Genomic DNA, 55,401 nt, shown 5'->3' with positions numbered 1-55,401 from the left:
CGCGGTCTGTGAGGTGGTGGTGTCGACGCCGCCGCCGATGAGGTTCCAGATGATGTTGAGCAGCTGTTCGTCGGTGAGGCGCCGGCCATCGAATTCGAACTGGATGAGGAAGCTGGTCAGGTCTTCTCGGGCGTCGGCTCGTCGGGCCGCCGCGAACTCGAGGACCTCTTGCATCATGGCGGGGACTTTGGCGATGGCGCTGGCGTACTCGTCGCTGTCCTGGGGGACGGCCATGACGGAGTGGAACAGGTTGGCGTAGAGGTGCCAGTTGTCGTAGGGCAGGCCCATCAGCTTCATGGTGAGGATGGCCGGGACCGGGCTGGCGTAGTCGAGCACGAGGTCCATCCGCCCGTCCGTGATCTTTTGGTCGAGGAACCAGTGCGCGGATTGCTCCATGAAGGGCTTGAGCTTTTCGACGGCGCCCGGCGAGAAGAACGGCGCCAGCGCGTGGCGCAGGGCCAGGTGATAGTCGCCGTCGACCTCGCCGATGCCCAGGGCCGGCTGGCCGTCGGGGCGCGGCACGCCCATCTCGCCCTGGTAGTCGACGCCGTCGTCGGAGCAGGGGTCGTATCGATGGGAGAAGGTGCCGTCGTCGCGGGCGGTTTGGCTGACCGCGTCGTAGCTGCTGAGGAACCAGAAGCCGCCGTAGTTCTGGTTCCAGGCGACAGGGCATTTCTGCCGTAGCTCGGCGTTGATCTGCTGTTGGTTGAGGTTGAACTCGTCGGAGTGGTGGTCGAAGTCGACGATTGCGTCGGGCCTGACGTCGGGACGGGTTGTCATCTGGAAGTCCTCCACGAGGAGACCTGGCACCTCTAGCGGTGGTTGCCGCGTATCAAAGCTATCTTTGCATTATTACGCTTTTGAATACGTACGAATAGTTGGCCTGTGTCCGTCAGAGCCCGAGCCGTTTTGGAAGGTTGTAATGTCCAGTCACCGAACAACTTTCAACCATGTCGGGCTTTGCGTCGCCAACTGCGAGCGGTCCCGCCGGTTCTACGAGGGGCTACTCGGCTTCCAGTTCTGGTGGGAACTCGACGTGCCCGACGAGGCTGCCGATCAGCTGCTGCAGCTTTCCAAACCGCTCGGGGTCCACGCGACCTACTTGCTCCGGGACGGCTTCGTCCTCGAACTCATCGATTACTCGCGGCGTGCAGTTCACGCCGGCTCGGAACGGGTCATGGACCAGATCGGACTGACACACATCTCGTTTTCGGTGTCTGACCTCGCCGGCGTGTTGGACATGGTTGCGGATTTCGGGGGAGCGGTGGTCGACGGAACGGTATCGGAGCAATCGGCGATGATCCGGGATCCAGATGGACAATTGCTGGAATTGCTTACGGACAGTTGGCTTTCGGTCCTACCGCCGCGGCTTTAGTGGGTTTGTTTAGCACGATCAGGCCGACCCAAAAGTCGATCTTGACGTCCTCGATCACACGGGGCTTCGCGGCGACGTGCGGCTATGCGACTGGTTTAATCCCAGTATCGCGCACCAGAATTTTTGCAGTTCAAGCCCTATATTTCAGATCCGTCGTATGCTCCATGGGCCAGATATGGGCTAAGCCGTTTATATGACGTCGCGACGATGGCCAACGTGCGCAGTGCTGTTCACTGGTCGCGCCACGTCCTAATCGCCGCGAGCAGACCCACAGCCACGTCGCCGAACCCGCGAAACCGCAGCGAACCGACTCCACCGCGGGGATCCCAATGGACGGTGGCGGACACATCGGATAGCTGGTTCATGCCGAGCAAGTCGGAACCCCCATCGTTGGGTTTGATGGTCGTATAGCAACTCGGGCTTGATCGAACTGTATGTGGCTTTCCCAGCCGATCTGTGACGGTGAACTCCGCCTGTAGGCCGGTTACGACGATGCCAGCGGAGACTCCGGTAGTCGTGCTGGCGGTGGCGCCTGTGATGGGTTGCCGCCCGAACTGCCGTCCCACAGAGTCGCGGACCGCCGCCAGGGCCGCCTCGGTGTCGACCAGCCACGTGACGTCGACTGAATGCTCATTACCGCTCAATGCGTTAGCACCTATCAGCCGGCCGCGCTGCTGCGGACGCCCCCGGCCTGTCAGCGTCATCTCGACAGGCTGCTTTCTACTGACCCTGACGCGGCTCCGCCGCTCGGTTCGCGCTCAGGTATGGGTTCGAAGTAGACCGGGCTTCCTATCGTGGTTGCTCGATCGAGAATCTCTTCCACGCTTTCCGTGGCGTGCAGTTGGTCGTCCACAAATCCGGCGACACGACCTGCAAAATCGAATTCGATCGTTCGTCGAATTTGGTCGAACAAGTTCCGTTGGCGTACGAGACTATCGCGTTCATCCTCCTGCAGTCTGCCCTGCTGGACGAGGCTGTCCATCCAGGCCCTGAACTCTTCTGGGTTCACGCGGCTTCCTCTTTCCCCTGGCCCTTACCGCTACGCTTTATCGGCACCGTCACCGCGCTTCACGATTGCGCGGGTGAACGCGATGACCGCGACGCCAATGAGGCACACGACGACTCCGACCACGGCGGTCTGCAAGTGCACTTTGTTTCCGATCTCAAGGTCCACAGACCCGTCAACCTTGCCGAAGATCATGGCGACGCCAACGGCGATGATGGCCAATCCGGCAATTAGGCCGATGATGCCCTTGATTTGCTCAAACCACGCGTGGCCCGAACGCTTTCCCTCTGGAAGGTCGCCGAGATCGATCTCCTCGGCGGGGTAGTCCTTATTGCCCTCGCCCTTGTTCTCACCGGGGGCACCGGCTGTATCCGAACTCATTTGAACCTCCTTACAAGTGCAGCCTTTCACATGGTTTAACGAGGCGAGATTCTTTAGCCGGGTTTTTGGAAACCGTTGGGCGAGATTTTGGCTGCCGCCGAATGCGCGACATCGAGGCCATCGACTCCGAGGTGCGATTGGTGGCGGATCTTCGCCGTGCGGCTCGCGAGCGGGTCTGGTGCTCCCGTCGTTAGAGGTGGCGGATGCGCTGCTGGATGAACACCGCGAGCTGGTCGGAAGTTGACCGCGCTACCCGGTTTTGTCCACCCACCGTGGCACGGGCCCGTACTCGCGTAATCGCTAGGCGGGCGTGACCTATTTCGACCGACCGGTGCCGCCGTGCCAGGAGCCTGACCCTTGCTTGTGTTGGGAGTGGCTGTATGTGCCGTCCCCGTCGGGAAGGTTGCTCTGTGTGTGGTCCGGCGACGGCACGCAGTTGCCGTCGACGTTGGTGTAGCCGCCGCACGACGGAAGTGGGGCCTTCGGCGACAGCGGGGCCACGAGTAAGTGCGATTGGGCGCTGGCTATAGGCGCCGCACCGATCGCGGCTCCCATGAAGATTGCAGTGCCGACGAGTACCGAACGAACCATGTATCTACCCCCTGGGTCTCTGAGGGCCTGCTGTCGCAGTCCCGAGTATCACCGTGGGAGGTTAGCGCGACAGCCGTCACTGAGAGGCCGTTTTGATACGAAAGTACCAAAAAGGCCTCGCAGAAAGCTGGTTTCAAAACCAAGCTCGCCGCTCATGGACGACGCTGACCCCATTGTGGCGCGGGGGCGGGGTGGGCCGCTGCCGTCGATAGACGTGGCGCGGACGGGGGGCAACCAGGCAAGGATCCGCCGCCGAAGTCAGGTCACTGGATCTTGTCGTGCTTCGCCAAATTGTGCCGGGCGCACATCAATTGAATGTTCTCAGCTACGAGCGACGAGCCGCCGCGCGAGTACGGGATGATGTGGTCGAAGTGCAGGTTGTCGCTGCTTCCGCATTCGACACACATGCCTTGGTCGCGCTTCCACACCGCCAGCTTCACATCAGTTGGGATGACGCGGTTCTGCTCGAGGCGCGGCTCGCGCTCGTCGATGACCGGCGTCGCCTCTGGATCGACCTCGAGCCGGAACTTGAATACCAACCGACCGTTTGCCTCTTCGCGCCAGCCATCCATGAGCCTGAAAGTGCCGTTGAACGTCCAGATGCCCGTGCGCATCTTTTCGTACACCCGGACACGCTCCGCGAGCGTGCCCAGTTCGCGGTGTTGTGAGGCAGCTTGGAGAAATAGTCCGTTCTGAGTAAGCGTGCCCCCCGACCCGTGCTCCGGCTGGTCGAGCGTCTTCGGGTCCGGGCCGCCTCGGACTTGTGGCGTGTCGTGGCCCTCGTAGATGAGGACACGACCATCATCTTCAACGCGGTCATCGTAAGGTGCGCCCGGCCGGCGACTCATCAGAATGACGCTTGGCCGACCGCTGCTGCCGAAGTTCATACCGCGCTGTAGGTTGACCCCTTCCTCACGGCACATATCCAAGTAAGAGATGACTTCCCCCGGTACAAGCACAGGCAGGATCGTAGGCGATGCGCTCACGGCAAGGAGGGCGCTGACCGTCGTGCGGGCGGCGGTCGGGGCGTGAGGAGGTCTAACTGAGAGGTTGCTGGAAGTCCATGCGAAGTCCTGCGGCGCTGAGGACGGCGTTGTTAGCGTGCCCTATCACCTACGGGTCGAGACCGTAGCTCACGGGGGGCTAGATGGTGGTGTATTCGATGGCGCTCGCGTTGAGAGGTGAAGCGTGAAGCATCGTTTCAGAGACGGCGCGATGATCGCAGCCGCCGTCCTCTTAGCCCTGGCGGCTTGCGGCGTGTATCACCTCGGGCTGGGATGGTTCATCTTCTTCATAATCAGCGGCGCGGTCGCCCAGGCGATCGCCCGCGGGAAGAATCGCAACCAGAATGCCTGGTTCGCTGCCGGTGTGCTGTTCGTGGGGTTTGTGCTGGTGGTGGCACTGCTGCCGAAACTGCCGGATCCCGCGCCGGATGGGATGACCGCGGAGAAGTGCCCGCGCTGCAACGCGGAGCAGAACGTGCCCGAGAATGCGCCCAGCTTTACGTGTTGGCGTTGCCGGTATGAGGCGCGTTTGATCGGGACACCGGGGATGCCGGCCGCTGAGTTGCCACAGGCGCAGCCCGCACTGCCGCCGCCGGGGTGGTACCAAGACCCGGCAGATCCCGATCAGCACCGGTATTGGGATGGTCAGCGGTGGTCTGACCCGCCGCCATCACCACCACTGCCGGAGATGCCGCCGCCGGCGGAGCCGCGAGAGAAGTGGGTGTGACTATTGCACGTTAGTTGCACGCTAGCTCCATAGCTAGGCTAGATACCATCGTTTAGCTGTGTAAATAATGGTGCGCGATACCGGGATTGAACCAGTGCCGATGAACACGCGAGCACGGCAGAGGCTCATCTCGCGTCTTCCACGAACAGCGCCATCGACGCGGTGAACGCGTGCAACGCGTTGCGGCCCGCGATCGGGCCGATCTCCCCGGCGGCGAAGAAGCCGGCGAGCGGAATCCCGCCAAGTAGTCCCTCGATCGTCGACGCGTCATGGTCAGCGACCCCGAACATCCGCCGGCCACGCCCGTTGCAGGTGAACAGCAGCGCGCCAACCGGACGTCCGGGCAGCTCGGTTGCCGCCCGCTCGACGGTCAGGCGCAGGTCCTTGTCGGCCCCCGTCGCGTCACGGACCTGGAACTGCACGGTCGCGCCGACCTCGACAACCTCGCCGATCTCGATCGCCCCGGTCGATTCGTCGGCGCCGAGCAGGCCGCGGATCAGGAAGTCGCCCTGGCCCGGAGCCGCCAGGTGCTCATCGACGACGATCCCGATCGACAGGCCCCGGCTGACCAGTTCCTGCTCATCGCGCGACAACCCCTCGACGATCTCGCGCAGGCGCTGCAGCGGCGGCAGGCCGCCCAGCTCGGTGATCACTGTGCCGTCTTCGGCGCCGGTGACGATATACGGCTCACCGATCGGCCGGCAGCCCTGCGACACCACAGGGACACCGCGCACGCCGGGCAGGCGCACGCCGACGAGGCCGGAGGTGAGCACGTCGTGGTCGTGGAACAACCGGGTTTCGCCGGGTCCCCGCCCACCGCTGACCACGCCGCCCACCACCGTCGTTCCGGGCAGGTCGGTGTTGAGGTGCTCGACGAGCAGGCTCGACGGGAACGTGTACGGGTCCGGCAGCAGCAGGTGCAGATCGTGCGCGGCCCGGTCGAACCGGTAACCGCTGATCAGGCCACCCGAGCCAGTCCGGACGAAGTCCAGCGCGAATGTCTCGGCGGCCAGGCCGGACGCCAGCCACACCGCTACCGCGGGCCCGTCCTCGATCTCGCGGCCGCCGGCGACGATCCCCTGGGCGACGCAACCGATCAGCGCGGGCGCCTCCACGATCCTTTGCACCTCGTCGAGGACGTCGACGGCCTTGTCGGTGTGTGATCGCGATGCGAAGAGTACGGCGAGCGACGGCGCCTCACCCGCGAGCTTGCCGCGCGCGTGCGCTGCAGCCTCCACCGCGCCCTGGCGTGCGTCGGGCGCGGTGCTCACTCCGACTCCGATCCGCACCCTTCAATGATGCGCCGCCCCGACCACGTTCATGCCTAACCGAGCGCGTCTCGGAGGCGTCCCCGCGCCTGGTCGAGCCGGACGGCGGCCTCGGCCGCGTCGACCCCCGCGAGCAGCGCGACGATCGCGGTCTTGGCATGGCCGCCCGCGGCGTTGAGCGCGGCGGTCGCGATCTCCTCGTCGACGCCGGCCGCGTCGCGGACGATCCGCACCGCGCGGCGACGCAGCTTCGCGCTGGTCGCGCGCACGTCGACCATCCGCGGTCCGTAGGCCTTGCCGAGCGCGATCATCACGCTCGTCGAGAGCGTGTTGAGCACGATCTTCTGGGCCGTTCCCGCGGTCAGCCGCGTGGACCCGGCGAGAACCTCAGGGCCGGTGAGCAATTCGATCACGACGTCGGCAGACGCCACGCTAGCCGGGTTGTTGACGATCGCGACGGTCAGTGCGCCCGCCGCGCGCGCGTGCTCGAGCGCCCCGAGCACATACGGCGTGCGGCCCGACGCCGTAATCCCGACGAGCGCGTCGGCGGCTGTCAGGTCGGCGAGATCGACGGGGTCGAACGCGTCCTCCGCGCCCTCGATCGCCGCGGTCAGCGCCGCCGGCCCGCCGGCGATTACGCCGCGCACGAGGTCGGTGCCGAATGTCGGCCCGCACTCGGCCGCGTCGAGCACGCCGAGCCGCCCGGGTGTTCCGGCGCCGGCGTAGATCAGCCGGCCGCCGCGCTCGAGTCGTGCCGCGACCGCCTCGGCCGCCGCCGCCATCCGCGGGACCGCCGCCGCCACTGCGGCGTGCGTCTCGCCCTCGGCGGCGACGAGCAGCGCGACAACCTCGCCGATGGGCCGCGCGTCGAGGTCGTCCAGGTCTGACCGCACGGCCTCGGTGGCCAGCGCGTCGAGCCCTTGCGGGGCAAGGGTTTTGGGGGCGGCCTGCACGCGGATCACGTGCGGTTCGTGGATCGCGCCCAGCCGCAGCGCGCCGTCGAGCGCGTCGCCGGCGGCCGGGACCAGGTCGAGGTGTTCGCGCAGCGCCTCGACCCCCGCCAGGCCGCCGACCATCGCCACCGGGCCATCCCCGGCCGCGCGGGCGGTCGCCGCGAGCGCCGCGGCGGCGGCGCCGACGATCGCCGATGCCACGGAATCGTCTTGCGCGGCAAGGACTTCAGGCGCGAAGGAGGCGAGGGCGGCAGCACCGGTCAGCTGGGCGGGCCAGGTCTCCGGCGCACCGAAGCGGGCGCGGGCGGCGTCGAGCAGCGTGGTGGTCGGGCCGCGGCCGTCGTGGGCGCGCAGTGCCGCGCGCAGTCCGGCGGCGCCGATCCACGCGCCGCCGCCCTCATCACCCAGCCACGGGCCCCAGCCGTCGGCGGTCCGCAGCGCGCCGTCGGCGCCGATCGCGAGCGCCACGACACCGGTGCCGACGATCAGGACCACACCCGGCTTCCCGTCCAGGGCGCCCGCGTGCGCGATCACGGCGTCGCTGGTCACCGCGACGCGCTCCGCCCGCAGCGAGGCCAGCAGCGCATCGCCCACGGCGCGCGCCGCGTCCGGCGCCGCCAGCGCCCCGGCGGCACCCACGATCACCTCGTCGACCGGGCCCAGCTCTCGCGCGAGGGTCAGGATCGCCGCCTCGGCCGCCCGCACGCCGCCAGGTGCCGCGAGCCCGGGTGCGCCCGCCTCCTCGGCCCTTCGGCCGCCTGCCGCGGCCCGGCAGGACGTCTTGCCGAGGTCTACGGCCAGGATCACCCGAGCAATCCTGTCATGAGGGGCCGCGTGTTGACCAGGGCGGCAACGCTACCGCCATCATCTGCTCCTTCGAATTACTTTCCAGCACTTAGGATTTCGCTCACTGTGGCTACCCGCCCGCAGGTGGCGGCCTGAAACAGTCGGCTGAGCGGGAATTCAGGCTGGCCCCCGACCAGTACCTGTGGCACATTTGGCAAATGAAAGACGACGATCCCGAAAAGCGGATCCGCGAGTTGGAGCGTGGGCTTGCCGACGCGACGCCAACCGCCGACAGCACGCCATATATCGGGAGCGAGCCGTACGCGCCTCAGGCGCCGTATGCGGGCGCTCCGACGTACTCGACAACACCGACGTATGGCTACGGCACGCCACAGCCGCGACGCAGCCCGTCATTCTCGTGGTTGCTCGTGCTCGTCGTCCTGGGGATTCTCATCCCGGTCGTCGTGGGCCTGGTGATGATGTTCGTGAGGTCCAACCCCAGTGGGTCGATCATTGGAAGCATCGGGCCGAACTTGAAGCCCAGCAACGGCCCCACCGAAGTACCCCAAGGCGGCGACCTCCGAGTGGGCGGCAGCATGGAGACCAAGACGGTCGCCTGCAACGACGGCAACCTGACGCTCTACGGCACCGGCGGCACGTATACAGTCACCGGGCACTGCGCCAGCCTCAAGGTGGGCGGCTACAACAACAACGTCACCGTCGACAACGCCGACACCCTGGAATCCAGCGGTTACAGCAACACGGTCACCGCCCACGCGTGCAACAACTGCAAGCTCACGCTGTCGGCCTACAGCATCGAATTCGAAGTCACCGGCCACGCCGCCAGCCTCACCATCTCGAGCTACGACAACAAAGTCACCGTCGACGCCGTCGACCGCATCAACGTCTCCGGCTACGACAACGTCGTCACCTACCACTCGGGCACGCCAAAGATCACCGACTCGGGCCGCTCCAATACGATCCACCGGGGCTGACGCCGGCCGCGACCTTTTCTTCGCGCGCCTAATGTTTTCTGCAACGATAGGGTCCACCGGGCCGGATCGGGACCAGAGGGGGTACTCGGTCGAAATGAACGAGTTGAAGTTTCTGGAGTTGCACGGCGATCGGATGGCCTACCGCGACGCCGGCGATGGGGAAGTGCTGCTGCTGATCCACGGCATGGCCGGGAGTTCGGCCACCTGGCGGGCCGTGCTACCGCAGCTGTCGAAAAAATTCCGGGTGCTCGCTCCGGATCTGCTGGGCCACGGCGAGTCGGCGAAACCCCGCAGTGACTACTCGTTGGGAGCGTTCGCGGTCTTGCTCCGCGATTTCCTCGACGAACTCGGCGTCAGCCAAGTCACTGTGGTCGGTCAATCGCTCGGCGGCGGTGTCGCCATGCAGTTCGCCTATCAGCACCCCGACTACGTCAACCGGTTGGTGCTCATCAGCAGCGGCGGCCTCGGTCCCGATGTCGGAATCATCCTACGGCTGCTCTCGGCGCCCGGCGCGGAGCTGCTGTTGCCGATCATCGCGCCGAAGCCGGTGCTCACCGTCGGCAACAAGCTCCGGTCATGGTTCAGGGGCGCCGGCATTCATTCGCCGCGCGGCGCCGAGACATGGAGCGCCTACTCGTCGCTGTCGGATCGGCAGACGCGGGCGTCCTTCCTGCGCACGCTGCGGTCCGTGGTCGATTACCGCGGGCAGGCGGTCAGCGCGCTGAACAGGCTGCAGGTGCGCGCCGACCTGCCGATCATGGCGATCTGGGGCGAGCGGGACAACATCATTCCCGTCGAGCACGCGTACGCCGCGGCGAAGGTGCGCACGGACGCCAGACTCGAGGTGCTGCCTCACGTCGGTCACTACCCGCACGTCGAGGCGCCGAACGAGGTGGTCGAGCTGATCGAGGACTTCATCGCGACCACCGACCGCCGCGACGTGGACAGCTCACAGCCGAGCTCCTAATACACAGCGCGGCTTGCCATGATGGGCGCATGGCCGAGCGTGATCGGGACGAATCGGGCCGACCCCGAAGTGCCCGCCCGCGTGATTCCTTGGGCCGACCGCTGCCCTATGGCAGTGAGGGCGTACCACGGATCCCCGATGACCTTGACCTGGCACCGGCCGAAACCCTGGCCTCTGCCCAGGATCTGCTGGACCAGGGCCTGGCGTTCAGCGCGCACGAGGTCCTTGAGGCGGCCTGGAAGCACGGTCCGGAAGACGAACGGATGCTGTGGCAAGGCCTGGCGCAGCTCGCAGTTGGCATCACCCATGCCCAGCGCGGCAACGTCAAGGGTGCGACGAGTCTGCTGCGCAACGCGTCGGCCCGCCTTTCCCATGCCGACCGCCCGGGGCGCTACGGGACCGATGTCGCCGGTTTGGTGGATTTTGCGGATGCGCTGATCGACGACCTCGCGGCGGGTGTCGAGATCCCGCCGCAGCGGCTGCGACCACGTCTGGTGGTCGTCGAACCTGGTTGCAAGTAGCGGCTTTTGGAGCCTGCTGGCTCGCGTCGACGGATGGGGATGGCTCCGGCGCCTAGCGCGTTCGGAGTTCCTTCCGTCTTAGAACGCTCGTCGAGCACCCCGTCCTGATCCTCGACCGCACTGTCGCCCCGCCACCCACACGGCCGCTAGCGTGTATCTGGCCCCGGCAGCACGGGAGTCCTTCGGCATGATCGGTTTCCCGAACGGCTGGGACTTCGAGATCGCGGATGAGGCTTGCGAACGCGACGCGGTGGGTAATGGGGGTATCGATGAGTGACAGCGTGCAAACCGGAACCATCACCACCCAGGTGCCGGCGCGGCTGGACCGGTTGCCCTGGTCGCGGTTTCACTGGCGCGTCGTCGTCGGGCTGGGCGGCGTGTGGATCCTCGACGGGCTCGAGGTCACGATGGTCGGCAACGTGTCGGCCCGCCTCACCGAGAAGGGCAGCGGCATCGAGCTGACCCCCGCCGACATCGGCGTGGCGGCGGCGATCTACATCACCGGGGCGTGCCTGGGCGCGCTGTTCTTCGGCCACCTGACCGACCGCTTCGGCCGTCGCAACCTCTTCGTGCTGACCCTCGTGGTGTATCTGACCGCCACCGTCGCCACCGCGTTCGCCTTCGCGCCCTGGTTTTTCTACCTGGCCCGCTTCTTCACCGGCTCCGGCATCGGCGGCGAATACGCCGCCATCAACTCGGCCATCGACGAGCTGATCCCAGCGCGCGTTCGCGGCCGCGTCGACCTGATCATCAACGGGACCTATTGGCTGGGTTCGGCCGCGGGCGCGGCCGGCGCACTGGTCCTCCTCAACACGGCGAACTTCCCGGCGAACGTCGGTTGGCGGCTCGCCTTCGGCATCGGGGCCATCTTCGGCATCTTCGTCCTCGTCGTGCGGCGCAACGTCCCGGAAAGCCCGCGCTGGCTATTCATTCACGGGCGCGACGAGGAAGCCGAGCAAGTCGTCGGCGACATCGAAGCGGAAGTCCAAGAGCACACCGGCGAAGCGCTGCCCGAGCCGCAAGGCCGGCCACTAAGAATCAGACAACGCGAGACCATCTCGTTCGTCGAGATCGCCCGGGTGGCGTTCAAGCTCTACCCGCGGCGCGCGGTGCTGGGCCTGGCGCTGTTCATCGGGCAGGCCTTCCTCTACAACGGCGTGACGTTCAACCTCGGCACGCTGCTCAGCGGGTTCTACGGGGTCGCCTCAGGGGCGGTGCCGGTGTTCTTCATCCTGTGGGCGCTGAGCAATTTCTTCGGCCCGCTGTTGCTCGGGCACCTGTTCGACACCGTCGGCCGCAAACCGATGATCACCCTGACCTACATCGGCTCGGCCGTCGCGGTCGTCGTCCTCGCGGTCCTGTTCGTGACCAAGACCGGCGGCGCGTGGACGTTCATCGGGGTGCTCGCGGTCGCGTTCTTCCTGGCCTCGGCCGGGGCGAGCGCGGCCTACCTGACCGTCAGCGAGATCTTCCCGATGGAAACCCGGGCCCTGGCGATCGCGTTCTTCTACGCGGTGGGCACGGCGATCGGCGGGATCACCGGGCCGCTGCTCTTCGGCCAGCTGATCAACTCCGGAGATCGCAGCCAGGTGGTCTGGTCGTTTTTGATCGGCGCGGTCGTGATGGCCGCCGCCGGCCTGGTCGAGCTGTGGCTCGGTGTCGCCGCCGAGCGCCGACCGCTCGAAGAACTGGCCCTGCCGTTGACCGTGGCCGATGCCGACGAGCCGGACCAGAAAAGCCCGTAACCTGGCACGGTGGCTGCGCGCAAGGCCCCGTCGACCCGTCTGTCGGTCCAGGACTGGCTGCAGGCCGGCTACGCCGTGCTCGCCGAGGAGGGCGTGCGCGCGCTGAAGGTCGAACGGCTCTGCCAGCAGCTGGGCGTGACCCGGGGCAGCTTCTACTGGCACTTCGAGGACATGGACGGCTATCGCGCCGCGCTCGTCGAATCCTGGAACACTTTCCTCGAGCGCGACCGCCAATCCCTGGCCGAGCTCGATGCGCTGCCACCGCGGGAACGGTTGTCCGCCATGATGATTGACTTGGTCAGCCCGCAGCATTGGATGCTGGAGCGCGCGATGCGCGAGTGGGCGCGCACGGACCGGGTGGCGGCAGCGAACATCCGCGCCGCCGACCGACGCCTCCTGCAAACCGTCGCAAAGGCCTACGCCGACTACGGTTTTGGCCCTGACGACGCCAAGCTGCGAGCGGAGTTGACCTTCGCGGCGGGGATCGGGCTGCTGCACCTCGCCGCTTCCGCCGAGCAGGCGCAGTCCGTCGCGCAGCGAGAACGATTCCTCGACCTCATGCTGGCCGATCCCGTGGACGGTGCCCAACGCTAGTGGCGTAGCGTCGACAGTGAGCCGTTTCGTTGTCGGCGGTCGTCCACCGCTCTCCGCGGCATGACATCACGGGCAATGTGATTCCTCCGGCGCCCCGCACCCGCGGGGCGGTGACGCCGTCCGTGAAGGAACATCCGTGGATCGTCCAGACCTGTCGGCAATGACCCATCCGATTAGGGCCCGACGCCGAGCCGATCCAGTACGGGTTTCCGTGGCTTGCGAATTAGGCCACGACATCGACGGTGCCTGGTGGCCACGGGTAGATCGCATCACGAACGAATTGCCCAACCTTGTCGAGACCCTGACCCCGTTGCTCGGAGCGATCGCGTCGATCAATGTCAACTGGCCACCGCTGCAACGACCACCCGATTTCAACTCTCCGGGATGGGAGGGCAGACAGCAGCACGTGATGACAATCAGCGGGTGCGATGCGCGTGCCAACCTATTGATCATTCCGTATGCGACCTACAGCGCGCTCGCCCTGATGGTGATGCGCCGGGCCGCCAACCTGACGATCGAACCCGCCGACTGCAAGAAACCCGCATTCCTGATGGCTGGCTCGATTCTGCACGCCGCCCAGCTGCAGCAATCGCGGACCAAGCTCGCCGGCCCGTCGTAAGCGCTCAGATCATCGCGATCGGCGAGATCTTCGCGCCAATTGCCAAGGCCCCGGCCAACTCTCGGCCGACGTCGTAGTCGAACACGACGTGGCCGGCCGCGATGTCGACGTCGCGCTTCGCGCGCTGCAATGGGTTCGCCAAGAAGTGCGCGCTGGCCCCGGCGGCTTCCATCAGATCGACGATGACCGACCGACACTCGTGCACGGTGTGGGCAGCTGCCATGCGCGCGTTGGCGCGTGTCGATCGTCGGACGCGCTCGCCGCTGACCACGATGCGCTCGATCTCGTCGGCGGTCTCGGCGATCAATGCGCGCACTGCGCGCAGCCGCACGTGGGCATCCGCGAGCCTGATCTGGGCGGCGGGCTGATCCTTCTGCGCCACACCGCTATACGCGAGCACCCGGCTGGCCAGCCGTTGGGCGAATAGCTCGGTCACCCGTTCGGCGGCCCCGAGGACCGGCATCGCCGCTGTCAGCGCGAGCGCCGGCACCAGCGGCCACCGATACGTCGCGACCCCGTGAAAGTCCGCTCCCGGCGCGGTTCCGCCGTAGATGTCCGACACCGCGACGATGCGGTGCTCGGGCACGAAGACATCGTCGGCCACGAGGTCGTGAGAACCGCTGCCGCGCATGCCCGCGGTGTGCCACACGTCGGCGACCTCGACCTCGCCGGCTGGCACCGCCAGAAGCGACGGGCTGACACCGTCCGGTTGCTCGATCAGCGCCCCGACGATCACCCAATCCGCATCCATCGCCCCTGTCGCCCACGACCACCGCCCCGTCAGGCGCACCCCGCCGTCCGCCGCGCTGCCGCGCCCGGTCGGGGCCAGGGGAGCGGGCGCCAGAACCGGTCCCGAGGCGAACACTTCCTCCTGAAGCCGCGGATCGAACAGCGACAGCATCCAGTTGTGCAATGCATAAAAACCCAGGGTCCACGCGCTCGATGCGCAGCCGTGCGCCATCCGCCGGATCGGTCCGAGCAGCTCGGGGAACGACGCCTCGATGCCGCCGAACCGGGCCGGAAGCAACAGCCGGATCAGGTCGGTCCGCCTGAACTCGCTGACCGTCTCCGCGGGCAGGCGCCTTAGCCGCTCGGCCTCGTCGGCACGTTCGGCCAGCCGCGCGACGAATTCATCGGTAATCCCGTGCAGGGGGCGGACATCGACGGCGGACATGCCGTCGACCGTAACATACTTTTTTGTATGGTCAGCAGGTCAGCTGCCGAAACCCCCGTGTGGCGAATTCACCACGGTCGCCGGACCCGCTGCAGACCCGTTGATGCGACTGGCGGCAAATTCCGCGCCCTTGGCAACGATGTCGCCGTCGGCCGCGTACGTGTCGTGCGCGGCGAAATTCATGCCGTCGGAGCAGACCGGGTCCTCGGGCGCGCAGACCTTGATGGTCTTGGCCGCGTAGGTCGGCCCGATGACGACCGGGGGCTGGCCGAGGAAGTCCATGGCCCGGACGTTCGGCATTCCGAACAGCACGACGGCCGCGACGTGGTTGGCGACGTCGGGCGACAGCGGTTTCGGCACCGTCGCCGGGTCGACCCCGTCGGGCACCGCGGCGGAGGTGACGAAGCCCATCACGGCCGCGCCCTGCGAGTAGCCGCTGAGCACCATCTTGGTCTGCGGGCAGCTTGCCGCCGTGGACTGGACATGCGTGCTGGCGTCCCGGATCCCGTCGAGGCCCGTCTGCCACTCCTGGCTGGCGGGGTAGTTGACCGGGTAGACATCCATCGACTTCGGGGCGATGCGCCCACGCAAGTTGTCGACGAACGCCTGTCCCGTCGGACCGACCCCGGGATCCTCACCGGTGCCGCGGGCGAACAACACCTCGACGTCCGGACATCCCTGGGCGGATGAGATGGGGGCAGACACGACGGAACCGCTGAGCCCAGCGGCCGCGAGTACTGCAGGAGCAAGAAAACGAATGACATTACCGGCGGTCATGCCGCAATATTTGCCCATTCCAGCACCTCCCAAACCTAAGAATTTCCAGAGGACTTCATAATTATTCCCTCACACCGCGGGGGCATCCGCAAGTCACTCGCCGAAAGGAACCGTGCCCATTGCATCGGGCCCGCGAAGCCAAGTTTGCTGCGGTTCGCGCGGGCGTTAGCGGTGCGTGGACTGCCGAGCTTGGCCAATCACCGGATTGTGGACCACATTTGGCGGCCACGGCCGCGTCTTGGTGGGAGTTTCGCGGGGAGGCGTCGCCAAACATGTTGCTGGCCAGCCCAATACTCGTTGCCGCGGGCCAATTGCTAGCATCGCGCGATGGGCGCTGTCTCCAGGCGTGACCTCCTGAAGTACGCCGGCGTCGCGCCGGCGGTGCTGGGTGCCGCGACGCTCGGCGTCCCACCCGCTACCGCGGCGGGCACGGCCGTCTTCCTCGACCCGGGTCATAACGCAGTGAACGACGCGTCGATAAACGCGCAAGTCCCCAATGGGCGGGGCGGCACGAAGGCGTGTCAGGCGTCGGGCGCCGCCACCAACGACGGCTATCCGGAGCACGCGTTTACGTGGGACGTCGTCCAGCGAATTAGCGGCTCGCTCAACCAGATGGGCGTGCGCACCCAGCTGTCGCGAGACAACGACAACTCCGTCGGTCCCTGCGTCGACCAGCGCGCCGCGCGGGCCAACGCGATGCGCCCCGACGCGATCGTCAGCATCCACGCCGACGGCGGTCCGCCGTCGGGCAGCGGATTCCACGTCAACTACTCCAGCCCGCCCTTGAACGCCGCGCAATCCGGACCCGCGATTCAGCTGGCCCACACGATGCGTGACGCCCTGGTGCAGGCGGGCCTGCAGCCGTCCAACTACATCGGCTCCGACGGCCTTTACGGCCGCGACGACCTCGCCGGCCTGAACCTGGCCGACTACCCGGCGATCCTCGTCGAACTCGGCAACATGAAAAACGCCGCCGAGGCCGCGCGGATGGAAAGCCCGGACGGCCGGGCGGCGTATGCCGCGGCAGTGGTCCAGGGGATCGCGGCGTACCTGAAGCTCTAGACGAGCTGGGTCACCGCCGTCGCGACGACGAGCACCAGCACGGAAATCCCGACGACGTACACCGGGGTCCGGGCGGTGATCCGCGCCGGCATCGGCCGCCGGCCCAGCGTGCGCTGGCGTTGCAGGGCGATCACGAAGCTGCACAGCGCCGCGGCACCGGCCAGGGCGGCCGGGATCAGCGCCGCCGGCTCCGTCGCGCCGTGCCAGTCCTTGATCGTCAACAGCACGCCGTTGACGAGAAACGCGAACGACGTCCGCGTCCAGGCCAGGATCGTGCGTTCCGCCGCCAGGCTGGCCGGCCGGGTCAACCCGCGACCGCCTTGAGGATGACCAGGCCGAGCGCGATGATGCCGACCACGCTGAGGCCGATCGCCAGGAACACCGGCGAGGGATGACGGGGCAGCGGATCGCCGCGGCGCATCGCCCGATCGGCCTGCTGCCAGCGCATCAGACCCATCACGCTGGTGAGGGTCGCCAGCAGCGCGAGACCTACGCCGAGCAGTCGGCGCGAGCCGGGGATCGCCAGCTCCGGGACGAGCTGGACGAGGGCGACGGCCGCCGCGAGCAGGCCCAGCGCGGTGCGCTGCCAGGCCAAGAACGTCCGCTCGTTGGCGAAGGTGAACCGGTAGTCGAGTTCTTCGTGCTCTTCTGCGCTGTCGGCCACGAGGCACATCGTTGCATGATGGGGCCCGTGGTCAAGGCGTTGTTGTTCGACGTGCAGGGCACGGCGACCGATTTTCATTCCACCGTCTGCGGGCAGGCCCAGCGGCTGAGCGCCGGGCGGCACCCGGGCGTCGATTGGGGTAACGTGGTGCGGCGTTGGCGCGCAGCCTATTTCGCCGCCTTGGAGACCGCGCCCGGCGCGCGCTGGGTTTCGGTGCACTCGGTGTATCGCTCGTCGTTGGACACCGTCCTGGAGGAGTGCGGCATCGCGGGGTTTTCGGATGCCGAGTGCGACGAGCTGACCCTGGCCTGGCAGCGGTTGGCGCCCTGGCCGGATGTGGTGCCGGGGCTGACGCGGCTGAAGGGTGCGTTCACGTTGGCCACGCTGTCGAACGCCGACGTCTCGGCGGTGATCAACATTTCCAAGCGGGCCGGATTGCCCTGGGACGCCGTCTTCGCCGCAGAGATGGCCGGGGTGTTCAAGCCCGATCCGGCGATCTATCGCATGGCCGCGACCTATCTGGGTCACGATCCCGCGGACATCATGATGGTGGCAAGCCACAAGTACGACATTCGCGCGGCAGCCCGGCTCGGGTTCCGCACGGCATTCGTCGCGCGCCCTTTGGAATTCGGGGCCGACGGTGAAGCCGACGTCGCCTACTCCGACGAATTCGACGTCAACGCGGCCGACTTCGTCGACCTCGCCGCACAGTTGGGGTGCTAGGGCCGGTGCGCCGAACGGGTCAGCGGCTGACCGTTGGCGCCTTGCAGCAAGCAGATGACGGTGCTTGGGGTGGGATTGGCGCCGGTTCGGTCTTGGTTCGAGTCGATGAGATAGGTGATCGAAAAGGGGCTGCCGTCAACGGATTGTCCGGTATACGGCGCGAAACCTTCGTTGCAGTCCTTGTTGGCGACGATGGCGACGGCTTTGTCGACGGCCAACGGGCCGCGCAGATACACCTCGGCCAAATGCGGTGTGGCGCAGTCGACGGCGGTGACGGTCACCCGGCTCAGATCGATCGGCGGAAGGTCGGCTACGCAGTCGCCGACCTGCAGGTCGACCCATTTCACGGTGTGGGAGCTCAGCTTTGTGGCCGCCGTCGCGGATGGCGTCGCCGTCGCGTGCGGCGTGATGGTGTTTCTGGCTGGCTCGGAACCACAGGCGGCCAGAAATGCGCTCGCGGCTAGGCCGCATATCGCGTAAAGGGCCCGCATGCAGCGCAGTTTACGCGGAAGTCAGTGCCGGGTCAGGCTTTTCGGACGACATCGACAGGAATCCGCGCACACACCGCGCGGCCAGCAGCCAGTTCGACGGCTTCCTCATGTTCAGCCCGCCCAGCAGCTGCTTGATCATGGTCAGCGTGTCGAAGTAAATGCGTTCGCACACAAGGGTTTCCGTGTCGTCGAACACGAAGTAGGCGTTCATGCGGACCCGGAACCGGCTGCCGGTGGGCGGAACCTTGCCGAGATAACCGCGGTGTGTGCCCATCAACCAGAACTCGACGATCACCGCGTCGGCGCTGTGCCGCAGCGCGATGATCTCGTGGTCCTGGTCGGGAAACGCAGTGCGGGTATAGACGTAGTAGCCGCGCACGGCCTCGTCGCCGTCGTGGACGACCATCTGCGGGATCAGCTCGTAGCGGGGGTGCGGGAACGTCGCCAGCACGTCGTCCCAGGCCTGGCGGACCTCATCATGGAAGTGGTCGAGCACGAGTTTCTCGCGGGCGGCCAGCACCTCGGGAGGGGGAAACGCGGGAATGGTCACGATGGTCACCCTAAACCTGGCGAGCAGACGCAGAATTGCATAGCGCCACGTGAAATTGTGCGATTCTGCGTCTGCTCGCGGAGCTAACCGCGCGGGGGAGTCCAGGCGACCGGCAGGGTCTTGATGCCGTGAATGAATTGCGACAGCAGCCGTGCGGGTTCCTCCGTCGCGACGATGTCGGGGATTTCGCGGCGCAATTCGTCGAACGCAACCCGGATCTCCCGACGGGCCAGGTTGGCGCCGAGGCAGAAATGGGCGCCCCCGCCACCGAAGCCGAGATGCGGATTGGGGTCGCGCGTGATGTCGAAAGCCCACGGATTGGCGAACTTTGACTCGTCGCGATTCGCCGAGTTGTACCACAGCGCGACCTTGTCGCCGGCCGCCATCTTGGTGCCGCTCAGCTCGAAGTCTCGGGTCAGCGTTCGTCGCATGTAGACAACGGGGGAGGCCCACCGCACGATCTCCTCGACCGCGGTGGGTGCCAGGTTCTCGTAGTCCGACCACCACTTTTCCCGTTGATCGGGATACCGCGACAGGGCCAGCACGCCGTGGCTGATCGCATTGCGCGTGGTCTCGTTGCCTGCCACCACCAACAGGATGAAGAACGACGCGATCTCCGACGACGACAGCCGGTCGCCGTCGACCTCGGCCTCCACCAGACTCGTGGTCAGATCGTCGTGATGGTTGACGCGGCGGTCCTCGGCCAGCGCGGTGGCGTACGCGCCGATGTCCATCGAAATCTGAATGAACTCTTCGAAATTGGTTGTCAGGTCGGGGTCGCCGAACCCGAGGATCACGTTGGTCCAATGGAAGATCTGTTCGTGATCCTCCTCGGGGATCCCCATCATGTCGCAGATGATCTGCAACGGCAGCGGCCCGGCGAGCTCGCTGACCAGATCGGCTTCTCCGTCGGGATGATTGGCGATCAGCGAGGCGACCAACCGGTGCGCACGCTCGCGCACCGACGCCTCGATGCGGGCGACCACCTTCGGCGTGAACGCGCGGCTGACGATCGAGCGCAGCCGCTGGTGTCGTGGATCGTCGAGCACGATCATCGAGCCGAAGTACTCGGCGATCTCGGGCGCATTCTCGTTGATCGTGATGTTGGGGCTGGAGCTGAAGATGTCCGGATGGCGGCTGGCGAAGTGAACGTCGTCGAGCTTGGTCAGCGCCCAATACCCATTGCCCGACTCGAACCCCTCCATCTCGATGGCGGGCCAGAACGAGATCGGGGCCTCCCGGCGCAAGGTCGCGAACGCGCCGTCGCGAACGTCGTCGTCGAGGGCCCAGAAATCAAGCGACTCGAGATGAATGTCGGCAAGCGGGATGTCCGGCGGTGGCGTCCCGTTTTGCCGCGTCGCTACGCCCTTTTTGGGACCCGTCGTAAGGCTCACCTAGGCCCTCCTTCGCCGTTGAAGAGGTGACACTGGCGAGCCTAGACCGTCGTCAGTGCGTACAGAGGGTTCTGGTGGGTGAGCCCACCGTCGCCGTCGCCTTGCTCACTTCGTTGCCGTCGAGCAGAATCCTGCAGGTCAAGGGGCCCGGCCCCTGTGCGCTGATGACGAATACCTGGCCCCCGAACGCGGTGAACTGCGTCGACCACGGCAGTGGCGCGTTCACCTGGCGCTGCTGACCGGCGTCGGTTTGGTAGGAGATGTATTGCGCGACGCCGGGGCCACTCACCTCGTACTGGACCTTGGGGTTCTGGGGTATGGCGTTGGCCACGCCGCACGCGTTCGCGACCCCGATCCCGATCGCGAACACGAGCGTCGGTCCGCGCAGATGCTTCGTCATGGATGTCATCGTGTCATCACGGGCATCGCCTGGTCTATAGGGTGAACGCGGGGCTGACGATCGGAAGGTGCGCATGACGGATTCGAAGCGTGTGGTGGTCTGGGGCACTGGCTTCGTCGGCAGGATGGTGATCGCCGAGATCGTCAAGCATCCGGTGTTCGAGTTGGTGGGCGTCGGCGTCAGCAACCCGGACAAGGTCGGCCGCGACGTCGGCGAGATCTGCGGGTTGCCCGAGCCGGTGGGAATCCTCGCCACCGACGACGTCGACGCCCTGATCGCGTTGAAGCCCGACGCGTTGGTCCACTACGGCCCGACGGCCATGCACGCCAAGGACAACATCGCGCTGATCACCCGCTTCCTGCGGGCCGGCATCGACGTGTGCTCGACGGCGATGACACCGTGGGTCTGGCCGACGATGCACCTCAACCCGCCCAACTGGATCGCGCCGATCACCGAAGCCTGCGAGCTGGGCGAGTCGTCGTGCTTCACCACCGGCATCGACCCGGGATTCGCCAACGACCTGTTCCCCATGACGCTGATGGGCCTGTGCTCAGAAGTGCGGCGGGTGCGGGCGTCGGAATTGCTGGACTACACCAACTACGAGGGCGACTACGAAGTCGAGATGGGCATCGGCCGCGAGCCGGAATACAGCCCGATGCTGGAGAACAGTGACGTGTTGATCTTCGCGTGGGGGGCCACCGTTCCGATGATCGCGCACGCCGCCGGCATCATGCTCGACGAGATCACCACCACCTGGGACAAGTGGGTGACCCCGACGGAGCGGCACTCCGCCAGGGGTGTCATCAAGCCGGGACACGTTGCCGCCGTCCGGTTCACCATCAACGGGATCTACCAGGGCGAGACGCGTATCCAGCTCGAACACGTCAACCGCATCGGGCTCGACGCGGCGCCCGACTGGCCGACGGGACACGACAACGACGTCTACCGGGTCGACATCGAGGGGACGCCGAGCATCTTCCAGGAGACCGCGTTCCGGTTCACCGACGGCTCGGGCCGCGACGCGGCGACGGCCGGATGCCTGGCGACGGGAATGCGGGCGTTGAACGCTGTTCCCGCGGTCAACGACCTGCGGCCAGGCTGGGTCACGCCGCTCGACCTGCCGCTGATCGCGGGCGCCGGAAACATCCGGTGACCGGAGCAAGCCCTGCGCTGGGGTTGTCGGTCGGTGCCACCAAACTGGCGGCCGTCACCGCCGACCACGCCCTTACCCGCAAGCCCGTCCTGACCCTGTATCGGCAACGCTCACCGGAGGTCGGCGTCCCGTCGGAAAACCCTCAGCTGGGCGAGCCGGGCCTGGTGATCACCGACTTCGTCCAGCGGGTCGGAGACCCGGCCGGAATCGTCGCGGCCGACGGCTCAACCCATCGCAGCGAGGCATTGCTCGCCGACGGGTTGCGCGCGCTGGCCGTCGCCGCCACCTGTGGACGCGCCTTGCCCGAGAACATCGCGGTGACGTATCCCGCCCACTGGGAAGCGACGGCGGTGGACGCCTTGGGCTCGGCGTTGAGCCGGCTGGCCGAATGGTCGAACCGGCCGCTGACCTTGATCTCCGATGCCGCGGCGGCCCTGTTCGCCGTGCGGGCGAACCCCGGCATACCGGCCCGCGGGACGGTGGCGGTGTGCGATTTCGGCGGCAGCGGCACCAGCATCACGGTGCTGGACGCCGGCGACGATCACCCGGTGGCCGCGACCGTGCGCCACCCCGACTTCTCCGGCGACCTGATCGATCAGGCGGTGCTGACCGCAGTCATGGCGGTTTTGCCGGACGCAGGCTTTTTCGACCCGCCCGGCACGTCGGCGGTCGGCTCGCTCAGCCGACTGCGCGCCGCCTGCCGAAGCGCCAAGGAGGGGCTCTCGTCGCACACGGTGGTCGCGCTGGGGTTGCCCGGGGTGAGTGACGAGGTCCGGTTCACCAGGGCTGAATTCGACGGCGCGATCCGCGATTCGCTCGACGATTTCGTTTCGGTCTTGGATGAAACGTTGGCGCACAACGGAATTCGCGATTTGGTCGCGGTGATCTCGGTAGGGGGCGGGGCGCATATCCCGGCCGTCACCACCACGCTGTCGGGCCATCTTGGGGTGCCGGTTGCCACCACGCCGCGCCCGCACCTGACGGCGGCCGTCGGCGCCGCGCTGCGCGCGGCTGGAGCCGGCGCCTTAACCTAGGTCAGCGCTTTTCGCCCTTGTTCTCCTCTTTTGCGGCTTCGCGAAGTTCCTCGTTAAAGGCTTTGTCCTTCTCGATCTGCTCTTGCTTGCCGAGGTTCTCGGTACCTTGGTCTTCGTCGCCTTGGTCCTCGCCCTGATTCTCGGCTCGGTCCTCGGTGCCTTTGTCGCTCGCGCCCTGGTCCTCGGCGCCTTCCCCGCCCTTCGGGTTGCCCTCGTCGTCCAGCCAGTCGTTGACCGCCGTGCCCGAGACCATTCCACTGGTGCCGGGCAGCACCAGGGTGGGCCGGTCTTCGTAGGCCGTCATCATTTCGGCGGCCTTTTCCTTTTGCTCCTCGTCGGGCTCTGGTTTCTCAGTTAACTGCTGGCCCTCTTCTTGACCAGCGTCTTTGTCGTCCTGCACGCTCATGGCGGCTACCCCCTTCCGAGTTGCAGTCTCGACGGTTGTGATGGGGGTTCCCCCCGCAGCATCGTGCCGAAACTCTCGGCAACGCGTTTGTTTGCCGCCGGATCAGCGCCGGGGTGGGCTTGGCGCCGCCGGGTGGCGGCGAAAAGCGTTGTGGGAGTTCTCAGTTCGGCTTCGGGTAGCTGACGCCGGTGAGTTGTTCGGAAATCTCCCACAGCCGCGCGCTGTCGTCGTCGTTCTTGGCGTTTGCGGGGACCTTCGCCAGCGCCACGCCGCCCCCAGCGGCCTCATAGAAACCGCTCGGCCCGTAGAACGCACCGCCCTCGGCGTGGGGCGCGGCGGCCGCGTACAGGGCGGGCAGGATTCCCTCGTCGATCTCTTGCCAGAGGAACGGCGTGAAACGCCAGGACAGCTTGTATAGCCGCTCCATCAGGGCCGGCTTTTCGCGGCCATGCGACGGGCCGGCAATCTGCAGATTGGTCTTGGTCAGGCCGGGGTGCGCGGCGTTGGAGACGATGCCCCAGCCGCCCGCGCGACTGCGCTTGTCGAGCTCGCGGGCGAACATCAGCACCGCGAGCTTCGACTGCCCGTAGGCCGACATTGCCGCGTAGGACTTTTCGAACTGCAGGTCGTCGAAGTGGATCTTGCCGCTCTGCCGGGCCGCGAGGCTGCTCAGCGAGACGACGCGGGATTTCTGGGCGGCGCGCAGCAGCGGCAGCAGGCGCCCGGTGAGGGCGAAATGCCCGAGATGGTTACTGCCGAACTGCAATTCGAAGCCATCGGCGGTGGTGTCGCGCTCCGGTGGCGTCATCACCCCGGCGTTGTTGATCAGGATGTCGATCGGCCGGCCCTCGGCGTTGAGCTGTTCGCCCAACGTGGCGACCGATGCCAGCGACGACAGGTCGAGAGGTTTGATGGTCAATTTGGCGTCGGGAACCGTGGCGCGGATTTCCTCGATCGCCTTTTCCCCTTTGGCGCGGTTGCGGATCGCCATGACGACGTCGGCGCCGGCCGCGGACAGCCGCCTGGCCAGCCCGAACCCCAGCCCGCTGTTGGCCCCGGTGATGATCGCCAGCTTCCCCGTCAGGTCCGGCACGGTGGCGACGAGATCCTTGGCCATGCGTATCACTCCTTACTCGATATGAGCCCCGTCTTAGTCTGCTCTTTGTGTCGGCTTGTCGACAGCGCGGTCGCGGCTGGGCCGCCGCATTAGCCGCCGGCGCGCTGCCCACGCTCGCTTTTCCGGCGCCGTCGTGGTGGTGGCTGGCCTGGTTCGGTGTGGTTCCGCTGCTGTTACTGGTGCGGGCGGCGCCTTCGGCGTGGCAGGCGTCCGTGCGGGCGTGGTGGGGTCTCGGCGGGTTCGTGCTGATTAACCAGTACTGGTTGGTGACCAGCATCGGTCCTCTCCTGGTGCCCTTGGCCGTCGGGTTCGGTGCGCTCTGGCTGCCGTGGGGGTGGTTCGCGCATCGGTTGTTGGCGCCGCCCGCCACAGTCGGTCGCACTGTTGCGGCGTTGGTCGTGTTGCCCAGCGCGTGGGTGGCGGCCGAGGCGGTGCGGTCGCTGCCATGGCTGGGCGGTCCGTGGGCATCGCTGGGCGCCTCGCAATCCAACCAGCCGGTCACGCTGGCGTCGGCGTCGTTGGGCGGGGTGTGGCTGACGAGTTTCCTTCTGGTTGCTTGTAATACCGCTATCGTCGGCGTAATCGCGCACCGGGAGATGACCAGTCGGCTCGTCGCGACGGCGGCCGCGCTGGCGTGTGCGGCGGTGGGTCCCTTGTGGTATCTGCTGGGGCCCGCGCCGGCCGGGGGGTCGACGCTGCGGGTCGCTTTGGTGCAGCCCGGCGACATCGCCGACTCCGATGCCCGGCTGGCGGCCAGCGAGGCGCTCACCGCGTCGGTCGCCGGCCAGCGACCCGACTTGGTGGTCTGGGGCGAAAGCAGCGTGGGGCAAGACCTCGTCAGCCATCCCGAGCTGCTGGCCCGGCTCGCCGAGCTGTCCGGGCGAGTCGGTGCGGACCTGTTGGTCAACGTCGATGCGCCCGCTCCCGGTGGGGGGATCTACAAGTCGGCGGTGCTCATCGGCGAGCACGGATCGTTGGGCAGCTACCGGAAGACCCGGCTGGTGCCGTTCGGCGAATACGTGCCGCTGCGAACGCTTTTCGGCTGGATCACCCGCCACAGCAAGGCCGCCGGCGAGGACCGGCAGCGCGGCACCGGGCCCGTGGTGCTGCGAGTGGGCAGCGTGTCCATCGGACCGTTGATCAGCTACGAGGCGACATTCTCCGACCTCGCCCGGCGCGAGGCTTCACTCGGTGCCGGCCTGCTGGTGTATCAAAGCTCGACCTCGTCGTTCCAGGGCAGTTGGGCGCAGCCGCAGCTGGCCGCGCAGCCCGCGGTCCGCGCCGTCGAGGCCGGCCGCCCGGCCGTGCACGCCGGATTGTCCGGGGACAGTTCGGCGTTCGACGCGCGCGGCCGACGGCTGGCGTGGTGTCGGTCGGGCTTTCGGGGGGTCACCGTCGTCGCCGTGCCGATGGGGTCGTATGCGACGCCGTACCAACGGCTGGGCGACTGGGTGCCGGTGGCGGCGTTCGTGATTGTCGGGGTCGCGGTGTTTCGCTGGCACCGCATGGCCCGCGGTGACAAACTGCCTGAATGAGCAGCAGGCGGCTCGCAAAAATCTCGCTCGCCGGGGCCATCGTGATGATGGTCCTCGCGGTGGCCGGCTTCATCGTCTCGCTGGTGCTCAACGCGTTCTTCCTGGACAAATACGACGCCTACGGCGAAGTGCCGATCCCAGGGTCGAGCAGCCTGAGCCTGCCCGCCGGTGAGGTCACCCTCAGCTTCCACACCGTGGTGATCGGCGGGCCCAATGGTGGTCTGCCCGTGCCGCCGCTCGGTGTCACGATCTCGCCGCCCGAGGGGGTGGCGCAACCGGTGGTGACGGAAAACATCGGCAGCACAACGACGGTCAACAATGACGCACACGTGCGGGTATGGATCGCTCAGATTCCCGCCGCCGGCACCTACAACGTCACCACGGACGGCAAGGTCAACGGCTTCATCGAGCCGCGACTTGCCTTCGGGCACAAGAGCTCCTACGGCTATCTGGTGTGGGTGTTCGTGGCCGTCTTCGTTGTGGGACTGGTCGATTCGATCGCGTCCGGCATGTGGTTGTCGCGCACCCGGCGTAAGGCGGCAACGGCGTTCGTGGCGGTGCATGAGCCGAGGCCGTATGAGCCCAGCGACGAGGGCGTTCGGTTAGAACGGCTGAAAACGCTAGCGGCACTGCGGGATTCCGGGGCGTTGACGGAAAGCGAGTTTGAAGCCGAGAAACGAAGGATCCTCGAGGGACACTGAGCCCTTGTCGGTGTCGCGTGTCATTGCGTGCTGCCTTGCGTTCCAACGGCATTGAGGAACATGGCGGTGAATGCGTCGCACACTTGCTCCAGTTCAGGCATCTCCCAACCCGGCTGGCCCGCAGCGGGAAGCATTAATACGTGGGCTAGCAGGGGTCCGGTCAGTTGCTCTATCAACAGGGGGATCGGAATGTCGCGGATCGTGCCTGCGGCCACCTGCCGGTGCAGCCATCCTCCGACGGTGGCGAAGTCACGAGGAAAGTAGTCGGCGAAGACCGTGGCGACGGGTCCATGTGGGTTCGCCAGCAGGTCGGCCAGCATTGCCGGAGCCACCCGCGGTTCGCGGGCCAGACCAGCCGCCATCACCGCGTAAAAGCTCGCCACCGTGTGCTCGAGGCGGGCGGTGTCGTCGGCAAACAGAAGGGACAGATCGCTCAGCGGACTGTAACGCTGGTAAATCGCCCCGAACAATCGGTCGCGAGTGCCGAATATGGCCTGCAAGCTTGCCACCGAGCAACTCGCCGACTCGGCAACGGATTCCAGTGTCACCGACGCGAGCCCGCGATCGCTGATTAACCGGGCCCCGGCTTCAATGGCGCGTTCGCGAACCGGCCGCCCGCCGGGATCGACGCCGGTTTTGCGCACCGCCTCGTCCAACGCCCGCCGAGATCCCCCGATCCTGCGCAGCAGCGTGCTGCGCGACATCCCGGCCGCATCGGCGAGCGTGCCCAGTGACACTTCGGCCACCGGCCGGCCGCACTGCTCGGCGGCGCGGATCGCCGCGTCCACCAGGTCGGGCGGCACTTGAAATTCATCGCCTGTTGACATTTTACTAGGCATAGCGCCTAGAATAGTATCATGCGATTGTCGCGGCTTGGGAGGCAAAGCGATCCGCGGATGCGGGCGGCGCTTTTCTGGGTATTGGGCCACACCCTTAACCCGCTGGCGTTGCGGGCCGCCCGCCGCGGCCGAGGGTTTTCCCTGCTGCGCCACCGTGGGCGCAAGACCGGTCGCACCTATGAAACACCGCTTATCCTCGCCGAGGTCGATGGTGGTTTCGTCGCCGAGCTGACCTACGGCACCGATGTTGCCTGGTATCGCAACGTAATGGCGTCGCACCGCTGTGTGGTGGTTTTCAAGGGCGCTGAGTACGAAATCGACGGCATCGAACCGTATCCCGCCGACCTGGGACGCCAAGCCTTCGGATTTCCAGGCGCGGTGATACTGCGCCTGCTGCGGCGCCACGAGTTTCGGTTGCTTCGAATCAAGTGAACCCAGAGAGGATATGCGATAACGATGCTGGGATATTTCGCCGCGTCGGCCCTCGTGGCCTTGCTTGCCATAGTGATGACGAGAGTCCTCCTGCTGCGCCGAACCGGCACGCAGGCAATGCATTTCGGGAACATGGACAAGACGGACTTTCTGATCCCACCGGTCGCGCTGTTTTACTTCTACACCGTCTTCGCCGCCGCCTTTGGCTGGCCGATCGTGAGCGGGCAGCGGTTCTTTCATTCGAATGCCGCAGCATGGGCGGGGGTTGCGCTATGCCTGGGCGGATTGTCGGTCCTGGTGGCCAGCCTGGTCTCGTTCGGCCGGAGCTTCCGCGTCGGCATTGACGTTGATCACCCCGACGAATTGGTCACGACGGGCATCTTTGCGGTCAGCCGCAACCCGATCTATGTCGGCGGCGGGCTGATCTTGATCGGCGAGTTCCTGGTCTTCCCCAATTGGATCCCGCTGGCCTTCCTCGCCGGCGGGCTCGCGCTGTTCCACCGCCAGGTGCTGCGTGAGGAAGAGTTCATGCGTAACCACTACGGCGCGGAATACCTCCGGTACTGCGAGCGCGTGAGGCGATACGTATAAGCCGTGGCTGGCGAAGGCGACAGGCTTTCTGCCCGCCTCACAGCGACAAATCGGTCGAGGGCGCGGCGGCAGCAGAGACGCCGCGCAATTTGTCGCTATGAGGCGGGCAGAGAGAGACCCGCCCGACGGAGGGACTTCTGTGGCAGCTGTGACGACTGGAACCGATCCGACGCCAAACAACTAGTGCCCGCGCGCCACCCATTCCTCGTAGTGGACGATCTCGTCGCCGATGGTGGTGCTGTCGCCATGGCCCGTATGCACGACAGTCTCGCCGGGCAGCTTGCCGAGCCGCTCGGAGATCGACTGCAAAATCGTCGGGAAGTCGGAGAACGAGCGCCCGGTCGCGCCGGGTCCGCCGGAGAACAGGGTGTCGCCACTGAACACCACCCCAAGCTCGGGGGCATGCCAGCACACCGACCCGGGCGAGTGGCCCGGAGTGTGCAGCGCGCGCAATTCGGTGCCGCCGACGCTCAACGTCTCGCCGTCGGACACTGAGCGAAAATCTTTGTCCGGGTGGGTCATTCGCCACAGCACGTCGTCGCCGGGGTGCAGCAGCACGGGCGCATCGAGTCTCTTGCCGAGTTCGGGGGCGACCGTGACGTGGTCGTTGTGGCCATGCGTGCACACCACCGCCACGACATGGCGGCCCGCTACTGCCTCGATGATCGGCGCCGCGTCGTGAGCGGCGTCGAACACCACGACGTCAGAATCGTCGCCGACGAGCCAGATGTTGTTGTCGACTTCCCAACTGCCGCCGTCGAGTTCGAACGTCCCGTGGGTCACTACCCGCTCGATCACAACACCACCACCGAGCGCAGTACCTTGCCGTCGTGCATCTTGTGGAAGGCTTCCTCGATGTCGCCCAGCCCGATGCGTTCGGAGACGAACTGCTCCAAGGGAAGTCGGCCCTGCAGGTAGAGGTCGATCAGGGTGGGGAAGTCGCGCTCGGGCAGGCAGTCGCCGTACCACGAAGACTTCAGCGACCCGCCGTGGGAGAAGAAGTCCACCAGCGGCATCTCCAAAAGCATGTCGGGGGTCGGCACACCCACCAGCACCACGGTGCCCGCGAGGTCGCGGGCGTAGAAGGCCTGCTTCCACGTTTCGGGACGGCCGACCGCGTCGATCACCACGTTGGCCCCGAAGCCGTCGGTGAGGTCCTGGATGGTCTTGACGACGTCGAATTCGCGGGCGTTGACGGTGTGGGTGGCGCCGAACTTGCGCGCCAGATCCAGCTTGCTGTTGTCGGTATCGACGGCGATGATTCGCCGAGCGCCGACCAGCGCCGACCCCGCGATCGCGGCGTCGCCCACGCCGCCGCAGCCGATCACCGCGACGGTGTCGTTGCGCTCCACCGCGCCCGTGTTGATCGCCGCGCCAATGCCGGCCATCACCCCGCAACCCAAAAGGCCGGCGACCGCAGGATCGGCCGCCGGATCGACCTTCGTGCATTGACCCGCCGCCACCAGTGTCTTGTCGGCGAACGCGCCGATGCCCAGCGCCGGGGTGAGTTCGGTGCCGTCGGTCAGCGTCATCTTCTGCTCGGCGTTGAAGGTGTCGAAGCACAGGTGCGGCCGGCCACGCTTGCAGGCCCGGCACTGCCCGCACACCGCGCGCCAGTTCAGGATCACGAAGTCGCCGGGCTCGACGGCGGTGACGCCCGGCCCGACGGCCTCGACCGTGCCCGCCGCCTCGTGGCCGAGCAGGAACGGGTACTCGTCGTTGATGCCGCCCTCGCGGTAAGTCAGGTCGGTGTGGCACACCCCGCAGGCAATGACGTCGACTACGGCCTCACCGGGCCCGGGGTCCGGGATGACGACGTCCACCAGCTCGACGGGTTCGCCCTTTTTTCGTGAAATCACGCCGCGCACTGTCTGACTCATGGCGTCCAACCTACGGTGTAGCGTCGCTGACCATGACGGCACCCGAGACGGCCGAACAATTCGCCGAGCGGATGGTTGGGGCCATCGACGGCGCCAGTCTCACCATCCTGCTGAGCATCGGGCATCAGACCGGTCTGCTGGACACCATGGCCGGGCTGCCTCCCGCCAGCAGCGCGCAGATCGCCGAGGCCGCCGGCCTCGACGAGCGCTACGTCCGGGAGTGGCTTGCTGGCATGACAACCGGGCACGTCGTCGACTACGACGCCGCCGCCGGCACCTACTCGCTCCCCGCTCACCGCGCGGCGACCCTCACCCGTGCGGCCGGGCCGCACAACCTCGCCCTCGTTGCGCTGTTCGTTCCGCAACTCGGCGAGATCGAGCAGAAAATCGTCGGTTGCTTTCGCGAGGGTGGCGGGCTGCCGTATACCGAATTCCCTCGCTTCCACGCGTTGATGGCCGAGCAGAGCGCCGCCGTGTTCGACGTCGCGCTCGTCGACGTCGTGCTGCCGTTGGTCGACGGCCTCCCGGAACGCCTCCGTGCCGGAGCCGATGTGGCCGATTTCGGCTGCGGCAGCGGTCACGCGATAAACGTGATGGCACAGGCGTTTCCGGCAAGCCGGTTCACCGGCATCGACTTTTCCCGCGAGGCCATTGCCACCGGTGTCGCCGAGGCGGCTCGCCTCGGCCTGATGAACGCGACCTTCGAAAGCCACGATCTGGCGCGGCTGGACAAGCACGAGGCCTACGACGTCATCACCGTGTTCGATGCGATCCACGACCAGGCGCAGCCGGCGCGGGTGCTGGAGAACATCTACCAAGCGCTGCGACCCGGCGGCGTCTTCTTGATGGCCGACGTCAAGGCGTCGAGCCGGCTCGAGGAGAACGTCGATGTGCCGATGAGCACCTATCTCTACACCGTCTCGCTGATGCATTGCATGACGGTGTCACTGGCGCTGGATGGCGCCGGGCTGGGCACGGCGTGGGGAACGCAGCTGGCCACCTCGATGCTCGCCGACGCCGGTTTCGGCGACGTGCGGGTGGCCGAGATCGAATCGGACCCGCTGAACAACTACTACATCGCCAGGAAGTGATGGCGGCCCTCGACGCTCTCGACGACTGGCCCGTCCCATCCGCCGCCGCCGCGGTGATCGGACCCGACGGGGTGCTGGAGACGCATGGCGACAGCAAGCAGGTTTTCGTGCTGGCGTCGGTCACCAAACCGTTGGTCGCGCGGGCCGTGCACGTCGCCATCGAGGAGGGCGTCGTCGACCTGGAGACCCCGGCCGGACCGCCCGGCTCCACGGTTCGCCACCTGCTGGCGCACGCGTCGGGCCTGGCGATGCACAACGACCGCGCGCTGGCGAAGCCCGGCGCCCGGCGCATCTACTCCAACTACGGCTTCACCGTGCTGGCCGAGACCGTGGAGCGGGAGTCGGGGATCGAGTTCGGCCGCTACCTGACCGAGGCGGTGTGCGAACCGCTGGCGATGGGGACGACCCGGCTGGACGGCGGGGCCTTGGAAGCCGGGTTCGGGGCGACGTCCACCGTGGCGGATTTGGCCGCCTTCGCCGGTGACCTGCTGCGCCCGGCGACGGTGTCGGCGCAGCTGCACGACGAGGCCACGACGGTGCAATTTCCCGGGCTGGACGGTGTGCTGCCCGGGTACGGGGTGCAGCGACCCAACGACTGGGGGCTGGGTTTCGAGATCCGGGATTCGAAATCGCCGCACTGGACGGGCGGGCGCAACTCGGCGCGGACATACGGGCATTTCGGCCAGGCGGGCGGTTTCATCTGGGCGGATCCCGACGCGGAGCTGGCGCTGGTGGCGCTGACGGACCGGGATTTCGGCGAGTGGGCGCTGGACTTGTGGCCCGCGATTTCCGACGCGGCGATATCCGAATACACCAAATAGGCCACGGAGACTAGCGCAACACGGGTATCACAGGGCACAATAGACACGCAGGACACAAAAACATCAGCATTTCCGCTGCTCGCGGGTCCACCAGGTCGTTGGGGAAGACGTCCCTCGTGGAACCGAAGGAGCAGGAGATGCGTGCGTCGAATCAATTCGCCGACGTGACGGCTGGCGTGGTCTATATCCACGCCTCGCCCGCGGCGGTCTGCCCGCATGTCGAGTGGGCGCTGTCGTCGACCCTGCAATCCAAGGCCAACTTGGTGTGGACCCCGCAGCCGGCGATGCCCGGACAGCTGCGCGCGGTCACCAATTGGGTCGGGCCGGTGGGCACCGGCGCCCGGCTGGCCAACGCGTTGCGCTCTTGGTCGGTGTTGCGGTTCGAGGTGACCGAGGATCCGAGCCCCGGGGTCGACGGCCACCGATTCAGCCACACCCCGCAGCTCGGCTTGTGGAGCGGAGCGATGAGCGCCAACGGCGACATCATGGTCGGGGAGATGCGGCTGCGGGCGATGATGGCGCAGGGCGCCGACACGCTGGCCGCGGAACTGGATTCGGTGCTGGGGACGGCCTGGGACGAGGCGCTCGAGGTGTACCGCGACGGCGGCGACGCCGGTGAGGTGACCTGGCTGAGCCGGGGCGTCGGCTAGATAACGGGCGGGCTCACCGGGGTAGCGGTGACCGGCATCTCCATGCTGCCTGCGCACGCGCCGCTGACGATGTCGATGTGAAACACGCCGGTCAGGGTGCCGTCGGCGGCGGGCGTCAAGGCCGTGATGGACCTCGCGGGGTCGCGTTCCACGCGGCCGCCGAGCAGTGGGCAATCCCAGGTCCGGTTGATCTGCTGGACCCACTGAGACCCGTTCCAGGCGAACTGAACCGATCGCTGCTCGTACGGGCTTTTGGGCGCCGGAGGGTTATTGACCGTGGCGACGCAGACGCCCGTCGAGCAGTTCGACGTGAACGAGTAGCTGGCCCGCTGGGAGGTTTCGGGCTGACGGGCGGCCATGCTGGTACCGGTCTTCTGGTTGGCGGCGAAAGTCAGCAGGTAGGGCCCGTTCCAGGCCGACGGCTGAATCGCGGAGGCCGCGGGCGAAAGCCATACCGAGCAGCCCAGCGCCGCGGCAGCCAACAGGCCCAGTGCAATCTTGCGGTGTCCCGACATATTTCCCCCCGGTGCAGAGCCGACGCCAAGATATCGGACGGGGTGGCCGATCTGTTACACCGCCGTGATCCTTATTTCGCGGGACGCAGAATCCGTAGCGCGTGGTGAGGCGAGTCACTCGCAGCGACCCTTCCTGATCAGGCACTTCACGCGCTAGAGTTTATCCATATTAAATTGTAAAAATTGCGTTAGGTGCGATACGGCGTGACCGACAACGAACTCCGCGTCCGCCAGGCCCACAGGGGCGATGCCAGCGGGTATCAGGGCGCGGGGTACCGCGCAGAGCTGCGCCTTGCCGAGAACATCGTCAATCCGGAGACATGGGCCGGCGGCATAGAAGACAAGCGGGCCATGGTGCCGCGACTGCGGGTGGGTCGCGACAAGTGGTTAAACGTGCTCTGGCTGCTTCCCGCCGGGTTCGCCGTGCTCGTCGTGGCCGTGGCAGTGGCCAAAGGCCTGCACCACATCCCGGCGGTGCAGGCCTTCATCCAGCGTTATCCCGGAACCCATGTGCCTTCCGGCGTCAGCCCCGGCATCCCGGCGTGGGTCGGATGGAGCCACTTCTTCAACCTGTTCCTGATGACGTTCATCATCCGTTCCGGGATTCAAATCCTGTGCGACCATCCGCGGCTGTACTTCAGTCGCAACGCCACGCCGGGCAAGGACGAGTGGCTGCGAGTGGCCAAGCCGGTGCCGGATGACCCGCTGTGGACGGCCAAGGACGACTCGGTCGGTCTGCCCGGTCAGTTGGGATTGCCCGGGATTCGCCATTCCATTGGGCTGGCGCGGTGGTGGCACCTCGGCGTCGACGTTCTGTGGCTGCTCAACGGTGCGGTGTTCTATGTGCTGCTGTTCGCTACCGGTCAATGGCGACACATGGTGCCGACCAGCTGGGACGTCTTTCCCAATGCGGGATCGGTTGCGATCCAATACCTGTCGCTGGACTGGCCGATCGACAACACCTGGGTGGCCTACAACGCGCTGCAGTTGTTGACGTACTTCACGACGGTCTTCATCGCGGCACCGCTCGCGGTCATCACCGCGCTTGGGATGTCGCCGGCCCTTTCGATGCGCCTCACCATGATCAGCAAGCGGTTGAACATTCAGCACGCACGCTCACTGCACTTCCTGGTCTTGGTGTATTTCATCGTGTTCATCGTTATGCACGTCACGATGGTTTTTGCCACCGATGCTGTGCGCAACCTCAACCACATGTTCGGCGCCCGCGACGACAACAGCTGGGTGGGTTTCTGGGTCTTTGCCGCGGCCATGGCGGTGGTAACGATTGGCTGGGTCGTCGCCACCCCGTTCACTTATCGCCACCCCAGGATTGTGCAGCGGGTCGGCTACGCGCTTGTCGGGCCGTTGCAGCGGCTGTTCGAGTACGCCAACCCGAAGCCTGGTGCGTTCACCGAAAAAGACATCTCGCCGTACTTCTGGCACAACGGCACCTACCCAGAAACCGTTGAGTACAAGGAGTTGGAACAGAACAACTTCGTGGATTGGCGGCTGCGGGTCGACGGCCTCGTCGAGAACCCCACCGAGTTCTCGCTGGCCGACTTGCATGACTTGCCGTACCACGAACAGATCACCCAACACTTCTGCATCCAGGGCTGGTCGGGTGTTGCCAAATGGGGTGGCGTGCAAATGAAGACGATCATGGACGTCGTCAAACCGCTGGCCGCTGCGAAATGGGTGGTGTTCTACTCGCTGGGCCCCGGCGCGGACGGGGGGATCTATTATGTCGCGCACCCCATTGACCAGATGAGCAACCATCTGACCATGCTGGCCTACGACATGAACGGCGAACCGGTGAGCTACGGTCACGGGGCGCCACTGCGGCTGCGCAATGAATTGCAGCACGGCTTCCGGCATGTGAAGTGGCTCAAGGGCATTGAGTTCGTCGCACACTACTCCGAGTTGGGCAGCGGTTACGGCGGTTACAACGAAGACCACGAATACTTCGGGCGGCACCAGACCATCTAGTGGCGTGGAGGTGCGTCATGACAATGAAAAAAATCGAAACTCCGCGAATCGAAGCACTTGGCGATCACGAGTACCTCGTGCGTGTCGACCAGGGCGAGGAGCTCGTCGCGATCCGGGTGCGAGCCACGCCGGAGGTCGTCGCGCGCATCGCCGGACCCGACGCCGACGAAACCCGCGTAGTCGCTGATACCATCGCGTATCTGATTGCGCGGCAGTGCCCCGAAGACCTACCCGAGCAACTCGACCTCGACGACATCGTCGCGGCCTACGACGGTTACCTCGACGAGCTCCACGACCAGATCTGCTGTCTGTGATGAACGGCCATCACCCCACGGCGCTCGTGCTTACCGCGCGGGGCGCAGAATCTGCAGCGCCGCGGGTACCGCGGAGATCTCGGCGGGCAGCGCGCAGGCGAAGTCGCCGTCGGCGTAGACGTTGATGCCGGGGCAGTCGACGTGGATCGATGTGGCGCGTGCGGTGCTCACCTCGTCGAGGTCGACGTGGGTGCCCTTCATGACGGTGGGGAACAGGCGGACCAGTTTGGTCCGGGACGCCGAATGGGCCATCGTGATGTCGAGCAGACCATCGGTGGGGTCGGCATTGGGACAGATCAGCAGTCCACCGCCGTAGCTGCGGGTGTTGCCGAAGGCCGCCAGCGTGATGTCGGCGTCGATCTCTTTCGTCCCGTCGAGCACCAGCCGAAACGGCAACAACCGTAGCCTCGAAAGCTCGGCGAGCATCGCGATGTAGTAACGCGCCCGGCCGTGCGGCCAGGTCATCCGGTTGGCGCGATCGGTCACCAGCGAATCGAATCCCGTCGCGGCGACGGTGCCGAACCACTTGTCGGTGCCATCGCTGTCGCGAATCCGGCCCAGGTCAATGGTTTCCGTCCAGCCGTCGACGACGATGTCGGCGGCCGCCTCGGGATCCTTTGTGGGAATGCCGAATTCGCGGGCGTGATCGTTGCCGGTGCCCGCCGGGATGATTCCCAGCGGAATGTCGGTGCCCGCCAACACCTGTAGGGCATTGGAGACGACGCCGTCGCCCCCGGTGACCATGACCGCGTCGGTTCCTCGCTCGAGCTCGGCGCCGACAAGGTGGCGCGCGTCTTCGGCGTCGTCGCCGATGATTTCGGTGACCTGCACGCCCCGATCGTGCAGCCTTGCGATCGCGATTTGCGCGGCGCGGATCGCGGCGCCATGCCCCGACACGGGATTGGTCAGCGCGGTGACTTTGGCGATTTCACGCGTACTCACGGAATCAGCTTGCCGGGGTTGAGGATTCCGGCCGGGTCCAGGGTCGCCTTCACCGCGCGCAGTACCTGGACACCGAGATCCCCGACCTCGTCGCGCATCCAGGGTCGGTGGTCGGCGCCGACCGCGTGGTGGTGCGTGATGGTTGCACCGTGGGCCACCATCGCGTCCGACGCCGCCTTCTTGGCCTTCTGCCACTGCTCGATCGCATTGCCGCGTTGCCCCGCGACGACGGTGAAGTACAGCGAGGCGCCGGTGGGGTAGACGTGCGAAATATGGCACATCACGAGCGCCGGCGTGCCGGTCTCGGCCAGCGCACCGGTGAGCGCTTCGGTAACCGCGGCCTTGAGGGCGGGAATGTTGGACCAATCGGTGGCGGTCTCGAGCGTCTCGCAGAGCGCGCCCGCGGACAACAGCGAGTCGCGCAGGTACGGCGCGGCGAACCGGCCGCGTTCCCACGCTTGGGCCGGCGCTTCGCCGAGCGACGTGCCGCCCTGCGCCGCCAGCAGTGCGCGGGTTTCGGCGTGCCGGCTTTCGACGTGTTCCGTGGTGCCCTCGAAGACCGTGATTCCCAAGCAGCCGCCGGTGATTTGGTTTTCGCCGATCGCCTCGGTGGTGGCGAGGTTGACCCCGGTCTCCGCTTCGTCGGAGAGCCGAATGACGGTGGGGCCCGTGGCATTTTGGGTGACCGCGCGCAGGGCCGCGGCCCCGGTCGCGAAATCCGGGAACGACCACGCCTCGTAGCGGACGGCTTCCGGCGCGCGGTGCACGCGCAGCCGCACCTGGGTGATGACGCCGAAGGTGCCTTCCGAGCCGATCAGCAGCTGACGAAGGTCGGGACCGGCGGCCGACTCCGGCGCGCGGCCCAGATCCAGGATGCCGACCGGAGTGACCACCCGGAGCCCGCGAACCATGTCGTTGAACCGGCCATAGCCCGCCGAGTCCTGGCCCGACGAACGGGTTGCGGCGAAGCCGCCGATGGTGGCGTACTCGAAGCTCTGCGGGAAATGCCCGAGCGAAAAGCCTTGGGCGCCAAGCATGCGTTCGGCGTCCGGCCCGGTGACGCCGGCGCCGAACACCGCCTGCCCGGACACCTCGTCGAGGTCGATGAGCCGGTCGAAGCGGCGCAAGTCGAGGGAGACCACCGCGTCGAATTGGGCGCGGGTGGGATTCAGGCCGCCGGTGACGCTGGTGCCGCCCCCGAAGGGGATGACGGCGATGCCGCGCTCCGAGCAGTAGCGCAGGATCGCGGCCACGGCGTCTTCGTCGCCGGGCAACAGGATGGCGTCGGGCGCGTCCTGGACCTTCTCCTTGCGCCGCAGCATGTCGATGGTCGACTTGCCGCCCGCGTGCAACAACCGGTCACGATCGGCGACGCGGCAGTAGCCGTCGCCGACGATCGCGGTCAGCGCGTCTCGATCTTCTGGTGTGAGCGCGGACGGGCGCAGCTCGACGTCATCGGCGTCCAGTTCGGTCTCGGCGGAATCGTCCAGTCCCACGGCCTGCTTCAGCAGCGCCCGGATCCCCTCGGACAGGGGCTTGGCCGCGGCGGGATCTCCCCACGCGTTCCACTTCATCGGCGGGAGGAGTTCCTCGAGGTGCGTCATGCGTTACAGTATTACACATGCTGTCAATCAGTAACGCACCAGTCGACACCCGAGAACGGATCCTTGCGGCCGCCGCCAGCTGTGTGGTCGATTTCGGGGTGGACCGGGTGACCCTGGCCGAGATCGCCCGGCGCGCCGGCGTGAGCCGGCCGACCGTCTACCGCCGCTGGCCGGATACCCGCTCGATCGTGGCGGCACTGCTGACTCAACGCATCGTTGGGGTGATGCGCAACGCGCCATTGCTCGGCGAAGACCGGGAATCCCTTGTGCAACAGATCGTTACGGTGGCCAATCTGCTGCGTCGCGATGACTTGGTTATGTCGGTGATGCATTCTGAGCTGGCGCCGATCTACATCACCGAGCGGCTGGGGTCGAGTCAGCAGATGTTGATCGACGCCCTAGCCGATCGGTTGCGCGCGGCCCAGCGCCACGGCAGCGTCCGTGCCGGCGATCCGCTGCAGATGGCCACCATGGTGCTGCTGATCGCCCAGTCGACGATCCAGTCGGAGCGGATCGTCCGGCCGATTCTTGATTCCGATGCGCTGGCCAACGAGCTCACCTACTCGCTGAATGGTTACCTGTCGTGACGGCCTTGAACTCCTCGCGTCGTACGGCCGACCTGAACGCCCTCGCCGACGGCGAGCCGCTGGACGTGCTGGTGATCGGTGGCGGCATCACCGGCGTCGGGATCGCCCTGGACGCCGCATCACGGGGCCTGCGGGTGGCGCTGGTGGAAAAGCACGATCTGGCGTTCGGCACCAGCCGGTGGAGTTCGAAATTGGTCCACGGTGGCCTGCGGTACCTGGCGACGGGCAACGTTGGGATCGCCCGACGCAGCGCGATCGAGCGCGGAATCCTGATGACGCGCAACGCCCCTCACCTCGTGCGCGCGATGCCCCAGCTGGTCCCGTTGCTGCCGTCGATGAGTCGTGGCAAGCGCGCTTTGGTGCGCGCGGGATTCCTCGCCGGTGATGCGCTGCGGGTGCTGGCGGGGACGCCGTCGTCGGTGCTGCCCCGATCGGGCAGGGTTTCGGCCGGTCGTGTGGTGGAGATGGCGCCGACGGTTCGACGCCACGGCCTGGACGGTGGCCTGCTGGCCTACGACGGGCAGTTGATCGACGACGCCCGGCTGGTGACCGCGGTGGCGCGCACCGCCGGGCAGCACGGCGCCCGGATTCTCACCTACGTCGCGGCGTCTGAGGCCACCGGCGGCTCGGTCCGCCTGACCGACCAACGCACGGGCGAGTCGTTCGACGTGTCCGCCGGTGCCGTCGTCAACGCGGCGGGGGTGTGGGCGGGCGAGATCGACGGATCGCTGCGGTTGCGTCCCAGCCGCGGAACCCACCTGGTGTTCGACGCCAGCGCGTTCGGGAATCCTGTTGCCGCGCTGACGATTCCGATCCCCGGGGAGCTCAACCGCTTCGTGTTCGCCATGCCCGAGCAACTGGGCCGCGTCTACCTCGGCCTGACCGACGAGGACGCTCCCGGTCCGATTCCCGATGTGCCACAACCGTCGTCGGAGGAGATCACGTTCCTGTTAGACACGGTGAACACCGCGCTGGGGACCGCGCTGCAGGCCAGCGATGTCATCGGTGCCTACGCCGGTCTGCGCCCGCTGATCGACACCGGCGAAGGCCGCACCGCCGATGTTTCGCGCGAGCACGCCGTCGTCGAATCGCCCTCCGGCGTCATCAGCGTGATCGGGGGAAAGCTGACCGAATACCGTTACATGGCAGAGGATGTCGTGGACCGCGCCGTCGAACTGCGGCACTTGCGTGCCGGCAATTGCCGGACGCGCAATCTACCGCTCGTCGGCGCCCCGGCCAACCCGGGTTCGACGGTGCCGCCGATGGTCGGCCTGCCCGAGTCGCTGATCCTGCGCTACGGCGCCGAGGCGCCCAGCGTCATCGCCGCTGCGACCTGCGAGCGCCCGTCGGAGCCCGTCGCCGAGGGCATCGACGTGACCCGGGCGGAGTTCGAGTACGCCGTCACTCACGAGTGCGCACTGGACGTCGACGACATCCTGGACCGGCGGACCCGGATCGGCCTGGTCGCCCGCGATCGCGAGCGGGCGACCGGAGTGGCCAAGGAATTCGTGGCGCGCCTCGGCTGAGGATACCATTAAACGGAACTAGTCCGTATCGTTAGGAACATCATGAAGCGCGAAAGCGGCCAGACGAGCGCGTCGAGCCGATCCCGAAGCCCCGGGCGCCTGGATCGGTCGTTGGATGCGGCCATCCTCGACGCGACCCTGGCGGGCGTCGCCGAAGTCGGCTATGACCGGTTGAGCATGGACGACGTGGCGTCGCGCGCCGGCGTCGGGAAGGCGGCGATCTATCGTCGCTGGCCGTCGAAGGAGGTGGTGGTCGCCGACGCGATCGCGCATTGGAGGCGGCGACTGGGGCCCATCGAACCGCCCAACACCGGCAGCCTTCGCGGTGACATCGACGCGTTGGTCGCGGCCACTCCCGACCTGAATGACGCTGACACGCACATGATTCGGGTGGTTGTCGGGGTGGCGACGGCGGCCATGCACAACCCCGTCCTCGCGGCCGCCCTGGACGACCTGGTGCTGTCCACCCCGCGGCAGGTGGTCCGCGCGATACTCGACCATGCGGTGGCTCGCGGGGAAATCCCGGCCGACCGCGACCTCAGCCTGATCCCCGACGTCGCGCTGGGCCTCAACGTGCTACGGGTGATCACCGGACGTCCAATCGACCGGGTCTATGTCCGGCGCATGCTCGAAGACGTGATCTTGCCGATGGCCGGGGGTCCGGCGCCGTAGTTGTTGCGCATTAGGCCGCGCCGTGCCACATTGGAATTACACGGAACTATCTAGTTCCGCCTAGAGGGGAGACGGCGATGAACGTGAAGCATGTCCCGGTCCTGATCGTCGGCGCCGGAGCCGCCGGCCTGGCCACCTCCGCGCTGCTCGCCAAACACGGCGTTCACTCTCTGCTGGTCGAAAAGCGCGCCGAGGTGTTCATCTACCCGAAGGCGCGCAACCTGAGCTTCCGCAGCCTGGAGATCCTGCGCGGCCTGGGATTGGCCGACGAGGTCCACGCGATTGCCCACGGCGTTACCGACGTGCTGAGCAAGCCGACGCTCAACAGCGCCGAACAGAGTCAGACGCTCGACGTCAACGCGATCTTCGCGCCCTTCGAGGAGTTGAGCCCCGAGCCCGGCGGCCAGTACTGCCCGCAGAGCGCCTTCGAGCCGATGCTGCTGAGCCACATCCGCCGGCACGGCAGCGAGGCGCGCTACAACACGGAGTTGGGCTCGTTCGACCAGGACGCTAGCGGCGTCACCGCGGTCATCCGCGATCGTGAGTCGGGCGCGACCGAGGTGGTGCGCGCCGACTATCTCGTCGCCGCCGACGGCGTGCACAGCCCGATCCGCGACGCGCTGGGCGTGACGACCTCCGGCTACGGGGCACTGCCGATCTATGTCGTGTTCGTCTACTTCCGGGCGCCGTGGCGAAAATTCGTCGGCGACCTCGGCCCGGGAGACGGCATCCAAGTCAAGAATCCCGACGTGGAGGGCATCTTTCTGCCGGTGCGCGACGACTTCGGCATGTTCATCAGCACCTACTTTCCCGCCCGCGGCGAAACCGCCGAACAGTTCACCGCCCAGCGGTGCCGCGAGATGCTGACGAAAGCGATCGGCGAGCCGATGGACGTGGAAGTCATCGACGTGGCACCCTGGCAGCCCTACGAGCGGGTGGCCGACCAATTCCGCTGCGGCCGAGTGTTTCTCGTCGGCGACTCGGCCCACACCATGCCGCCGTTCAAGGCCGGGGGAGCCAACACCGCCATCCAAAGCGCGCATAACTTGGCGTGGAAGCTGGCGGCCGTCGTGAACGGGACCGCCGGCCCGGAGCTGCTGAGCACTTACCATGCCGAGCGGTACCCGGTCGGGCGCTTCAACGCGCGCCAGTCGCTCACTGGGCCGTCGCTGGCCTTCCTGCGGTTGGACGACGACCGGCCGCTATTGCCGCCGGAGGAGGAGGCGTCGATGTTCGCCGTGCTTATCGGCTACCAATACCGTTCGGGCGCAGTGGTTTCCGATGCTCCGGCGCCGGTGGATCCCGACGCCGTGTCGCTGGTCGACGAATTGCGCGGGCAGCCCGGCACGCGCGTCCCGCACGCCTGGGTCGTCGACGACGGGAAGCGTGTCTCCACCCTCGACCTGCTCGGGCCCGGCTTCACGCTGCTCACCGGGGACGACGACGCCGCATGGTCGGACGCCGCGGCCCGCGCGTCGCAGGCCACCGGTATCCCAATTACCGTCCGGCGCATCGGCGCCGCGGTCGATGTCGACGGCTCGTGGTCCGCCGTCGCAGGACTCGCGCCCGACGGGGCGTTGCTGGTGCGCCCCGACGACTTCGTCGCCTGGCGCGCCGACGAGCTCCCGCGCTCACCGGGTGACGAGCTCGGTCGGGTGCTGTGCCGGATCCTCGGCCGCACGCCATGACCAACCCGCCGCGCTCCGAAACGGTGGCCTGCCTGGGGTCGAGCACCACCGCGTCGAGGGGAACGTACAAATGGATCGACGAGCTGGAAAAGCGGCCCCGCAACAACCGATTTCGGTTCGCCAACTTCGGCGTCGGCGGGGATCTGTCGGCCAACGCCGTCCGGCGCCTCGACCGGGTGATCGCCCGCCGGCCGGACCGGGTCATCGTGCTGATCGGCAGCAACGACATCATGGCGAGCGTCTTTCCCAACTTCCGGCGATTCGTTCGCACTCTTAAGGGGCTCCGCGACGAACCGACACCCGCGCGGTTCGCCGAGAACCTGGCCGTCATCGTGCGCCGGCTGCAACGGGAGACCAATGCCAGGGTCGCGCTGAGTTCCCTTGCCCCGGTGGGTGAGGCACCCGGTTCAGGCCATCCGGTGCAGGCGCGGCTCAACGAGCTCTTCGGTACCTACAACGGCATCATCCGCGAAGCCGCCGCGCGCGACTCCACGGACTACATCCCGTTCTACGAAGCCTTCCAGGAGCGCCTTGCCGGGGCGGCGACGACCAAGCCGTTCACCCGGTTCTCCTTCGCGTCGCTCTACCGCGACTACCTGTGGCGGGAGATGGTGCTGCGCCAAAGCTTTGACGAGATCGCTCGGCGCAACGGCTGGCAATTCCACATCGACGGCATTCACCTCAACACCAACGGTGGGCGCATCCTCACGGAGGCCGTTCAGCGATTCTTGGATTCCTGAAATACGCCGCGAGCAGTCCCCCGCAAGCGGGAGGTGCCCCCAGCAGAATCGCACTGCGCAGCGCGCGCGAGTGCGATTCTGCGTCTGCTCGCAGTAGGAACGCGAGCTACAGCGGGATGTTCTTGTGGCGGCCGCGGCGTGCCGGTGCCTGGGCCAGTGCCTCGGTGAGCTTGCTGCGGGTGTGCGACGGGTCGATCTTCTCGTCGACCACGCCGATCTCGATGGCGCTGTCCACGCCGCCCGCGATCCGCTCGTGCTCGGCGGCCAGCTCGTCGTGCAGCGCTTCGCGCTCGTGGTCGGCCGCGGCAGCCAGCTTCTTCTTGTGCAGGATGCCGACGGCGGCCTTGGCGCCCATGACCGCGACCTCGGCGTCCGGCCAGGCGTACACCTTGGTGGCGTTCAGCGACCGGGAGTTCATCGCAATGTAGGCCCCGCCGTAGGTCTTTCGGGTGACCAGCGTGACCCGCGGAACCGTGCACTCACCGAACGCGTGCAGCAGCTTGGCACCGCGACGCACCACGCCGCCCCACTCCTGGTCGACGCCGGGCAGATAACCGGGAACGTCGACGACCACGATCAGCGGAATGCCGAAGGCGTCGCACAGGCGCACGAAACGTGCCGCCTTCTCGGCGCTTTCGGAGTTCAGGCAGCCGCCCAGGCGCAGCGGGTTGTTGGCCAGCACGCCGACCGTGCGGCCGGACAACCGGCCCAACCCGATCACCATCGACGGCGCCCAGTTGGCCTGGAACTCGTCGAACGGTGTCTCGTCGTCGAGGATCGCGGTCACGATCGGGCGCACGTCGTAGGCACGCCGCGACGACTCGGGCAGCAACGCGTGAATGTCGGTGTCGCCGGCCTCGGCCTTGGTGCGGTCGAAATGCCCTTGCTGGCAGAACAATCCGACCAACCGGCGGCCGCGCTCGTAGGCGTCGAGCTCGTCGTCGGCGACGATGTGGCACACCCCGGACTTCTTGTGGTGAGTCTCCGGGCCGCCGAGCGCGGCCATGTCGACGTCCTCGCCGGTGACACTGCGCACCACGTCGGGCCCCGTGACGAACACCCGGCTCTCCGGCGCCATCACCACGACGTCGGTCAGGGCCGGCCCGTAGGCGGCGCCGCCGGCGGCGAAGCCGACGACCACCGAGATCTGCGGGACATAGCCGGACGCTCGGATCATGGCCTCGAACACCAGGCCCACCGCGTGCAGCGCCTTGACGCCTTCGGCCAGCCGGGCGCCGCCGGAGTGCCAGATACCCACGATCGGGCTCTGCTCCTCGATGGCGGTGTCGTAGGCGTTGACGATGTGCGTGCAACCCTCGATGCCCATGGCGCCGCCCATCACCGTTCCGTCCGTGCAGAACGCGATGGTGCGCACACCGTTCACGGTGCCCGCGGCGGAAAGCACGCCCGAGCGGTCACGCTCGTGCAGCAGTTGGATGCTGCCGTCGTCGAAGAAATTGCTCAGACGCAATAACGGGTCTCGGGGGTCGAGCGATTCGCCGACCGCCTCGGGGGCCATGAGTGTCATTGCGGGTCTCCTGTTTCCGGTGTTGCTCGGGGTTGATGGCGCTGGGGTTTAGTACCGCCCAAAGGCGATCGCCACGTTGTGACCGCCGAATCCGAACGAGTTGTTGATCGCGTACCGGTAATCACCGTGCCGCGGCTTACCCGCCACCACGTCCAAATCGATCTCTGGATCGAGGTTTTCAAGATTCAGTGTCGGTGGGACCAGCTGATCCCGCAACGCGAGCACGGTCAGGATCGACTCCACCGCGCCGACCGCACCGACCGAGTGGCCGAGGGCGGACTTGGGGGCGTATACCGCCGGCTTGTTGCTGCCCAGGGCGTTGTTGATGGCCTTGCTTTCGGCCAGGTCGCCGACCTGGGTGCCGGTGGCGTGGGCGTTGACGTGGTCGATGTCGCCGGGAGTGAGGCCCGCGAGCTGGATCGCCCGCGTCATCGCATGGCCGGCGCGTTCCCCGTTGGGGTCCGGCGCGACCATGTGAAAGCCGTCCGAGGTGACGCTGGCCCCCATGATCCGGGCCAGGATGTTGGCGCCGCGGGCCTTTGCGTGCTCCTCGGTCTCGATCACCATCAGGGCGCCGGCCTCGCCGAACACGAAACCGTCGCGGTCCCGGTCGAACGGGCGACACGCACCGGCGGGGTCGTCGTTCTTGGTCGACATCACGATGCGCATCGCCGCGAACGCCGCGATCGGCACCGCCTCGATCCGCGTCTCCACGCCGCCGCAGATCGCGATGTCCGCCTCACCCAGCACGATCTGCTGCCACGCCCGGGCGATGCCCTCGCAACCGGACGCACACGCCGAAACCGGTGTCATCACACCGGCTTTGGCGTGCCGTTCCAGCCCGACCGCCGCGGCCGCTCCGTTGGGCATGTACTTCTGCACGCCTAGCGGAGAGACCGCCTTCATGCCGCGGGCCCGCATGTCGTCGTAGCTGAAGACCATTTCCTCAGACGAACCCAGACCCGTGCCGATGGAAACGGCCAACCGGTTGGTGTCGACTTCGGGTGAACCGGCGTTCTCCCACACCCGGCGGCCCAAGACGGTGGACATCCTTTGCAGATAGCCCGTTCGGCGCAGCTCGATGCGAGTCAGCTGGCTGTCGAACTCCTCCACGAGATGCCCGCCGATACGGACCGGCAGGTCGAACTCCTCGACGAAGGGGTCCTCGAGGAGACGGATCCCACTCTGGCTGTCCAGGAGCAACTTCCAGGTGGTTTCCGCGTCGGGTGCCAAGGCAGTCGTCATGGCAATGCCGGTGACGACCACATTGGGGAAAGCTTTCCCCGTAACCAGCTCTGTCATGGGTGTGGCGAACGTTCCTTCCGTGCTTTAGTAACGCCCGAACGCGAGCGCGACGTTGTGCCCTCCGAACCCGAACGAGTTGTTGATCGCGTACTGGTACTCGCCGTAGCGCGGTTCGCCCGCGACGATGTCCAGATCGATTTCGGGGTCAGGGGTTTCGTAGTTGAGGGTGGGTGGGATGACCCCGTCCCTCAGGGTCAGCACCGTAAGCACCGACTCGAGCGCCCCGACTGCGCCGATTGAGTGCCCCAGCGCCGATTTCGGCGCATACACCGCGGCCTTTTCGCAACCGGCGACCCGAAGCGCGTTGGCCTCGGCCGTGTCGCCGATCGGCGTTGCGGTCCCGTGTGCGTTGACGTGGTCGACGTCCTTGGGGGACAAGCCCGCCAGCTCCATCGCCCGCGTCATCGCCCGGCCGGCACGCACGCCGTCCGCCGCGGGCGCCACCATGTGGAAGGCGTCCGAGGTGATGCCGGCACCGAGCAACCGGGCCAACGGCTTGGCGCCGCGGGCCTTGGCGTGCTCCTCGGTCTCGATAATCATCAGCGCCCCGGCCTCGCCGAACACGAAGCCGTCGCGGTCCTTGTCGAACGGCCGCGACGCACGCTCGGGCTCGTCGTTGCGAGTCGACATGGCCCGCATCATGGAGAACGCCGCGATGGGCAGCGCCTCGATGGGACCTTCGACTCCGCCGCACACGGCGATATCCGCATCACCCATGACGATCTGACGCCACGCGTGGGCGATTGCCTCCGAGCCCGACGAGCAGGCCGACACCGGCGTTATCACCCCGGCGCGGGCCCCCAGCTGCAGGCCCACCACCGCCGCGGCGCCGTTGGGCATGATCATCTGAACGGCGAGCGGCGACACCTTGCGGGGCCCGCCCTCGTTCATCAGGTCATAGCTCTCGACGATCCGCTCGGCGCCGCCCAGACCGGTGCCGACAACGACCGAGAACCGGTCGGGATCGACCTCCGGGGTGCCCGCGGTCTCCCACAACTGACCGCTCAGCAGTTTCGCCAGGCGCTGGACGTAGGACATGCGCCGCAGGTCCAGCCGGCCCATGTGGTTGTCGACAGGCTCCTTGAGGTGCCCGCCGATCTTGACGGGCAGGTCCCACTTGGTGACGAACTCGTCTTCGAGTACGTGGATGCCGCTTTCGCCGGCCAACAAACCCTTCCACGTGCTCTCGATGTCCGGCGCGATTGCTGTCGTCGCCGTGACGGCGGTTACCACAACGCTGGGGTAACCGCCATTAGCAGTGGAAGGCTTGGTCACTTGGTGTCCGCTTCCATCCTCGCCTTGACGTTGGCCACGGCGTCGGGGTTCTCGGACTCGATCTTGGCGCGCAGCGCAGCGGCGGCCTCGGGGTCTTCTTCCTCGAGCTTCTGGATGTACGCAACGACGTCACCGACGGTGCGCAGACCGGCGAGGTCTTCGTCGGGGATCTTCACGCCGTACTTGTCCTCGGTCTGGACGGCGATCTCGACCATCGACAGCGAGTCGATGTCCAGGTCGTCGACGAACGACTTCTCCGGGGTGACCTCGGAGGGCTCGATACCGGTGACCTCTTCGATGATCTCGGCAATACCGGCGATAATTTCTTCCTGAGTGACGGCCACAGCCTTGCTTCCCTTCGTAATGTGTTGTGTGTAAATCGAACTGACGTGCTTTTTGGTTGTACTGGACTGCGTTAGAGGTTGGTCAACTCGTCCAGGTCTGCGGGCGACTTGACGGCGCGTGCCGGAACCCCCCGAAGTTCGCGTTTGGCGATGCCGGTGAGGGTGCCCGCGGGCGGGAACTCCACAATCGCCGTGACAGTGTTCTCACGCAGATACTCGGTGCACAGGTCCCAGCGCACCGGTTGGGTCAGCTGGGCGACCAGCGCGTCCATCGCAGCGGCCGCCGAGGTGACCGGCTTCCCGTCGCGATTGGACAGCAGCGTGGCGGTGGGCTCGGCGGTCGCGATCGCGGCGGCCGCCGCGGCGTACGCGTCAAGAGCCGACGCCATGTACTTGGTGTGGAACGCTCCGGCCACGCCGAGGGCGCGCACCCGGGCCTTGGCCGGCGGGTCTTCGGCGAGCTTCTCCAGCGCGGCCAGCGGGCCGGCGGCCACGATCTGGCCGGCGGCGTTGCGATTCGCGGGGGTCAGGTCGAGCTGCTCGAGGCGGGCCAGTACCTCCGCCTCGTCGCCGCCGAGGACGGCGGACATGCCGGTCGGCTCGAGGGCGCAGGCCTTGGCCATCTCGGCGCCCCGGGTGGCGGCCAGCGCGACGGCGTCGTCGGCGCCCATCACACCGGCGATCGCGTAGGCCGCGATTTCGCCGACGGAGTGACCGGCCGCGATGAATTCCTCGCCGGCGAGCAGACCGCGCTTTGTCAGTTCCTGATGAGCCAGCAGCGTGGCCGCGACGACCAATGGCTGGGTGACCGCGGTGTCGGTGATCTCTTCGGTCGAGGCGGTGGTGCCCAGCCGCACGAGATCAAGGCCGCTGGCCTTCGACCACAGGGCCAGCTGGTCCGCCGCGCCGGACAACTCCAGCCACGGCGACAGCATCCCCTCGGTCTGCGAACCCTGTCCGGGCGCGAGAAACGCAATCACGTGTCTAAGAGAACACTGTGGAAACGGTTTTGGCGGGTGTAACAGATTATGAACCTCGTCTTAGGTTTTTGTATACACCTTACAAAACAGCTCCGTAAGCAACATGTTTGATATCGTGCCGCGATCTGTTGCCTGGATCACTATCTCGCGGACGGCGCCACCGCACCCCCTCTGACCGGGAGAGGAACCTGCGTCAGGGCGTTGCTGCCGACACTAGACGGGCTCGTGGGGTAGTTGAGCTGACCAACGGTCGCCGCCACACGCAGCACATACGCATCACGGGGTTGGGTGGGATCGCGGCCCGTGAAGTCCGTGATGCGCTTCAGGCGGTACCGCACGGTGTTTGGATGAACGAACAACTTGCGGGCGCAAGCCTCAATCGCGCCGCCCGAATCTAAGAAAGCTTCAAGGGTCTCCACGAGGGTGGGCCCGGCCTCGGCCAGCGGCCCCATCACGTCGGTGTGCAACGCGACGATCGCCGATGCGTCTCCCATCAGGGCGCGTTCGGGCAGCAGCTCTCGGGCCAGCACGGGCCGGGGCGCGCCGCTCCAGCCCGCGACGGCGTTCATCCCCGATATCGCCTCGCTGGCGCTGTGATAAGCCGCGGTGAGCATCGGCGCGGTGGGTCCGATGACCACCGGGTCGTCGGAGAACGCGACCAACAGGTCACCCAGGAACTTCTCCGTCGGCGACAACGGGCCCGACACGATCGCCACCAGCCAGGTGCCGTGCACGTCGGTGAGCGCCGCGCGGCCATGGACGGCGGCGACGTCACGAACGTGTTGGCTGGCCCGCTCGCTGTCACCCTGTCCGTTCGCATCCTCGCGGCCCGGTGCCGGGGTCCCGACGACCACCGTCGCCGGCGCGGTGGTGTCCCAGTTCAACGCCGCCGCACGAGATAGCAGCTCCGGGCCGGTGTCGCCACGCACCACCGCGTCGACGACGCTCGCCTCCATGCGGCTGTCCCAGTTGCCCCGCGCCTCGGCCGCGTCCGCGTACTCGCCGGCGAAGGTGAAGGCCAGGTCGCGGCTGTACTTCAAGATCCCCACCGTCAGCGCGGTCAGCTGCTCGTCGGAGCGGGCCAGTAGCGGCACCACTTCCTCGAAGAACTCCATGGTGACCCGAACCATGTCCACGCTGTGGCGCAGCGCGATCCGTCGGGTCAGGTCCTTGGGCACCAGTTCGAAGGCCTTGGCCGTGTAGCTGACGTTGCTGTGTGGGTCGTGCATCCATTCGACGAAGTTCACGACGGCCGTCTGCACCACCAGCGCGACACTGGCCCGCTGGGAGGCTTCCAGGTCGGCGAAGAACGGCAACCGATCCTGCATGGCGTTCACCGCTTCGGTGGACAGCCGGCCCGAATACTGCTTCAGCCGACGCAGCAGGGAATCGGGGACGGTGTCCAGCAATTCCAGCGGCGACCTTGGATGCTTGGCAAAAGGACCGGCGAACGGGTTGTCATTCACCCCTAAAACCTACGTCACATTTATGGAACTTTCCGCCAAAGCCACGCGCTGCCGCCGCGCCTCCCGCGCCGAACGTGCGGCCAGCCGCACGCTGGACCCCGAACGTGCGGCTAGCCGCACGCTCGCGGGGGAAGTGCCACGGCCTTAGGCGACGCCGGGATCGGATGTCTGCTCCGGGGCGGCCTGCACGTCGTCGATCCGGTACTGACGGGCGGCAGCGACCGGTACCGACGGGTCGATCTCCCCGTCGCGGGCCAACGCCTCCAGCACGGCTACCACCTGAGATTCCGCATCGGTGTTGAAGAAGCGCCGCGCGGCGGGCCGAGTATCGGAGAAGCCGAACCCGTCGGTGCCCAGCGTGACGTAGGTGCCGGGGACCCACGGCCGGATCTGCTCGGGGACCGCGCGCATCCAGTCCGATACGGCGATCACCGGTCCGACGGCCCCGTTGAGGGCCTTGGTCAGATAGGGGACACCGGCGGGCTGGTCGGGGTGGCGCAGCCGCGCCGTCTCCACGGCCACGCCGTCGCGGTTCAATTCGCCCCAGCTGGTCACCGACCACACGTCGGCGGCGACGTCCCACTCGGCCGCCAGCATCTCGGCGGCTTGCAACGCCGACGGCATCGCCACCCCCGACGCGAGGATCTGCGCCTTGTTGGTGCGTTGCTCGGTGGCCGCGTGGTAGCGGTAGATGCCGCGCAGCACGCCTTCGGGGTCGAAGTTCTCCGGCTCCGGCGGCTGCACGTAGGGCTCGTTGTAGACGGTGATGTAGAAGAACACGTTCTCCGGGTTCTGGCCGAACATCCGGGCCAGTCCGCTTTCCACGATGTAGGCGATTTCGTAGGCGAACGCCGGGTCGTAGGCGACGACGGCCGGATTGGTGGCGGCCAGCAGCAGGGAGTGGCCGTCGGCGTGCTGCAGGCCCTCGCCGGTTAGCGTGGTCCGCCCGGCGGTGGCCCCGAGCAGAAAGCCGCGCGCCATCTGGTCGGCCGCGGCCCACAGGCCGTCGCCGGTGCGCTGGAACCCGAACATCGAATAGAAGATGTAGATCGGGATCATCGGCTCGTTGTGCGTCGCATACGAGGTGCCGGCCGCGGTGAACGATGCCGCCGACCCGGCCTCGTTGATGCCCTCGTGCAGTATCTGGCCGACTTCACTTTCCTTGTACGCCAACATCAATTCGGCGTCGACGGCGGTGTAGAGCTGGCCGTTGCGGTTGTAGATCTTCAGGCTCGGGAACCACGAGTCCATGCCGAACGTGCGCGCCTCGTCGGGAATGATCGGCACGATGCGCGGCCCGATCTCCTTGTCGCGCAACACTTCCTTGAACGTGCGCACCGTCGCCATGGTGGTGGCCACCTCTTGGGTGCCGGACCCCTTCTTCAGCGCCTTGTAGGTGTCGCGGCCCGGCAGGTTCAGCGCCTTGGCCTTGGTGCGCCGCTCGGGCAGGAAGCCGCCCAGCGCGCGGCGCCGGTCGAGCAGGTAGCGGATCTCCGGGGCCTCGGGACCCGGGTGGAAGTACGGCGGTAGGTACGGGTCGTCTTCCAGCTGCGCGTCACTGATCGGGATCCGGATGGCGTCGCGGAAGTCCTTGAGGTCTTGCAGCGCAAGCTTTTTCATCTGATGCGTGGCGTTGCGGCCCTGGAAGTGGGCGCCCAGCGAGTAGCCCTTGATCGTCTTGGCCAGGATCACCGTCGGCTGGCCCTTGTGGTCGACGGCGGCCCGGTAGGCGGCGTAGACCTTGCGGTAGTCGTGGCCGCCGCGCTTGAGGTTCCAGATCTCGGAATCGGTCATGTGCTCGACGAGCGCCTTGGTGCGCGGATCGCGACCGAAGAAGTGGTTGCGCACGTAGGCGCCGTCGTTGGCCTTGTAGGTCTGGTAGTCGCCGTCGGGCGTGGTGTTCATCAGGTTGACCAGCGCGCCGTCCTTGTCGGCGTGTAGCAGCGCATCCCACTCGCGGCCCCACACCACCTTGATGACGTTCCAGCCCGCGCCCCGGAAGAACGACTCCAGTTCCTGGATGATCTTGCCGTTGCCGCGCACCGGGCCGTCGAGGCGCTGCAGGTTGCAGTTGATGACGAAGGTCAGGTTGTCCAGTGCCTCCAGCGCCGCGACGTGGGCCAGGCCGCGGCTCTCCGGCTCGTCCATCTCGCCGTCGCCGAGGAATGCCCACACGTGTTGGTTGGAGGTGTCCTTGATGCCGCGGTCGTGCAGGTAGTGGTTGAAACGGGCCTGATAGATCGCGTTCATCGGGCCCAGCCCCATCGACACCGTCGGGAACTCCCAGAAGTCGGGCATCAGCCGCGGGTGCGGGTAGGACGGCAGGCCGCCGCCGGGATGGCTGTGCTCTTGGCGGAACCCGTCCAACTGGTCGGCGGTCAGCCGGCCCTCCAGGAAGGCGCGGGCGTAGATGCCCGGCGACGCGTGGCCCTGGATGAAGATCTGGTCCCCGCCGCCGGGATGGGCCTTGCCGCGGAAGAAGTGGTTGAAGCCGACCTCGTAGAGCGCCGCCGAGGAGGCGTAGGTCGAGATGTGGCCGCCCACGCCGACGCCCGGTCGCTGCGCGCGATGCACCATGATCGCCGCGTTCCACCTGATCCAGGCCCGATAGCGGCGCTCGACGTCCTCGTCGCCCGGGAACCACGGCTCGAGTTCGGTGGGGATCGTGTTGACGTAGTCGGTGGAGGTCAGCGCCGGGATCGCGACCCGCTGCTCACCGGCGCGTTCCAGCAGGCGCAGCATCAGATACCGGGCGCGGGCGGGCCCGGAGCGTTCGAGCATTTCGTCGAACGATTCGAGCCACTCGCTGGTCTCCTCGGCGTCGATGTCGGGCAGATAGGACGCGACGCCTTCGCGGATCACCCGCACCCGATCGGATTCGTTTGGGCTGCTTGAGTTTTGGGCCAGATCGTGGCGCGCGAACTCGGTGGTCAACTTCCGCTCCTCGGTTGGCGGGTCGTCTGCCCGCGGTTTCGCCTTCTATCGTGCCGCACCGGCGTCCCGGGCGGGTAGCCGCGGTGTGCCGCAGGCGGCGGGGACGGCCACCCGGTAACGTCTAGCTGTGCTCATCGGATGGCGTGCCGTCCTTGCGGGGGAAGCCGTAAAGCGAGGCGCTCTGGCGCTCGGGTGTGTCGCGGTGGTCGTGATGGGCATCGTGGGCTGTACCACCGTCACCAACGGCACGGCGACGCCCGATACGAAGGTGGCCCCGGCCTACCGCCAGTCGGTGTCCGCGTCGGTGTCCGCGTCGGCCGCGACGTCCAGCATCCGGGAAACCCAGCGGCAGCAATCCCTGACGACGCGGGCGGTTCGCACCTCGTGCGACTCGCTGGCCACCACTAGCAGCACCGCGATCGACAAGGTGAATGCCTTTGTCGGGGCGTTCAATGCGGGCCGCAACACCGGGCCGACCGAAGGCCCGGCCATCGACGCGCTCAACGACAGCGCCTCGACGGTGGCCAACAGCTTCAGCGACGCGCTGTCGGCGCAGATGAAGGACGCGTTCAACGCGTACATCGACGCCGCCCGCGGGGTCGCGAACGCCATCGGTACGCATGCGCCGACGGGCGAGTTCAACAGGCGGGTCAATCAGCTCAACGACACGAAGACGAAGGCCCTCAAACTGTGCCTGGCGTCGTTCTGACACGCGTTACGAGGCACGGGTGTGGACCGCGTTCCGGCTGTGCGACGATAATCCCCATCGCACGGCGCACATGGCAAAAAGGAGGCTCCACGGTGGTCGCGGCGGATGACGCCCCGAGCTACGCTCGCAAGCTGGGCATCCAACGGGACCAAGTCGTCCAGGAGTGGGGCTGGGACGAAGACACCGACGACGACATTCGCGCCGCGGTCGAGGAAGCCTGTGGCAGTGACCTGCTCGACGAAGACACCGACGAGGTGGTCGACGTCGTCCTGCTGTGGTGGCGAGATGGGGACGGCGATCTGGTGGACACCCTGATGGACGCGATCAGCCCGCTGGCCGAGGACGGCGTGATCTGGGTGCTGACACCCAAGACGGGCAAGCCCGGTCACGTCCTGCCGGCCGAGATCGCCGAGGCGGCCCCCACCGCGGGGTTGATGCCGACCTCGTCGGTCAACCTCGGTGATTGGAGCGCCAGCCGGTTGGTTCAGCCGAAGTCGCGGGCCGGGAAGCGTTGATGCTGCCGGTCGGAACGCCCGCCCCGGACTTCACCTTGCGCGATCAGAATCAGCAGCGCGTCACGCTGAGCTCCTACCGCGGCGCCAAGAACGTCCTGCTGGTGTTCTTCCCGCTGGCATTCACCGGGATCTGCCAGGGTGAACTCGACCTGCTGCGTGATCACTTGCCCGTTTTCGAAAACGACGACAGCGCGGTGCTGGCGATCTCGGTGGGCCCGCCGCCCACGCACAAGATTTGGTCCCTGGAGAGCGGTTTCACGTTTCCGGTCTTGTCGGATTTCTGGCCGCACGGCGAGGTCAGCCAGGCCTACGGCGTGTTCAACGACGCCGCCGGATACTCCAATCGCGGCACCTTCGTCGTCGATCGATCGGGAATCATCCAGTTCGCCGAGATGAAGGAGCCGGGCGAGGCCCGCGACCAGAAGCTGTGGACCGACGCGCTGGCGGCCTTAAAGAGCTGAGAAGGCCTGAGAAGGCCTGACGGTTTTGGCTGGTTAGGCTGTTGACGTGTAGCCTGCGGCGGACGTTTCAAGGGCGCGTAGCTCAGTGGTAGAGCTCTGGTTTTACACACCAGCGGTCGGCGGTTCGATACCGTCCGCGCCCACCAAAGTTATTGCAGGTCAGCGCGACTGACCGCGCCGACCGCTACCCGCAGTACCCAGGGGGCGGTGGCGGGTGGGGTATGTCGTCGCTACAGAGGCCTGATTCTGAGTGCGGATTTTGCGGTGCTGGTTTTGTTGGGTATGGGCGGGTG

General features: G+C 66.8%; 59 protein-coding genes, 1 tRNA gene and 2 pseudogenes (1 of these 62 only partly in view). 30 read left to right on the top strand and 32 right to left on the bottom strand.

Annotated elements, in window-relative coordinates; all coding sequences use genetic code 11:
- Positions 1–780: the 5' portion of a cytochrome P450 gene (locus A5745_RS04275; protein ID WP_076115245.1), read on the bottom strand. Its footprint begins 489 nt before the window's first position; the window shows 780 of its 1,269 coding nt (coding positions 1–780); its start codon is at positions 778–780; the stop codon falls past the left edge of the window.
- Positions 781–922: 142 nt separating this feature from the next.
- On the opposite strand from A5745_RS04275, the gene A5745_RS04270 reads away from it, so the two are divergent.
- Complete coding sequence (locus A5745_RS04270) at positions 923–1,375, top strand: VOC family protein (RefSeq protein WP_076115211.1); 453 nt, start codon at positions 923–925, stop codon at positions 1,373–1,375.
- 230 nt (positions 1,376–1,605) lie between these two features.
- On the opposite strand, the gene A5745_RS04265 is transcribed toward A5745_RS04270, so the two are convergent.
- The 5 genes from A5745_RS04265 to A5745_RS04250 all read right to left on the bottom strand — a co-directional run bounded on the left by A5745_RS04265 (position 1,606) and on the right by A5745_RS04250 (position 4,240).
- The gene (locus A5745_RS04265; RefSeq protein WP_139329440.1) at positions 1,606–2,079 is read right to left on the bottom strand and encodes a hypothetical protein; all 474 of its coding nucleotides are present in this window, start codon (positions 2,077–2,079) and stop codon (positions 1,606–1,608) included.
- Positions 2,076–2,384, bottom strand: coding sequence for a hypothetical protein (locus tag A5745_RS24205; protein ID WP_139329439.1), 309 nt, complete (start codon positions 2,382–2,384; stop codon positions 2,076–2,078). The genes A5745_RS04265 and A5745_RS24205 overlap by 4 nt, the downstream gene beginning before the upstream one ends.
- Before the next feature lie 30 nt (positions 2,385–2,414).
- Complete coding sequence (locus A5745_RS04260) at positions 2,415–2,762, bottom strand: hypothetical protein (RefSeq protein WP_076115209.1); 348 nt, start codon at positions 2,760–2,762, stop codon at positions 2,415–2,417.
- 315 nt (positions 2,763–3,077) lie between these two features.
- Positions 3,078–3,317 (bottom strand): DUF3761 domain-containing protein, encoded by a 240-nt coding sequence (locus A5745_RS25290; RefSeq protein ID WP_076115208.1) that lies wholly within the window; start codon positions 3,315–3,317, stop codon positions 3,078–3,080.
- Between the two features lie 299 nt (positions 3,318–3,616).
- Positions 3,617–4,240 (bottom strand): HNH endonuclease, encoded by a 624-nt coding sequence (locus tag A5745_RS04250; protein WP_083662719.1) that lies wholly within the window; start codon positions 4,238–4,240, stop codon positions 3,617–3,619.
- 301 nt (positions 4,241–4,541) lie between these two features.
- On the opposite strand from A5745_RS04250, the gene A5745_RS24865 reads away from it, so the two are divergent.
- The gene (locus A5745_RS24865) at positions 4,542–5,084 is read left to right on the top strand and encodes a DUF2510 domain-containing protein (protein WP_217695265.1); all 543 of its coding nucleotides are present in this window, start codon (positions 4,542–4,544) and stop codon (positions 5,082–5,084) included.
- 125 nt (positions 5,085–5,209) lie between these two features.
- On the opposite strand, the gene A5745_RS04240 is transcribed toward A5745_RS24865, so the two are convergent.
- The 3 genes and pseudogenes from A5745_RS04240 to A5745_RS25280 all read right to left on the bottom strand — a co-directional run.
- Positions 5,210–6,373 (bottom strand): FIST N-terminal domain-containing protein, encoded by a 1,164-nt coding sequence (locus A5745_RS04240; RefSeq protein WP_076115207.1) that lies wholly within the window; start codon positions 6,371–6,373, stop codon positions 5,210–5,212.
- A 35-nt stretch (positions 6,374–6,408) separates the two neighbouring features.
- Positions 6,409–7,305 (bottom strand): N-acetylmuramic acid 6-phosphate etherase, encoded by an 897-nt coding sequence (locus A5745_RS25285; protein ID WP_076115243.1) that lies wholly within the window; start codon positions 7,303–7,305, stop codon positions 6,409–6,411.
- 87 nt (positions 7,306–7,392) lie between these two features.
- Positions 7,393–8,112 (bottom strand): annotated as a pseudogene (locus tag A5745_RS25280) (BadF/BadG/BcrA/BcrD ATPase family protein); the annotation flags it as partial.
- Positions 8,113–8,309: 197 nt separating this feature from the next.
- Between A5745_RS25280 and A5745_RS25215 the strand changes: the two are divergent.
- The 6 genes from A5745_RS25215 (at position 8,310) to A5745_RS04200 (ending at position 13,532) form a co-directional block, all read left to right on the top strand.
- Positions 8,310–9,086, top strand: a complete 777-nt coding sequence (locus A5745_RS25215; protein WP_076115206.1) for a DUF3060 domain-containing protein — start codon at positions 8,310–8,312, stop codon at positions 9,084–9,086.
- Between the two features lie 94 nt (positions 9,087–9,180).
- Positions 9,181–10,053 (top strand): alpha/beta fold hydrolase, encoded by an 873-nt coding sequence (locus tag A5745_RS04220; protein ID WP_076061099.1) that lies wholly within the window; start codon positions 9,181–9,183, stop codon positions 10,051–10,053.
- Between the two features lie 29 nt (positions 10,054–10,082).
- Positions 10,083–10,574 (top strand): DUF309 domain-containing protein, encoded by a 492-nt coding sequence (locus A5745_RS04215; RefSeq protein ID WP_076115205.1) that lies wholly within the window; start codon positions 10,083–10,085, stop codon positions 10,572–10,574.
- 269 nt (positions 10,575–10,843) lie between these two features.
- Positions 10,844–12,319: an MFS transporter gene (locus A5745_RS04210; protein WP_076115204.1), complete on the top strand. Its 1,476-nt coding sequence runs from the start codon at positions 10,844–10,846 to the stop codon at positions 12,317–12,319.
- Positions 12,320–12,328: 9 nt separating this feature from the next.
- Positions 12,329–12,913: a TetR/AcrR family transcriptional regulator gene (locus A5745_RS04205; RefSeq protein ID WP_076115203.1), complete on the top strand. Its 585-nt coding sequence runs from the start codon at positions 12,329–12,331 to the stop codon at positions 12,911–12,913.
- A 160-nt stretch (positions 12,914–13,073) separates the two neighbouring features.
- Positions 13,074–13,532 (top strand): DUF5994 family protein, encoded by a 459-nt coding sequence (locus A5745_RS04200; protein ID WP_076115202.1) that lies wholly within the window; start codon positions 13,074–13,076, stop codon positions 13,530–13,532.
- Between the two features lie 4 nt (positions 13,533–13,536).
- On the opposite strand, the gene A5745_RS04195 is transcribed toward A5745_RS04200, so the two are convergent.
- Both A5745_RS04195 and A5745_RS04190 read right to left on the bottom strand, forming a co-directional pair.
- The gene (locus A5745_RS04195) at positions 13,537–14,706 is read right to left on the bottom strand and encodes an acyl-CoA dehydrogenase (protein ID WP_076115201.1); all 1,170 of its coding nucleotides are present in this window, start codon (positions 14,704–14,706) and stop codon (positions 13,537–13,539) included.
- Positions 14,707–14,745: 39 nt separating this feature from the next.
- Entirely contained in the window at positions 14,746–15,501 is a 756-nt protein-coding gene (locus tag A5745_RS04190) for a cutinase family protein (protein ID WP_076115200.1), read from the bottom strand.
- 309 nt (positions 15,502–15,810) lie between these two features.
- Between A5745_RS04190 and A5745_RS04185 the strand changes: the two genes are divergently transcribed.
- Positions 15,811–16,545 carry an Rv3717 family N-acetylmuramoyl-L-alanine amidase gene (locus tag A5745_RS04185; RefSeq protein ID WP_076115199.1) on the top strand — a complete coding sequence of 245 codons (735 nt, stop codon included), beginning with the start codon at positions 15,811–15,813 and terminating at the stop codon, positions 16,543–16,545.
- Here the strand turns inward: A5745_RS04185 and A5745_RS04180 are convergent.
- Together A5745_RS04180 and A5745_RS04175 are read right to left on the bottom strand one after the other, a co-directional pair.
- Positions 16,542–16,853, bottom strand: coding sequence for a DUF202 domain-containing protein (locus tag A5745_RS04180; RefSeq protein WP_076115198.1), 312 nt, complete (start codon positions 16,851–16,853; stop codon positions 16,542–16,544). The genes A5745_RS04185 and A5745_RS04180 overlap by 4 nt on opposite strands.
- Positions 16,850–17,218, bottom strand: a complete 369-nt coding sequence (locus A5745_RS04175) for a YidH family protein (protein WP_076115197.1) — start codon at positions 17,216–17,218, stop codon at positions 16,850–16,852. The genes A5745_RS04180 and A5745_RS04175 overlap by 4 nt, the downstream gene beginning before the upstream one ends.
- Positions 17,219–17,224: 6 nt before the next feature.
- Between A5745_RS04175 and A5745_RS04170 the strand changes: the two genes are divergently transcribed.
- A complete protein-coding gene (locus A5745_RS04170) occupies positions 17,225–17,932 on the top strand; it encodes a haloacid dehalogenase type II (protein WP_083662702.1) in 708 nt (235 codons plus the stop codon).
- On the opposite strand, the gene A5745_RS04165 is transcribed toward A5745_RS04170, so the two are convergent.
- The 4 genes from A5745_RS04165 to A5745_RS04150 form a co-directional block, all read right to left on the bottom strand.
- Entirely contained in the window at positions 17,929–18,423 is a 495-nt protein-coding gene (locus A5745_RS04165; RefSeq protein ID WP_076115196.1) for a hypothetical protein, read from the bottom strand. The two genes, A5745_RS04170 and A5745_RS04165, sit on opposite strands and share 4 nt — an antisense overlap.
- A gap of 10 nt (positions 18,424–18,433) precedes the next feature.
- The gene (locus A5745_RS04160) at positions 18,434–18,973 is read right to left on the bottom strand and encodes an ester cyclase (protein WP_076115241.1); all 540 of its coding nucleotides are present in this window, start codon (positions 18,971–18,973) and stop codon (positions 18,434–18,436) included.
- 83 nt (positions 18,974–19,056) lie between these two features.
- Positions 19,057–20,367 carry a cytochrome P450 gene (locus A5745_RS04155; RefSeq protein WP_076115195.1) on the bottom strand — a complete coding sequence of 437 codons (1,311 nt, stop codon included), beginning with the start codon at positions 20,365–20,367 and terminating at the stop codon, positions 19,057–19,059.
- A gap of 52 nt (positions 20,368–20,419) precedes the next feature.
- On the bottom strand, positions 20,420–20,767 hold the full coding sequence (locus A5745_RS04150) for an MmpS family transport accessory protein (RefSeq protein ID WP_170874475.1): 348 nt from the start codon (positions 20,765–20,767) through the stop codon (positions 20,420–20,422).
- A 73-nt stretch (positions 20,768–20,840) separates the two neighbouring features.
- Between A5745_RS04150 and A5745_RS04145 the strand changes: the two genes are divergently transcribed.
- Together A5745_RS04145 and A5745_RS04140 are read left to right on the top strand one after the other, a co-directional pair.
- The gene (locus A5745_RS04145; protein ID WP_076061126.1) at positions 20,841–21,920 is read left to right on the top strand and encodes a dihydrodipicolinate reductase; all 1,080 of its coding nucleotides are present in this window, start codon (positions 20,841–20,843) and stop codon (positions 21,918–21,920) included.
- A pseudogene (locus A5745_RS04140) lies at positions 21,917–22,933 on the top strand (Hsp70 family protein); the annotation flags it as partial. The gene A5745_RS04145 and the pseudogene A5745_RS04140, both read left to right, overlap by 4 nt.
- 22 nt (positions 22,934–22,955) lie before the next feature.
- On the opposite strand, the gene A5745_RS04135 reads toward A5745_RS04140, so the two are convergent.
- Positions 22,956–23,360, bottom strand: a complete 405-nt coding sequence (locus A5745_RS04135; RefSeq protein ID WP_076115193.1) for a hypothetical protein — start codon at positions 23,358–23,360, stop codon at positions 22,956–22,958.
- 160 nt (positions 23,361–23,520) lie between these two features.
- Positions 23,521–24,477, bottom strand: coding sequence for an SDR family oxidoreductase (locus A5745_RS04130; protein ID WP_076061131.1), 957 nt, complete (start codon positions 24,475–24,477; stop codon positions 23,521–23,523).
- 38 nt (positions 24,478–24,515) lie between these two features.
- Between A5745_RS04130 and lnt the strand changes: the two genes are divergently transcribed.
- Both lnt and A5745_RS04120 read left to right on the top strand, forming a co-directional pair.
- Positions 24,516–26,012 (top strand): apolipoprotein N-acyltransferase, encoded by a 1,497-nt coding sequence (lnt, locus tag A5745_RS04125; protein ID WP_175879758.1) that lies wholly within the window; start codon positions 24,516–24,518, stop codon positions 26,010–26,012.
- Positions 26,009–26,713 (top strand): SHOCT domain-containing protein, encoded by a 705-nt coding sequence (locus A5745_RS04120; RefSeq protein WP_076115191.1) that lies wholly within the window; start codon positions 26,009–26,011, stop codon positions 26,711–26,713. Before lnt ends, A5745_RS04120 begins: the two co-directional genes overlap by 4 nt.
- A 20-nt stretch (positions 26,714–26,733) precedes the next feature.
- On the opposite strand, the gene A5745_RS04115 is transcribed toward A5745_RS04120, so the two are convergent.
- Positions 26,734–27,540, bottom strand: coding sequence for a TetR/AcrR family transcriptional regulator (locus A5745_RS04115; RefSeq protein ID WP_076115190.1), 807 nt, complete (start codon positions 27,538–27,540; stop codon positions 26,734–26,736).
- A 30-nt stretch (positions 27,541–27,570) separates the two neighbouring features.
- Between A5745_RS04115 and A5745_RS04110 the strand changes: the two genes are divergently transcribed.
- Positions 27,571–27,984, top strand: a complete 414-nt coding sequence (locus tag A5745_RS04110) for a nitroreductase/quinone reductase family protein (RefSeq protein ID WP_217695264.1) — start codon at positions 27,571–27,573, stop codon at positions 27,982–27,984.
- A gap of 24 nt (positions 27,985–28,008) precedes the next feature.
- On the top strand, positions 28,009–28,575 hold the full coding sequence (locus tag A5745_RS04105; protein ID WP_076115188.1) for an isoprenylcysteine carboxylmethyltransferase family protein: 567 nt from the start codon (positions 28,009–28,011) through the stop codon (positions 28,573–28,575).
- A gap of 180 nt (positions 28,576–28,755) precedes the next feature.
- Here the strand turns inward: A5745_RS04105 and A5745_RS04100 are convergent, their stop codons facing one another.
- Together A5745_RS04100 and A5745_RS04095 are read right to left on the bottom strand one after the other, a co-directional pair.
- Positions 28,756–29,373 (bottom strand): MBL fold metallo-hydrolase, encoded by a 618-nt coding sequence (locus A5745_RS04100; RefSeq protein WP_076115187.1) that lies wholly within the window; start codon positions 29,371–29,373, stop codon positions 28,756–28,758.
- Positions 29,370–30,455 (bottom strand): S-(hydroxymethyl)mycothiol dehydrogenase, encoded by a 1,086-nt coding sequence (locus A5745_RS04095; RefSeq protein ID WP_076115186.1) that lies wholly within the window; start codon positions 30,453–30,455, stop codon positions 29,370–29,372. The genes A5745_RS04100 and A5745_RS04095 overlap by 4 nt, the downstream gene beginning before the upstream one ends.
- A 32-nt stretch (positions 30,456–30,487) precedes the next feature.
- Here A5745_RS04095 and A5745_RS04090 point away from each other — a divergent pair, with 32 nt between their 5' ends.
- From A5745_RS04090 to A5745_RS04080, 3 genes are all read left to right on the top strand, one after another.
- Positions 30,488–31,546 (top strand): class I SAM-dependent methyltransferase, encoded by a 1,059-nt coding sequence (locus A5745_RS04090; RefSeq protein WP_076115185.1) that lies wholly within the window; start codon positions 30,488–30,490, stop codon positions 31,544–31,546.
- Complete coding sequence (locus A5745_RS04085) at positions 31,546–32,367, top strand: serine hydrolase (RefSeq protein WP_076115184.1); 822 nt, start codon at positions 31,546–31,548, stop codon at positions 32,365–32,367. The genes A5745_RS04090 and A5745_RS04085 overlap by 1 nt, the downstream gene beginning before the upstream one ends.
- A gap of 137 nt (positions 32,368–32,504) precedes the next feature.
- Positions 32,505–33,017 (top strand): DUF3145 domain-containing protein, encoded by a 513-nt coding sequence (locus A5745_RS04080; protein ID WP_076061202.1) that lies wholly within the window; start codon positions 32,505–32,507, stop codon positions 33,015–33,017.
- Here the strand turns inward: A5745_RS04080 and A5745_RS04075 are convergent.
- Positions 33,014–33,532, bottom strand: a complete 519-nt coding sequence (locus A5745_RS04075) for a hypothetical protein (protein WP_076115183.1) — start codon at positions 33,530–33,532, stop codon at positions 33,014–33,016. The genes A5745_RS04080 and A5745_RS04075 overlap by 4 nt on opposite strands.
- A gap of 285 nt (positions 33,533–33,817) precedes the next feature.
- Between A5745_RS04075 and A5745_RS04070 the strand changes: the two genes are divergently transcribed.
- Together A5745_RS04070 and A5745_RS04065 are read left to right on the top strand one after the other, a co-directional pair.
- On the top strand, positions 33,818–35,518 hold the full coding sequence (locus A5745_RS04070) for a molybdopterin-dependent oxidoreductase (RefSeq protein WP_076115240.1): 1,701 nt from the start codon (positions 33,818–33,820) through the stop codon (positions 35,516–35,518).
- 17 nt (positions 35,519–35,535) lie between these two features.
- Positions 35,536–35,832, top strand: a complete 297-nt coding sequence (locus A5745_RS04065; RefSeq protein WP_254848493.1) for a hypothetical protein — start codon at positions 35,536–35,538, stop codon at positions 35,830–35,832.
- A 30-nt stretch (positions 35,833–35,862) separates the two neighbouring features.
- On the opposite strand, the gene A5745_RS04060 is transcribed toward A5745_RS04065, so the two are convergent.
- A complete protein-coding gene (locus A5745_RS04060) occupies positions 35,863–36,774 on the bottom strand; it encodes a diacylglycerol kinase (RefSeq protein WP_076115181.1) in 912 nt (303 codons plus the stop codon).
- A complete protein-coding gene (locus A5745_RS04055) occupies positions 36,771–38,348 on the bottom strand; it encodes an FAD-binding oxidoreductase (protein WP_139329441.1) in 1,578 nt (525 codons plus the stop codon). Before A5745_RS04055 ends, A5745_RS04060 begins: the two co-directional genes overlap by 4 nt.
- A gap of 47 nt (positions 38,349–38,395) precedes the next feature.
- Between A5745_RS04055 and A5745_RS04050 the strand changes: the two genes are divergently transcribed.
- The 5 genes from A5745_RS04050 (at position 38,396) to A5745_RS04030 (ending at position 43,591) form a co-directional block, all read left to right on the top strand.
- Complete coding sequence (locus A5745_RS04050; RefSeq protein WP_076115179.1) at positions 38,396–38,965, top strand: TetR/AcrR family transcriptional regulator; 570 nt, start codon at positions 38,396–38,398, stop codon at positions 38,963–38,965.
- Positions 38,962–40,491, top strand: a complete 1,530-nt coding sequence (locus A5745_RS04045) for a glycerol-3-phosphate dehydrogenase/oxidase (protein WP_076115178.1) — start codon at positions 38,962–38,964, stop codon at positions 40,489–40,491. Before A5745_RS04050 ends, A5745_RS04045 begins: the two co-directional genes overlap by 4 nt.
- A gap of 42 nt (positions 40,492–40,533) precedes the next feature.
- The gene (locus tag A5745_RS04040; protein ID WP_076115177.1) at positions 40,534–41,163 is read left to right on the top strand and encodes a TetR/AcrR family transcriptional regulator; all 630 of its coding nucleotides are present in this window, start codon (positions 40,534–40,536) and stop codon (positions 41,161–41,163) included.
- 77 nt (positions 41,164–41,240) lie between these two features.
- Positions 41,241–42,851 (top strand): FAD-dependent monooxygenase, encoded by a 1,611-nt coding sequence (locus A5745_RS04035; RefSeq protein ID WP_076115176.1) that lies wholly within the window; start codon positions 41,241–41,243, stop codon positions 42,849–42,851.
- A complete protein-coding gene (locus tag A5745_RS04030; protein WP_076115175.1) occupies positions 42,848–43,591 on the top strand; it encodes a GDSL-type esterase/lipase family protein in 744 nt (247 codons plus the stop codon). The genes A5745_RS04035 and A5745_RS04030 overlap by 4 nt, the downstream gene beginning before the upstream one ends.
- Positions 43,592–43,697: 106 nt before the next feature.
- On the opposite strand, the gene A5745_RS04025 is transcribed toward A5745_RS04030, so the two are convergent.
- The 7 genes from A5745_RS04025 to aceE form a co-directional block, all read right to left on the bottom strand.
- Positions 43,698–45,119: an acyl-CoA carboxylase subunit beta gene (locus A5745_RS04025; RefSeq protein ID WP_076115174.1), complete on the bottom strand. Its 1,422-nt coding sequence runs from the start codon at positions 45,117–45,119 to the stop codon at positions 43,698–43,700.
- A 48-nt stretch (positions 45,120–45,167) separates the two neighbouring features.
- Positions 45,168–46,421, bottom strand: a complete 1,254-nt coding sequence (gene kasB / locus A5745_RS04020; RefSeq protein ID WP_076061167.1) for a 3-oxoacyl-ACP synthase KasB — start codon at positions 46,419–46,421, stop codon at positions 45,168–45,170.
- Between the two features lie 27 nt (positions 46,422–46,448).
- Positions 46,449–47,699 (bottom strand): 3-oxoacyl-ACP synthase KasA, encoded by a 1,251-nt coding sequence (gene kasA, locus A5745_RS04015; protein ID WP_076115173.1) that lies wholly within the window; start codon positions 47,697–47,699, stop codon positions 46,449–46,451.
- Positions 47,696–48,043, bottom strand: coding sequence for a meromycolate extension acyl carrier protein AcpM (gene acpM / locus A5745_RS04010; RefSeq protein ID WP_076061171.1), 348 nt, complete (start codon positions 48,041–48,043; stop codon positions 47,696–47,698). Before acpM ends, kasA begins: the two co-directional genes overlap by 4 nt.
- Before the next feature lie 71 nt (positions 48,044–48,114).
- A complete protein-coding gene (locus tag A5745_RS04005; protein ID WP_076115172.1) occupies positions 48,115–49,023 on the bottom strand; it encodes an ACP S-malonyltransferase in 909 nt (302 codons plus the stop codon).
- A gap of 140 nt (positions 49,024–49,163) precedes the next feature.
- Positions 49,164–50,489, bottom strand: coding sequence for a CdaR family transcriptional regulator (locus A5745_RS04000; protein ID WP_076115171.1), 1,326 nt, complete (start codon positions 50,487–50,489; stop codon positions 49,164–49,166).
- Between the two features lie 144 nt (positions 50,490–50,633).
- On the bottom strand, positions 50,634–53,423 hold the full coding sequence (gene aceE / locus A5745_RS03995) for a pyruvate dehydrogenase (acetyl-transferring), homodimeric type (protein ID WP_076061177.1): 2,790 nt from the start codon (positions 53,421–53,423) through the stop codon (positions 50,634–50,636).
- Positions 53,424–53,550: 127 nt separating this feature from the next.
- Between aceE and A5745_RS03990 the strand changes: the two genes are divergently transcribed.
- The 4 genes from A5745_RS03990 to A5745_RS03975 all read left to right on the top strand — a co-directional run bounded on the left by A5745_RS03990 (position 53,551) and on the right by A5745_RS03975 (position 55,254).
- Positions 53,551–54,132: a hypothetical protein gene (locus A5745_RS03990; protein WP_076061179.1), complete on the top strand. Its 582-nt coding sequence runs from the start codon at positions 53,551–53,553 to the stop codon at positions 54,130–54,132.
- 92 nt (positions 54,133–54,224) lie between these two features.
- A complete protein-coding gene (locus A5745_RS03985) occupies positions 54,225–54,647 on the top strand; it encodes a DUF3052 domain-containing protein (RefSeq protein WP_076061181.1) in 423 nt (140 codons plus the stop codon).
- The gene (locus tag A5745_RS03980; protein WP_076115170.1) at positions 54,647–55,108 is read left to right on the top strand and encodes a peroxiredoxin; all 462 of its coding nucleotides are present in this window, start codon (positions 54,647–54,649) and stop codon (positions 55,106–55,108) included. Before A5745_RS03985 ends, A5745_RS03980 begins: the two co-directional genes overlap by 1 nt.
- A gap of 71 nt (positions 55,109–55,179) precedes the next feature.
- Positions 55,180–55,254 (top strand) — tRNA-Val (locus tag A5745_RS03975).
- Positions 55,255–55,401: the final 147 nt, after the last annotated feature.

Origin of the sequence: Mycobacterium sp. IS-2888, from assembly GCF_001954215.1 — a bacterium.
In the GTDB taxonomy this organism is placed as follows: domain Bacteria; phylum Actinomycetota; class Actinomycetes; order Mycobacteriales; family Mycobacteriaceae; genus Mycobacterium.
This window is presented reverse-complemented; position numbering and strand designations above follow the sequence as displayed.

Coding starts and splice junctions, on each gene's coding strand:
- A5745_RS04130 (WP_076061131.1), bottom strand. CDS start 24,477: ATGGCCAAGGATCTCGTCGCCACCGTGCCGGACCTGACGGGGAAGCTG.
- A5745_RS04250 (WP_083662719.1), bottom strand. CDS start 4,240: ATGAACTTCGGCAGCAGCGGTCGGCCAAGCGTCATTCTGATGAGTCGC.
- A5745_RS04270 (WP_076115211.1), top strand. CDS start 923: ATGTCCAGTCACCGAACAACTTTCAACCATGTCGGGCTTTGCGTCGCC.
- A5745_RS04210 (WP_076115204.1), top strand. CDS start 10,844: ATGAGTGACAGCGTGCAAACCGGAACCATCACCACCCAGGTGCCGGCG.
- A5745_RS04150 (WP_170874475.1), bottom strand. CDS start 20,767: ATGACGAAGCATCTGCGCGGACCGACGCTCGTGTTCGCGATCGGGATC.
- A5745_RS04035 (WP_076115176.1), top strand. CDS start 41,241: ATGAACGTGAAGCATGTCCCGGTCCTGATCGTCGGCGCCGGAGCCGCC.
- A5745_RS04145 (WP_076061126.1), top strand. CDS start 20,841: ATGACGGATTCGAAGCGTGTGGTGGTCTGGGGCACTGGCTTCGTCGGC.
- A5745_RS04260 (WP_076115209.1), bottom strand. CDS start 2,762: ATGAGTTCGGATACAGCCGGTGCCCCCGGTGAGAACAAGGGCGAGGGC.
- A5745_RS04265 (WP_139329440.1), bottom strand. CDS start 2,079: ATGACGCTGACAGGCCGGGGGCGTCCGCAGCAGCGCGGCCGGCTGATA.
- kasB (WP_076061167.1), bottom strand. CDS start 46,421: ATGACAGAGCTGGTTACGGGGAAAGCTTTCCCCAATGTGGTCGTCACC.
- A5745_RS04115 (WP_076115190.1), bottom strand. CDS start 27,540: ATGTCAACAGGCGATGAATTTCAAGTGCCGCCCGACCTGGTGGACGCG.
- A5745_RS25215 (WP_076115206.1), top strand. CDS start 8,310: ATGAAAGACGACGATCCCGAAAAGCGGATCCGCGAGTTGGAGCGTGGG.
- A5745_RS04075 (WP_076115183.1), bottom strand. CDS start 33,532: ATGTCGGGACACCGCAAGATTGCACTGGGCCTGTTGGCTGCCGCGGCG.
- A5745_RS04190 (WP_076115200.1), bottom strand. CDS start 15,501: ATGGGCAAATATTGCGGCATGACCGCCGGTAATGTCATTCGTTTTCTT.
- A5745_RS04175 (WP_076115197.1), bottom strand. CDS start 17,218: ATGTGCCTCGTGGCCGACAGCGCAGAAGAGCACGAAGAACTCGACTAC.
- A5745_RS25290 (WP_076115208.1), bottom strand. CDS start 3,317: ATGGGAGCCGCGATCGGTGCGGCGCCTATAGCCAGCGCCCAATCGCAC.
- A5745_RS04025 (WP_076115174.1), bottom strand. CDS start 45,119: ATGACACTCATGGCCCCCGAGGCGGTCGGCGAATCGCTCGACCCCCGA.
- A5745_RS04200 (WP_076115202.1), top strand. CDS start 13,074: ATGACCCATCCGATTAGGGCCCGACGCCGAGCCGATCCAGTACGGGTT.
- A5745_RS04050 (WP_076115179.1), top strand. CDS start 38,396: ATGCTGTCAATCAGTAACGCACCAGTCGACACCCGAGAACGGATCCTT.
- A5745_RS04195 (WP_076115201.1), bottom strand. CDS start 14,706: ATGTCCGCCGTCGATGTCCGCCCCCTGCACGGGATTACCGATGAATTC.
- A5745_RS04185 (WP_076115199.1), top strand. CDS start 15,811: ATGGGCGCTGTCTCCAGGCGTGACCTCCTGAAGTACGCCGGCGTCGCG.
- A5745_RS04080 (WP_076061202.1), top strand. CDS start 32,505: ATGCGTGCGTCGAATCAATTCGCCGACGTGACGGCTGGCGTGGTCTAT.
- A5745_RS04085 (WP_076115184.1), top strand. CDS start 31,546: ATGGCGGCCCTCGACGCTCTCGACGACTGGCCCGTCCCATCCGCCGCC.
- A5745_RS04090 (WP_076115185.1), top strand. CDS start 30,488: ATGACGGCACCCGAGACGGCCGAACAATTCGCCGAGCGGATGGTTGGG.
- A5745_RS04170 (WP_083662702.1), top strand. CDS start 17,225: ATGATGGGGCCCGTGGTCAAGGCGTTGTTGTTCGACGTGCAGGGCACG.
- A5745_RS04220 (WP_076061099.1), top strand. CDS start 9,181: ATGAACGAGTTGAAGTTTCTGGAGTTGCACGGCGATCGGATGGCCTAC.
- A5745_RS04165 (WP_076115196.1), bottom strand. CDS start 18,423: ATGCGGGCCCTTTACGCGATATGCGGCCTAGCCGCGAGCGCATTTCTG.
- A5745_RS04095 (WP_076115186.1), bottom strand. CDS start 30,455: ATGAGTCAGACAGTGCGCGGCGTGATTTCACGAAAAAAGGGCGAACCC.
- A5745_RS04040 (WP_076115177.1), top strand. CDS start 40,534: ATGAAGCGCGAAAGCGGCCAGACGAGCGCGTCGAGCCGATCCCGAAGC.
- A5745_RS03980 (WP_076115170.1), top strand. CDS start 54,647: ATGCTGCCGGTCGGAACGCCCGCCCCGGACTTCACCTTGCGCGATCAG.
- A5745_RS04055 (WP_139329441.1), bottom strand. CDS start 38,348: ATGAAGTGGAACGCGTGGGGAGATCCCGCCGCGGCCAAGCCCCTGTCC.
- A5745_RS04135 (WP_076115193.1), bottom strand. CDS start 23,360: ATGAGCGTGCAGGACGACAAAGACGCTGGTCAAGAAGAGGGCCAGCAG.
- A5745_RS04110 (WP_217695264.1), top strand. CDS start 27,571: ATGCGATTGTCGCGGCTTGGGAGGCAAAGCGATCCGCGGATGCGGGCG.
- A5745_RS04065 (WP_254848493.1), top strand. CDS start 35,536: ATGACAATGAAAAAAATCGAAACTCCGCGAATCGAAGCACTTGGCGAT.
- A5745_RS04215 (WP_076115205.1), top strand. CDS start 10,083: ATGGCCGAGCGTGATCGGGACGAATCGGGCCGACCCCGAAGTGCCCGC.
- A5745_RS04105 (WP_076115188.1), top strand. CDS start 28,009: ATGCTGGGATATTTCGCCGCGTCGGCCCTCGTGGCCTTGCTTGCCATA.
- A5745_RS04030 (WP_076115175.1), top strand. CDS start 42,848: ATGACCAACCCGCCGCGCTCCGAAACGGTGGCCTGCCTGGGGTCGAGC.
- A5745_RS04120 (WP_076115191.1), top strand. CDS start 26,009: ATGAGCAGCAGGCGGCTCGCAAAAATCTCGCTCGCCGGGGCCATCGTG.